At 63.2% G+C, this 56184-nt stretch carries 55 protein-coding genes and 1 other RNA gene (2 of these 56 cut by a window edge); 22 read left to right on the top strand and 34 right to left on the bottom strand.

What is annotated here, in order from left to right:
• The 12 genes from XB14_RS01285 to tolQ form a co-directional block, all read right to left on the bottom strand.
• A protein-coding gene (locus XB14_RS01285) for a phosphoserine transaminase (RefSeq protein ID WP_077959809.1) crosses the window boundary here: on the bottom strand, nt 1-836 show its 5' portion. 343 nt of this gene lie to the left of the window's left edge; only the first 836 of its 1179 coding nucleotides appear in the window; its start codon is at nt 834-836; the stop codon falls past the left edge of the window.
• 252 nt (nt 837-1088) lie between these two features.
• Nucleotides 1089-1922 (bottom strand): outer membrane protein, encoded by an 834-nt coding sequence (locus XB14_RS01280; RefSeq protein WP_077959898.1) that lies wholly within the window; start codon nt 1920-1922, stop codon nt 1089-1091.
• Nucleotides 1923-2110: 188 nt separating this feature from the next.
• A complete protein-coding gene (locus XB14_RS01275) occupies nt 2111-2935 on the bottom strand; it encodes an outer membrane protein (protein WP_077959808.1) in 825 nt (274 codons plus the stop codon).
• Nucleotides 2936-3310: 375 nt separating this feature from the next.
• The gene (gene glmM, locus XB14_RS01270) at nt 3311-4663 is read right to left on the bottom strand and encodes a phosphoglucosamine mutase (protein ID WP_077959807.1); all 1353 of its coding nucleotides are present in this window, start codon (nt 4661-4663) and stop codon (nt 3311-3313) included.
• Between the two features lie 316 nt (nt 4664-4979).
• The gene (gene ftsH / locus XB14_RS01265) at nt 4980-6923 is read right to left on the bottom strand and encodes an ATP-dependent zinc metalloprotease FtsH (protein WP_077959806.1); all 1944 of its coding nucleotides are present in this window, start codon (nt 6921-6923) and stop codon (nt 4980-4982) included.
• 100 nt (nt 6924-7023) lie between these two features.
• Complete coding sequence (gene tilS / locus XB14_RS01260) at nt 7024-8289, bottom strand: tRNA lysidine(34) synthetase TilS (RefSeq protein ID WP_077959897.1); 1266 nt, start codon at nt 8287-8289, stop codon at nt 7024-7026.
• A 64-nt stretch (nt 8290-8353) separates the two neighbouring features.
• Nucleotides 8354-9385, bottom strand: coding sequence for a tol-pal system protein YbgF (gene ybgF, locus XB14_RS01255; RefSeq protein WP_077959805.1), 1032 nt, complete (start codon nt 9383-9385; stop codon nt 8354-8356).
• Nucleotides 9386-9649: 264 nt separating this feature from the next.
• Complete coding sequence (gene pal, locus XB14_RS01250; RefSeq protein ID WP_034806256.1) at nt 9650-10183, bottom strand: peptidoglycan-associated lipoprotein Pal; 534 nt, start codon at nt 10181-10183, stop codon at nt 9650-9652.
• Between the two features lie 182 nt (nt 10184-10365).
• Nucleotides 10366-11652 (bottom strand): Tol-Pal system beta propeller repeat protein TolB, encoded by a 1287-nt coding sequence (tolB, locus tag XB14_RS01245; RefSeq protein ID WP_234803931.1) that lies wholly within the window; start codon nt 11650-11652, stop codon nt 10366-10368.
• Nucleotides 11653-11758: 106 nt separating this feature from the next.
• Nucleotides 11759-12838, bottom strand: coding sequence for a hypothetical protein (locus XB14_RS01240; protein ID WP_077959803.1), 1080 nt, complete (start codon nt 12836-12838; stop codon nt 11759-11761).
• Nucleotides 12839-12847: 9 nt separating this feature from the next.
• Nucleotides 12848-13300 carry a protein TolR gene (gene tolR, locus XB14_RS01235; protein ID WP_077959802.1) on the bottom strand — a complete coding sequence of 151 codons (453 nt, stop codon included), beginning with the start codon at nt 13298-13300 and terminating at the stop codon, nt 12848-12850.
• Between the two features lie 27 nt (nt 13301-13327).
• Nucleotides 13328-14050 (bottom strand): protein TolQ, encoded by a 723-nt coding sequence (gene tolQ, locus XB14_RS01230; protein WP_077959801.1) that lies wholly within the window; start codon nt 14048-14050, stop codon nt 13328-13330.
• A 293-nt stretch (nt 14051-14343) separates the two neighbouring features.
• Here tolQ and XB14_RS01225 point away from each other — a divergent pair, with 293 nt between their 5' ends.
• Together XB14_RS01225 and ligD are read left to right on the top strand one after the other, a co-directional pair.
• Entirely contained in the window at nt 14344-14655 is a 312-nt protein-coding gene (locus XB14_RS01225; RefSeq protein ID WP_077959800.1) for a hypothetical protein, read from the top strand.
• Entirely contained in the window at nt 14655-16283 is a 1629-nt protein-coding gene (gene ligD / locus XB14_RS01220) for a non-homologous end-joining DNA ligase (protein ID WP_077959799.1), read from the top strand. Before XB14_RS01225 ends, ligD begins: the two co-directional genes overlap by 1 nt.
• Before the next feature lie 26 nt (nt 16284-16309).
• Here ligD and ybgC read toward each other — a convergent pair whose 3' ends face one another.
• The gene (gene ybgC, locus XB14_RS01215; RefSeq protein ID WP_077959798.1) at nt 16310-16765 is read right to left on the bottom strand and encodes a tol-pal system-associated acyl-CoA thioesterase; all 456 of its coding nucleotides are present in this window, start codon (nt 16763-16765) and stop codon (nt 16310-16312) included.
• Between the two features lie 124 nt (nt 16766-16889).
• Here ybgC and XB14_RS01210 point away from each other — a divergent pair, with 124 nt between their 5' ends.
• Genes XB14_RS01210 through XB14_RS01200 form a run of 3 tightly spaced genes read left to right on the top strand, consistent with a single transcriptional unit; the run spans nt 16890 to nt 19866 of the window.
• Nucleotides 16890-18110, top strand: coding sequence for an NAD-dependent epimerase/dehydratase family protein (locus XB14_RS01210; RefSeq protein ID WP_077959797.1), 1221 nt, complete (start codon nt 16890-16892; stop codon nt 18108-18110).
• Nucleotides 18107-18967 (top strand): glycosyltransferase, encoded by an 861-nt coding sequence (locus XB14_RS01205; RefSeq protein WP_077959796.1) that lies wholly within the window; start codon nt 18107-18109, stop codon nt 18965-18967. The genes XB14_RS01210 and XB14_RS01205 overlap by 4 nt, the downstream gene beginning before the upstream one ends.
• Entirely contained in the window at nt 18964-19866 is a 903-nt protein-coding gene (locus XB14_RS01200) for an NAD-dependent epimerase/dehydratase family protein (protein ID WP_077959795.1), read from the top strand. Before XB14_RS01205 ends, XB14_RS01200 begins: the two co-directional genes overlap by 4 nt.
• 26 nt (nt 19867-19892) lie before the next feature.
• Here XB14_RS01200 and XB14_RS01195 read toward each other — a convergent pair whose 3' ends face one another.
• The 4 genes from XB14_RS01195 to ruvC form a co-directional block, all read right to left on the bottom strand.
• Nucleotides 19893-20795 carry a metallophosphoesterase gene (locus XB14_RS01195; RefSeq protein WP_077959794.1) on the bottom strand — a complete coding sequence of 301 codons (903 nt, stop codon included), beginning with the start codon at nt 20793-20795 and terminating at the stop codon, nt 19893-19895.
• Nucleotides 20796-21836 (bottom strand): Holliday junction branch migration DNA helicase RuvB, encoded by a 1041-nt coding sequence (gene ruvB, locus XB14_RS01190; protein WP_077959793.1) that lies wholly within the window; start codon nt 21834-21836, stop codon nt 20796-20798. It abuts the gene before it with no gap.
• 94 nt (nt 21837-21930) lie between these two features.
• Nucleotides 21931-22548 (bottom strand): Holliday junction branch migration protein RuvA, encoded by a 618-nt coding sequence (gene ruvA, locus XB14_RS01185; RefSeq protein ID WP_077959792.1) that lies wholly within the window; start codon nt 22546-22548, stop codon nt 21931-21933.
• Nucleotides 22549-22616: 68 nt separating this feature from the next.
• Nucleotides 22617-23129: a crossover junction endodeoxyribonuclease RuvC gene (gene ruvC / locus XB14_RS01180; protein WP_077959791.1), complete on the bottom strand. Its 513-nt coding sequence runs from the start codon at nt 23127-23129 to the stop codon at nt 22617-22619.
• Between the two features lie 170 nt (nt 23130-23299).
• Here ruvC and XB14_RS01175 point away from each other — a divergent pair, with 170 nt between their 5' ends.
• Nucleotides 23300-24301: an LLM class flavin-dependent oxidoreductase gene (locus XB14_RS01175; protein WP_077959896.1), complete on the top strand. Its 1002-nt coding sequence runs from the start codon at nt 23300-23302 to the stop codon at nt 24299-24301.
• Between the two features lie 8 nt (nt 24302-24309).
• Here XB14_RS01175 and XB14_RS01170 read toward each other — a convergent pair whose 3' ends face one another.
• The 8 genes from XB14_RS01170 to XB14_RS01135 form a co-directional block, all read right to left on the bottom strand.
• Nucleotides 24310-24939 carry an HAD hydrolase-like protein gene (locus XB14_RS01170; RefSeq protein WP_077959790.1) on the bottom strand — a complete coding sequence of 210 codons (630 nt, stop codon included), beginning with the start codon at nt 24937-24939 and terminating at the stop codon, nt 24310-24312.
• 70 nt (nt 24940-25009) lie between these two features.
• The gene (locus XB14_RS01165) at nt 25010-25756 is read right to left on the bottom strand and encodes a YebC/PmpR family DNA-binding transcriptional regulator (protein WP_077959789.1); all 747 of its coding nucleotides are present in this window, start codon (nt 25754-25756) and stop codon (nt 25010-25012) included.
• A gap of 85 nt (nt 25757-25841) precedes the next feature.
• On the bottom strand, nt 25842-26324 hold the full coding sequence (locus XB14_RS01160) for a hypothetical protein (protein ID WP_077959788.1): 483 nt from the start codon (nt 26322-26324) through the stop codon (nt 25842-25844).
• A 119-nt stretch (nt 26325-26443) separates the two neighbouring features.
• Nucleotides 26444-27280 carry an MBL fold metallo-hydrolase gene (locus tag XB14_RS01155; RefSeq protein ID WP_077959787.1) on the bottom strand — a complete coding sequence of 279 codons (837 nt, stop codon included), beginning with the start codon at nt 27278-27280 and terminating at the stop codon, nt 26444-26446.
• A 282-nt stretch (nt 27281-27562) separates the two neighbouring features.
• Nucleotides 27563-30739: an efflux RND transporter permease subunit gene (locus XB14_RS01150; protein ID WP_077959786.1), complete on the bottom strand. Its 3177-nt coding sequence runs from the start codon at nt 30737-30739 to the stop codon at nt 27563-27565.
• On the bottom strand, nt 30736-31905 hold the full coding sequence (locus tag XB14_RS01145) for an efflux RND transporter periplasmic adaptor subunit (protein ID WP_077959785.1): 1170 nt from the start codon (nt 31903-31905) through the stop codon (nt 30736-30738). Before XB14_RS01145 ends, XB14_RS01150 begins: the two co-directional genes overlap by 4 nt.
• A 444-nt stretch (nt 31906-32349) precedes the next feature.
• Complete coding sequence (locus XB14_RS01140; protein ID WP_077959784.1) at nt 32350-33174, bottom strand: TIGR00282 family metallophosphoesterase; 825 nt, start codon at nt 33172-33174, stop codon at nt 32350-32352.
• Nucleotides 33175-33391: 217 nt separating this feature from the next.
• Nucleotides 33392-33964, bottom strand: coding sequence for a 5-formyltetrahydrofolate cyclo-ligase (locus XB14_RS01135; protein ID WP_077959783.1), 573 nt, complete (start codon nt 33962-33964; stop codon nt 33392-33394).
• Nucleotides 33965-34325: 361 nt separating this feature from the next.
• Between XB14_RS01135 and XB14_RS01130 the strand changes: the two genes are divergently transcribed.
• Nucleotides 34326-34523: a transcriptional regulator gene (locus tag XB14_RS01130; protein ID WP_234803928.1), complete on the top strand. Its 198-nt coding sequence runs from the start codon at nt 34326-34328 to the stop codon at nt 34521-34523.
• Nucleotides 34524-34544: 21 nt separating this feature from the next.
• Here the strand turns inward: XB14_RS01130 and XB14_RS01125 are convergent, their stop codons facing one another.
• Nucleotides 34545-34769 carry a hypothetical protein gene (locus XB14_RS01125; protein ID WP_143348173.1) on the bottom strand — a complete coding sequence of 75 codons (225 nt, stop codon included), beginning with the start codon at nt 34767-34769 and terminating at the stop codon, nt 34545-34547.
• A gap of 98 nt (nt 34770-34867) precedes the next feature.
• Here XB14_RS01125 and XB14_RS01120 point away from each other — a divergent pair, with 98 nt between their 5' ends.
• Nucleotides 34868-35749: a LysR family transcriptional regulator gene (locus XB14_RS01120; RefSeq protein ID WP_234803926.1), complete on the top strand. Its 882-nt coding sequence runs from the start codon at nt 34868-34870 to the stop codon at nt 35747-35749.
• Nucleotides 35750-35773: 24 nt separating this feature from the next.
• On the opposite strand, the gene ssrS is transcribed toward XB14_RS01120, so the two are convergent.
• The 3 genes from ssrS to XB14_RS01105 all read right to left on the bottom strand — a co-directional run bounded on the left by ssrS (nt 35774) and on the right by XB14_RS01105 (nt 36647).
• Nucleotides 35774-35932: non-coding RNA, 6S RNA (gene ssrS, locus XB14_RS01115), on the bottom strand.
• Between the two features lie 56 nt (nt 35933-35988).
• Nucleotides 35989-36366: a cell division protein ZapA gene (locus tag XB14_RS01110; RefSeq protein ID WP_077959781.1), complete on the bottom strand. Its 378-nt coding sequence runs from the start codon at nt 36364-36366 to the stop codon at nt 35989-35991.
• Between the two features lie 11 nt (nt 36367-36377).
• The gene (locus XB14_RS01105) at nt 36378-36647 is read right to left on the bottom strand and encodes a DUF4164 domain-containing protein (protein ID WP_034806184.1); all 270 of its coding nucleotides are present in this window, start codon (nt 36645-36647) and stop codon (nt 36378-36380) included.
• 337 nt (nt 36648-36984) lie between these two features.
• Between XB14_RS01105 and tkt the strand changes: the two genes are divergently transcribed.
• The 6 genes from tkt (at nt 36985) to XB14_RS01075 (ending at nt 44257) form a co-directional block, all read left to right on the top strand.
• On the top strand, nt 36985-38967 hold the full coding sequence (gene tkt, locus XB14_RS01100; RefSeq protein WP_077959780.1) for a transketolase: 1983 nt from the start codon (nt 36985-36987) through the stop codon (nt 38965-38967).
• Between the two features lie 74 nt (nt 38968-39041).
• Nucleotides 39042-40052, top strand: a complete 1011-nt coding sequence (gene gap / locus XB14_RS01095) for a type I glyceraldehyde-3-phosphate dehydrogenase (protein ID WP_077959779.1) — start codon at nt 39042-39044, stop codon at nt 40050-40052.
• A gap of 5 nt (nt 40053-40057) precedes the next feature.
• Nucleotides 40058-40648, top strand: coding sequence for a putative glycolipid-binding domain-containing protein (locus tag XB14_RS01090; protein WP_077959778.1), 591 nt, complete (start codon nt 40058-40060; stop codon nt 40646-40648).
• Nucleotides 40648-41844, top strand: coding sequence for a phosphoglycerate kinase (locus XB14_RS01085; protein ID WP_077959777.1), 1197 nt, complete (start codon nt 40648-40650; stop codon nt 41842-41844). Before XB14_RS01090 ends, XB14_RS01085 begins: the two co-directional genes overlap by 1 nt.
• Before the next feature lie 244 nt (nt 41845-42088).
• A complete protein-coding gene (locus XB14_RS01080; RefSeq protein ID WP_077959776.1) occupies nt 42089-43114 on the top strand; it encodes a class I fructose-bisphosphate aldolase in 1026 nt (341 codons plus the stop codon).
• A 216-nt stretch (nt 43115-43330) separates the two neighbouring features.
• Nucleotides 43331-44257: a PhzF family phenazine biosynthesis protein gene (locus tag XB14_RS01075; protein ID WP_077959893.1), complete on the top strand. Its 927-nt coding sequence runs from the start codon at nt 43331-43333 to the stop codon at nt 44255-44257.
• A gap of 15 nt (nt 44258-44272) precedes the next feature.
• On the opposite strand, the gene XB14_RS01070 is transcribed toward XB14_RS01075, so the two are convergent.
• Nucleotides 44273-44824: a TetR/AcrR family transcriptional regulator gene (locus XB14_RS01070; protein WP_077959775.1), complete on the bottom strand. Its 552-nt coding sequence runs from the start codon at nt 44822-44824 to the stop codon at nt 44273-44275.
• A gap of 105 nt (nt 44825-44929) precedes the next feature.
• Here XB14_RS01070 and XB14_RS01065 point away from each other — a divergent pair, with 105 nt between their 5' ends.
• Nucleotides 44930-46444, top strand: a complete 1515-nt coding sequence (locus tag XB14_RS01065) for an MFS transporter (protein ID WP_077959774.1) — start codon at nt 44930-44932, stop codon at nt 46442-46444.
• A 36-nt stretch (nt 46445-46480) separates the two neighbouring features.
• Here the strand turns inward: XB14_RS01065 and XB14_RS01060 are convergent, their stop codons facing one another.
• Nucleotides 46481-48361, bottom strand: coding sequence for a TPR end-of-group domain-containing protein (locus tag XB14_RS01060; protein WP_077959773.1), 1881 nt, complete (start codon nt 48359-48361; stop codon nt 46481-46483).
• A 170-nt stretch (nt 48362-48531) separates the two neighbouring features.
• Complete coding sequence (locus XB14_RS33030) at nt 48532-48687, bottom strand: hypothetical protein (RefSeq protein WP_179119508.1); 156 nt, start codon at nt 48685-48687, stop codon at nt 48532-48534.
• 147 nt (nt 48688-48834) lie between these two features.
• Between XB14_RS33030 and XB14_RS33025 the strand changes: the two genes are divergently transcribed.
• From XB14_RS33025 to XB14_RS33020, 5 genes are all read left to right on the top strand, one after another.
• Nucleotides 48835-48981 carry a hypothetical protein gene (locus tag XB14_RS33025; protein WP_179119507.1) on the top strand — a complete coding sequence of 49 codons (147 nt, stop codon included), beginning with the start codon at nt 48835-48837 and terminating at the stop codon, nt 48979-48981.
• Nucleotides 48981-50282, top strand: coding sequence for an MFS transporter (locus tag XB14_RS01055; protein WP_077959772.1), 1302 nt, complete (start codon nt 48981-48983; stop codon nt 50280-50282). The genes XB14_RS33025 and XB14_RS01055 overlap by 1 nt, the downstream gene beginning before the upstream one ends.
• The gene (locus tag XB14_RS01050) at nt 50269-50457 is read left to right on the top strand and encodes a DUF1192 domain-containing protein (RefSeq protein ID WP_077959771.1); all 189 of its coding nucleotides are present in this window, start codon (nt 50269-50271) and stop codon (nt 50455-50457) included. Before XB14_RS01055 ends, XB14_RS01050 begins: the two co-directional genes overlap by 14 nt.
• 356 nt (nt 50458-50813) lie before the next feature.
• Nucleotides 50814-51332, top strand: a complete 519-nt coding sequence (locus tag XB14_RS01045) for a DUF1465 family protein (RefSeq protein ID WP_077959770.1) — start codon at nt 50814-50816, stop codon at nt 51330-51332.
• Nucleotides 51333-51973: 641 nt separating this feature from the next.
• Nucleotides 51974-52132, top strand: coding sequence for a hypothetical protein (locus XB14_RS33020; RefSeq protein ID WP_179119506.1), 159 nt, complete (start codon nt 51974-51976; stop codon nt 52130-52132).
• A 131-nt stretch (nt 52133-52263) separates the two neighbouring features.
• On the opposite strand, the gene rpmE is transcribed toward XB14_RS33020, so the two are convergent.
• Nucleotides 52264-52485 carry a 50S ribosomal protein L31 gene (gene rpmE, locus XB14_RS01040; RefSeq protein ID WP_034806140.1) on the bottom strand — a complete coding sequence of 74 codons (222 nt, stop codon included), beginning with the start codon at nt 52483-52485 and terminating at the stop codon, nt 52264-52266.
• Between the two features lie 207 nt (nt 52486-52692).
• On the opposite strand from rpmE, the gene XB14_RS01035 reads away from it, so the two are divergent.
• The gene (locus XB14_RS01035; protein ID WP_143348171.1) at nt 52693-54495 is read left to right on the top strand and encodes an ABC transporter transmembrane domain-containing protein; all 1803 of its coding nucleotides are present in this window, start codon (nt 52693-52695) and stop codon (nt 54493-54495) included.
• A 137-nt stretch (nt 54496-54632) separates the two neighbouring features.
• Complete coding sequence (locus XB14_RS01030) at nt 54633-55625, top strand: Bug family tripartite tricarboxylate transporter substrate binding protein (RefSeq protein WP_077959768.1); 993 nt, start codon at nt 54633-54635, stop codon at nt 55623-55625.
• A 210-nt stretch (nt 55626-55835) separates the two neighbouring features.
• Here the strand turns inward: XB14_RS01030 and XB14_RS01025 are convergent, their stop codons facing one another.
• On the bottom strand, nt 55836-56184 hold the final stretch of the coding sequence (locus XB14_RS01025; protein ID WP_077959767.1) for an FAD-binding dehydrogenase. 1298 nt of this gene lie beyond the right edge of the window; 349 of the gene's 1647 nt are visible here — the last part of the coding sequence; its start codon lies off the right edge, out of view — the gene reads right to left on this strand; it ends in the stop codon at nt 55836-55838.

The raw sequence follows: 56184 nt of genomic DNA, 5'->3' as shown, positions 1-56184 counted from the left end.
GCATCAGCCCGGGCCATCAGGCCCTTGAGCCCGCCGACCTGCTGTGCCCAAAGCAGCGCATCGATGTAATCTTCGACGCAAAGCATCGACGGCGTGTTGATGGTTTCGCCGGTAAAGATGCCTTCAATCAGCTTTCCGCCCGAGGTCATGCGGAAGATCTTCGGCAGCGGCCAGGCCGGCACGTAGGTCAGCAGCCGTTCGACGGCGCGCGGCGACAGGATGATGACGCCATGGGCGCCCTCGCCGCCAAGAACCTTCTGCCAGGAGAAAGTGACGACGTCGAGCTTGGCGAAATCGAGGTTCTGCGCAAACGCGGCAGAGGTCGCATCGCAGATCGTCAGGCCCTTGCGGTCAGCCGGGATGAAGTCGCCGTTGGGCACACGCACGCCCGAGGTCGTGCCGTTCCAGGTGAAGACCACGTCGCGGTCGAAATCGACCTTCGAAAGGTCGGGAAGTTCGCCGTAACCGGCTTCGAACTTGCGTACGTCGGCGAGCTTCAGCTGCTTGACCACGTCGGTCACCCAGCCGGCGCCAAAGCTTTCCCAGGCGACCATGTCGACGCCGCGCGGACCGAGCAGCGACCAGAGCGCCATTTCGACGGCGCCGGTGTCGGAAGCGGGCACGATACCGATACGGTAGTCGGCCGGCACTTCAAGAATGTCACGGGTAAGATCGATGGCCTGCTTCAGCTTCGTCTTGCCGATCTTGGCGCGGTGCGAACGACCGAGCGGAGCATCGGAGAGAGCGTCGAGCGTCCAACCGGGGCGCTTCGAGCAAGGGCCAGAAGAGAAATGGGTATTGCTCGGACGGAGGTCCGGCTGTGCAGGCTTTGCCATGTGCTATCCTTCCAGATAGATAGCCCTTCGTTGGGGAAGGGTGTCCCGCCGTTGTCGATATTGGCGGCGGGATCGGAAGTCAAGCGCTTTGTCGCAATCGACAAAATTAATGGCGTAGCGGGCAACATATGAAAAGACAGGCGGCCACCGCCGAACGATTGTTGCCAGACAACGCCTTCATGTGGGCAACAGGTTGAATCACTTGGGGAAAGAACGCAGCGAACCTGCTCGACTTTCCCGCGGCCGATGGCGCTAGAACGAGAAGCGCAGGCCCGCTCGGATTTCGTGACGGGAAAGACCATCGTCAAAGCCCTTGCCGCCACGTGCGCCCGCAAGCGCCTCAGTGCCGAAGCCGAACATCTCGCCATCGGCGATATGGGAGTAGCGGTAGCCGACATCGAGCTTCAGCTGATCGCTGAGATCGTAGGAAACGCCGGCCATCAGCGCATAGGTGAAGCGCCAGCTGTCGCGCCCCTCGTAGGAGGTGAAGCCGGCCGCTCCGGCGCAGGCGCCGCCACCGGCAACGCAGGTCGCCCTTTCAACCGCGGCATCCCAATTGAGACGCGTCGCGCCGAGACCGGCGCCGACATAGGGGGTAAAGCCGGCGAGCGTGCCGAAGTCGACATAGGCGTTCGCCATCAGGCCGAGAGCGGAATAGTCGGCCCCGGTCAAAAACGCGCAGGAGGTGCCCGCCCCCTGCCCCGCGCACGGGATTGCCGATGAGGACGAGCCGTTGAACCGGCTCTCGAAATACTCCGCCGTCAGGTCAGCGCGGAAGGTGTCGGTAAACTGGTAGCCGACGCCGAGCGAACCCGAGAACGGCTTGTCGAAACGGGAGTTGTCGAAGGTGGTGCTGTCGTAGGTCGACGTGCCCGCGTCGAAGGTCCGGTAATAGGGATCGCCTTCGCTACGCCAAGGCGCATAGCCGATATCGCCGCGCAGATAGATCGCACTCGCGCCAGCCGATTCTTTTTCGATGGTGATCTCCGGCGCATTCAGGAGATCCTCATCGGCAGCGAATGCCGCGCCGGAAAGGAGCAGACCGGCACCAAAAGCGGCCCCGCAGAACCCGTTTCGCCAATCCATGCCCATGCCCTTTCACCACTGCTATCGGTGCGGGATGGCGCACTGCCGTCACCGCTTCGTTCAGCGTTAACTATTGGCAGCGACTGGTTAACCCCCGGTTAACCATGCCTGTTAGGAAACAAGCAAAGAATGGCGGCAACGAAAAAGGCCACCCGAAGGTGGCCTTTTGTATCATCTGGTCTGGTCGATCACTTGTAGACGATCGGCTCCGGCTCGTAGGGCACTTCGCAGACACTGCCGAACGAGTAGCGCAAACCGGCGCGTGCCTCGTGGATGTAGAAGCCTTCATCGGAGCCCGGACCGCCACCGTTGGCGTAGCCGAACATGTCGCCATCGTCGACCTGGCGGAAGCGGTAGCCGACGTCGGCCTTGAGATTGCAGGTGAGGTCGATGGCTGTACCGGCCATCAGCGCGTAGGTGAAGCGCCACTTGCTCTCACCGTCATGACCGGTCGTCGGGTCGCATTGGCTGGGATCGGCGATGCTGCAGCTGGTGTTGCGCAGCTTGTCCCACTTGACGTGGGTGGCACCGATACCGGCACCGACGTAAGGCGTGAAGGCGCCGTAGGTGCCGATGTCGACATAGGCATTGGCCATCAGGCTCCAGGCGGAAACGGAGGTGACGTCACGCGACCGGCAAGGACCGACCACGCTGCCGCAGTTGCCCAAAGTCGAGCCAGTGAAGTCGGCGCCGCCCCAGTAGTCGGCCGTGATGTCGGCGCGCAGATAGTTGTTGAACTGGTAACCGACACCAACGCCGGCGACCCAGGAATCATCGATATCGGCCGTTTCGAAACTGGTGATGGAGCCGCCAGGCCCCCCTTGGTAGTAGTTCGCGCCGCGCAGGTTGTTCCAGGCATAGCCGACATCGCCGCGCAGATACCAGCCGCTGGTCTGGATGACTTCGATCGGCTGTTCCGGCACCGGCTCCATTGGCGGTTGATAGACATCTGCAGCATAAGCTGCCGTGCCGCTGAGCAAGATAGCAACAACGCCACTCAAAATTCGCTTCATGGCCCACTCCAATACATTCTCGTTGCTTGGCTCACCATGAAACCGGTGCCCAAATCCCGTTATTGGTTATGGATAATGAGGAGCAAAGGTTAAGTTCCGATTAACTACAATCGTTTACCGAGATTGTTAAACATCGGGTCTATTCTTGTAGTTGTCGTGCGACGTTACTGACGGCAACGGAGCATCCGTAAGACACACCTAAATAGTTTGGCAAGACAAAGCGCTAGGTTGCGCATGGCTGGAAGCACATGCTCGGCAAGCGGCGCGCCCGCGCGGGAAAAAGTCTCCGACACGGCGCATGGCTGACGCGCCATCCCGACAAAAAAGAGGCCGGCGCAACGCACCGGCCCTGGAGGGAAGTCAAAGGTTTGACGCTTAAGCCGCGTTGCGAACACTGCCTATGACATTGACCAGTTCGTCGACGATGCGCTCGACCTGGCCACGATCGTCGCCTTCCGCCATGACGCGGATGAGCGGCTCGGTGCCGGAGGGGCGGATCAGCAGCCGGCCGGACTTGGCAAGTTCCGATTCCGCATCGGCGATCGCCTGGCGCACGGTTGCGTCCTCAAGCGGCTTGCCGGCCGAAACACGAACATTCTTCAAGACCTGCGGCACGGGCTCGAAACGGTGGCAGACCTCGCTCACCGCCCTGCCCTGACGCTTGATCACCGCAAGGATCTGCAGTGCGGCTACGAGGCCGTCGCCGGTCGTGCCGAAATCAGACAGCACGATATGGCCGGACTGCTCGCCGCCGACATTCAGGCCATCCTGACGCATCTGCTCGACGACGTAGCGGTCGCCGACCTTGGTGCGGCGCAGATCGATGCCGCGGCCCTTCAGGTAGCGCTCGAGCCCGAGATTGGACATGACGGTGGCGGCAACCGCACCGCCGCGCAGCATGCCATCCTCGGCCCAGCTATCGGCAATCACGGCCATCAGCTGATCACCATCGATGACGGTGCCGTTCTCGTCGACGATCAGCACGCGGTCGGCGTCGCCGTCGAGCGCGATACCGATATCGGCACGCACTTCATGGACTTTCTTCGATAGTGCCGCCGGGTGGGTGGAGCCGCAGTCGAGATTGATGTTGAGGCCGTTCGGTTCGGTTCCGATACTAACGACTTCAGCGCCCAGTTCCCAAAGTGCGGTCGGCGCGACCTTGTAGGCGGCACCATTGGCACAGTCGATGGCGATCCTGAGACCCTGAAGGGTAACGTCACGCGGCAGGGTACGCTTTGCATGTTCCAGGTAGCGATAGATGTCGCCATCGACGCGCTTCGCCCGGCCGATGTCTTCCGACTTTGCCAGCTGGCCTGAGAGATCCTGGTCGAGCAGCGCCTCGATCTTCTGCTCGATGTCGTCGGAGAGCTTGTAGCCGTCGGGACCGAAAAGCTTGATGCCGTTGTCCTGGAAGGGATTGTGCGAGGCCGAAATCATCACGCCGATATCGGCGCGCAGCGAGCGGGTGAGCATGGCCACACCCGGCGTCGGGATCGGGCCGAGCAGGAAGACGTCGAGACCGGCGGCGGTGAAGCCCGCCACCATCGCGTTCTCGAGCATGTAGCCGGACAGGCGCGTATCCTTGCCGATCACCACCCGGTGGCGATGGGCGCCGTTGCGAAAGATCGTACCGACGGCGATGCCGACCCGCATCGCCAGATCCGGCGTCATCGGAAACATGTTGGACTGGCCGCGAATACCGTCGGTGCCGAAATACTTGCGCTTCATAAGAGCTCCATCGTTCTGCCGGGTCAGCGCTGGCTTTGCCAGCTTCGCCTGTCTGCGGGGTGCGCGACTGGGTTTCATTGACCGGACCTCATTTCATATCGGCGGTTGCCGTACGCCTCGGATCGTCGTGCCGGATCATGGCATGCGATCGCAAACACATGAATCTTCTTTGACACAAAAGCGCAGCAAACGGCAGCGAGCCTAGCATCAGAAATCATTACATCCCGTTACCAAATGCCAGACGCCGAACCGCCAACGAAAAGCCGCCGCTCCACTCAAGGAACGGCGGCTCCAATACATAGCCGACAGGTGTCGGTTATTGCGGCTGCGGCTCGAATCCGCCTTCGGATTCTTCGCCCTTGTTGCCGGCCGAGCCTTCCTTCTTGGCACCGGCCGAGGGAACGGCCGAGCCACGATGCGGCGGCGTGTCGTCGCCGAGATCCCGCGCCGGCTTCTCGCCGCGGATGAGCGCCTTGATCTCCTCGCCGGTCAGCGTTTCGTATTCCAGCAGGCCTTCGGCAAGCGCCACGAACTCGTGGTTCTTCTCGGTCAGGATCTTGCGCGCGGTCTCGTAGGCCTCATCGATCAGACGACGGATTTCGTTGTCGATCTTCTGGGCGGTCGCTTCCGACACGTTCTTCTGCTGGGCAACGGAGTGGCCGAGGAAGACTTCCTGCTGGTTCTCGCCATAGGAAACCTGGCCGAGCTGGTCGGAGAAGCCCCATTGCGTGACCATCGCGCGGGCAAGCTTGGTGGCCTGCTCGATATCCGAGGATGCGCCCGAGGTGATGTTCTCCTTGCCGAAGGTCAACTCTTCGGCGACGCGGCCGCCCATCATGATGGCAAGGCGCGAGACCATCCACTTGTAGCTCATCGAATAGCGGTCGCCTTCCGGCAACTGCATGACCATGCCGAGCGCGCGACCGCGCGGGATGATCGTCGCCTTGTGCAGCGGGTCGGCCGAGGGAACGTTGAGCGCGAGGATGGCATGACCGGCTTCGTGATAGGCGGTCAGCTTCTTCTCGGCCTCGGTCATCGCCGACGAACGACGCTCAGCACCCATCATGATCTTGTCCTTGGCATCCTCGAACTCGAGCATGGTGACAAGACGCTTGTTGCGGCGGGCGGCCATCAGGGCGGCCTCGTTGACAAGGTTCATGAGGTCGGCACCGGAGAAGCCGGGCGTACCGCGGGCGAGCACCTTGAGGTCGACGTTCGGCGCCAGCGGCACGTTGCGCACATGCACCTTGAGGATGCGTTCGCGGCCGTTGATATCCGGGTTCGGCACGACGACCTGGCGGTCGAAGCGGCCCGGACGCAGAAGCGCCGGATCGAGAACGTCGGGACGGTTGGTCGCCGCGATCAGGATGATGCCTTCATTGGCTTCAAAGCCGTCCATCTCGACCAGCAACTGGTTGAGCGTCTGTTCGCGCTCGTCGTTGCCGCCGCCGAGACCGGCGCCACGATGACGGCCGACGGCGTCGATTTCGTCGATGAAGATGATGCAGGGCGCATTCTTCTTCGCCTGCTCGAACATGTCGCGCACACGGCTGGCGCCGACGCCGACGAACATTTCGACGAAGTCGGAACCGGAGATCGTGAAGAACGGAACGTTGGCTTCGCCGGCAACGGAGCGGGCAAGCAGCGTCTTACCGGTACCGGGGGGGCCGACGAGCAGCACGCCGCGCGGAATGCGGCCGCCAAGGCGCTGGAACTTCTGCGGGTCGCGCAGGAATTCCACGATTTCTTCCAGATCCTGCTTGGCTTCGTCGACGCCGGCGACGTCGTCAAAGGTGACGCGGCCATGCGCTTCGGTGAGCAGCTTGGCCTTGGACTTGCCAAAGCCCATGGCGCCACGCGAGCCACCCTGCATCTGGCGCATGAAGAACAGCCAGACACCGAGGATCAGAAGCATCGGCAGAAGCGTTCCGATATAGCTCAGGAAGCCGGACGAACCGTCGGTTTCCGGGCGAACCGTGACCGTCACGTCCTTGGCCTCGAGGCGCTCGGTGAGCGCCGTATCGACTGAAGGCGCGTAGGTCTGGAAGGTTGCGCCGCTTTCGGAATAGCTGCCGATCACTTTCGAGCCGGTGATCACGACTTCCTTGACGCGGCTCGCATCCACGTCCTTGAGGAACTGCGAGAACGGAATCTCGCGCGAGCCGGTGCGCTCCGTCGGCTGTTGGAACATGCTGAACAGCGCGATCAGCAGAAGCGCTATGATTGCCCAAAGGGCAAGATTACGAAAATTAGGGTTCATCGAACTCCCCGGAACCTGTCACGACCCGCGCATTTCGCGAGCCGCTGTCTTGCTCCCTAACATAGGGTTCTGGTGACGTATTGCCAAGGCAAACCGCCGGCTACCGTTCCATTTCTGTCAATAGATCGTGAACCGGCGGCAGAGGATAATGCGCTCGTCCGAACAATCCGGCGATCCGATCGGCCATGATCCGGTCGAATCCCGGCAAAAAGGTGTCGTAGAGCCCGATCCGCGGCTCGATCATGACGGATGCGACACTTTCGCCGTCCTCCGGCAGGATCCGCGGCGCTGCAAGCGATGCACGGCCGGCAACGCCCGGTGGCAGGCCTGCGGCAATAAGTCTCTGCTGTTGTGACCCGCGCCCACCTTCCGCCACCACGGAAACCGGAGCATTTCCGCCATTGTGCACGCGGAAGCGGCCGTCCCACAGACCGGTCTCGCCACCCGCAAGCCTCAAGGTCGCCAGGCCCCGCGCCTCGCGATAGAGGTAGAGCCCGCTCGAGCGCCGATCGAACACACATCTTCCGGCGGTCAACCGGCCGGGTGTTGTCTCATGCAGAAACGCCGTTACCCGCTTCACCGTGTCGGCGGCGGGGATATGCGCGCGGCCGCCGGTGACGGCCACGAGCGCGAGCAGCGCCCGCTGCCAGTCGACATCGTCGCGGTGCTCGGCCAGAGCAAGCGGGATCTCCGTCACCAGGCCCGCATGCACGCGGACGTGCCCGGCGATGAGCGCGGCGGCTCTTGCGGATGATCGGGCTCTGGTGCCGGCATCCCACGCGCCCTCTTGCGCCTGCGGCGATTGCTCCAGTCGAGCCCGGGCGCGCACCCGCTCGAAGGTCGGGTTCGCGTTGCTCGGATCATCGAACCAGGTCACGCTGCGCGTCGCAAGAAAGGCGCGGATCGACGCCCGATCGAGGTCGAGGAACGGCCGCAGCACCCAGAACCGGCGATCGTAAAGGGTGGCGCTCGCCATGCCGGAGGCGCCCGGCCCTTGCGCCCTTTGCATCCGCATCAGGATCGTTTCGCGCTGATCGTCGCCGGTGTGCCCGGTGACGATGCAGCCGGCTTCGAGCCTCCCGGCGGCATCGGCCAGCAACCGATAGCGCGCCTCGCGCGCCGCCGCCTGGATGCCTGTCAGGGGTTTGGGGCCATCCCATCGCATGATGAGGTGCGGAACGCCCATGCTTGCGCAGAACGCGGCAACACCGTGCGCTTCCTCAGCCGATTCCGGTCTCAGAGCGTGATCGACCGTGCACGCGGCCAGGGAAAATCTGTGGGGTTCGCTTGCCTCGATCGCCTCATGAAGGGCGAGAAGAAGACCCTTGGAATCGCTCCCGCCGGAGATGGCGACGAGGATGCGCATCGGACGAAGAAAGGAGGCGAGAAATCGGTTTGCCGTTTCGACAACGGCCGTCGGCGTTTGAGCCTCAGCAGCCAAAGCGGCTCTGCTCGCTCGTCACCTTCGCCTTCACCGCAGGCGAGGCCTTGGGATAGCGCTTGTTGACCTCGCGCAGCGTTGCGCAGGCAGTTTCCTTATTGTCGAGCGCGCCCAGCGACATGCCGAGCTTCAACAGCATTTCCGGTGCCTTCGGCGACTTGCCGTGGGCCTGATGCGCGTTCAGGAAGGTCTTGGCAGCGTCGCTGAACTTGCCTTGCGAATATTGCGCTTCGCCCAGCCAGAAGCTGGCATCGGCTGCCTTGTCGCCATTGGGAAACGCCGCCAGGTAGTCACCGAATTCCTGTTCGGCGGTGCTGTAGTCGCCGGAGAGAACATGACCGTAGGCCGACTGGTAGAGATCGCCGGGGTTGTCGAGCGATGCCGTCTGGCTGCCGGGATTGCTGTTCAAGCCGCCATCAGCAGGTGCGCCGGAATCGACGCCGGGAAGCGTGGCGTTTGCGCCCGGGCGCCCGTCCGTCGTCGCTGCGACCGGATTGCCGTTCTCGTCGAATACGATCTGTCCGAGTGTCGATGGCGGAGCCGCGCCATTGCCGGCCTGGCCTGCTCCGGGCGAAACGCCCGACGATGCCATGTCGTTGCCGCCGCCTGCCGGCGCCATGGTCTGGCTATCCGTCACCCCCGGGGTGACGGACGCCTGATCGCTGGTTTTCGGCGTCTGCAGAGCGCCGCTCTTCTTCGGGGAGGCCTTGCCGCTTTCCAGATCCTGGAAGCGGAACTCGTTGTCCTCCTGGAACTTCCGGATCTGCTCCTGCATCTGCAGAAGCTGGAAGCTCATTTCCTCGATACGCCCGTTGAGCGAGCGGATCTGTTCTTCAAGCTGGCCAATCCGTGCGGTTTCGGCCGACTGCACCTTCACCACAGGCAGCTTCTGCTGCTGCGCTGTCGTGTTGGCTTCAGTCGTTCGGGCCAGCAGCCCTGAAAGAGGCATGGCGTTCGCCGTCTGGCCGAGACCCGCAAGGGTCGCAAGACCGATCAGGCCCGCCACGACAAATTTCTTCATTTCATTTGTCCTGTTCGAATACCGGTTGTCCCACCCTTGAGCCGGGGCCCGCAATACATCTCGCCGAGTCAACTGGGTGATTGCCGCACAGTTTTCCAATTACCCTGAAAAAGCAACGGAGTTCGGCCAAAGTGTGGTAAAAAAGCAAAGGGCGGCCGAGGGCCGCCCTTTTAATTTTAGCGATCTGTGATCTCCGGAACACGAAGTGTCTTGCGGGATCACGCCTTGATGACCGGCCAGGCGAGACGCGCGGCCGCGGCATCATTACATGCCGGCGCCACCGAGGACGGTAACGGCGCGGCGGTTCTGCGACCAGCACGAGATGTCGTCGCAGACGGCGACCGGCTTTTCCTTGCCGTAGGAGATCGTCTTCATGCGGTTCGACGGAACGCCCTGGCTGATCAGGTAGTCGCGGGTGGAGGCCGCACGGCGAGCACCGAGCGCCAGGTTGTATTCGCGCGTACCGCGTTCGTCGGCATGGCCTTCGATGGTGATCGCGTAATTCGGATACTTGGCGAGCCACTGGGCCTGACGGGCGAGCGTCTGCTGCGCGTCGGCGCGGATCGACGTGGAGTCGGTATCGAAGAAGATACGGTCGCCGACATTGACGGTGAAGTCCTGCTGCGAGCCCGGCGTTGCGGAACCGGCGCCGCCGAGACCAAGTTCGCCAGCACTGCCCGGCAGGTTCTTCTTCGATGCACAGCCAGCCAGAGCAAGCGTCATGACCAGGGCGATCATGACCGGGTTGCGAGCGATGGTCTGCATGCGGCCTGCGGCCGGGGTGTCAATTCGGCTCATACGCCGGTCTCCTTGAGAAGTGTCTGAATTCACGGTTGCCAGACTGTAACCGGAAGCGGTTAATCGCTTTTCAACAGTTATGGTTAACAAATCAATAATTTCGGCCCGGGCCCTGCTAGACCAGCACTTTGCGGCGAGAAAGCGGCGCAGCTGCCACAATCCCCGCCGCAAATCGGGTCACGCTATTCGAGCAGCGGCGACCAGGCCGGGTCGGATGCGAAGCCCTTCGTCTGGATCAGCTGCTCGTTGTAGCCGGAGAGATCGATCGAATAGAGCTGCGGTCCGCCGGAGCCGGCGCCCTGGCGGAAGAACATCAGGACGCGGCCGTTCGGTGCCCAGGTCGGGCCTTCGTTGTGGAAGCCCGTCGTCAGGATGCGCTCGCTCGAACCATCGGTCTTCATCACGCCGATCGAGAACTTGCCGCCCGACTGCTTGGTGAAGGCGATCAGATCGCCGCGCGGAGACCAGACCGGGGTCGAATAGGAGCCGTCGCCGAAGGAGATGCGGCGCTGGCCGGAGCCATCCGCACCCATGACGTAGATCTGCTGGCGACCGCCGCGGTCGCTTTCAAAGGCGATCTGGCTGCCGTCGGGCGAATAGGACGGCGCGGTATCGATCGCAGCGGTGTTGGTGAGACGCGTTGTCGTGCGCGAGCGCAGATCCATGGTGTAGATGTTGGCGTTGCCGTCCTGCTGCAGGCTCATGATCACGCGCTGGCCATCCGGCGAGAAGCGCGGCGAGAAGGTCATGCCGGGGAAGTTGCCGACGACTTCGCGCTGTCCGGTTTCCAGCTGCAGCAGGTAGACGCGCGGCTGCTGGTTCTCGAACGACATGTAGGTGACTTCCTGACGGTTCGGCGAGAAGCGCGGCGTCAGAACGATGTCGTTGGAGTTGGTGAGCGCCCGGGCATTGAAGCCGTCCTGGTCCATGATGGCGAGCTGACGCTTGCGCGCCGTCTTCGGGCCGCTTTCGGCGACATAGACGATGCGGGTGTCGAAGTAGCCCTTCTCGCCGGTGATGCGCTCATAAATGGCATCGGCGATGATATGGGCGACGCGGCGCCAGTTTTCCGGCTGGGTGAAGAACTGCTGGCCGGTCATCTGCGAGCCGCCGAACGTATCCCACAGGCGGAACTCCGCCTTCAGCCTGCCGTCACCTTCCTGCGTCACGCGGCCGGTGACGATCGCCTGTGCGTTGATGACCTTCCAGTCCTCAAAGCGCGGCGTCGCGTCCGGGTTGCTGATCTTCTCGATGAAGGCACCCTTGTTGATCGGCGCGAACAGACCCGAACGCTTGAGGTCGGCTGCGACCACGTCGGAGATTTTCTGGCCGAGTTCGCCCTGAAGGAAATCGGTGACAGCAATCGGCAGCGGTTCGACGTTGCCCTTGTTGATGTTGATTTCAACTTCAGCATTCGCCGGCGTCACCGCCGCCACGACGGCGACTAACATGCCCGCGGCCACCATCATGGCGCGGATAAGAGAGACCTTGATCATAGAGACAAGCCTTTCAGCTTCTTACGAAGGGTTTGCAGGGTTGGTTTGCTATCCGGCATGGGTTCCAATCCCGGCAGCTCTAGAGTGCGAATTCCGAGGGATCGAAGTTCAGCACGAGGGTATTCCATCCTTTATCGCCCTCATATTTTTCAGGCGGCAGGTTCTGTAGCGGGGCCGAGCGACGGATCGCACGCAAGGTGCTGCTTTCAACGGCGCGACGCGTACCTTCGGGGCCACCGGTTGCGGTCACTTCGGGCGTGCCGACGATGTTGCCCGACGGATCGAGCTGCACGCGGACCGTGACACGGACTTCCTCGACGCCGGTCAGGCCCGGTGTCAGCGACCAGTTGCCCTGAATCTGGCCCTTCACGCCGTCGATCTCGTTGGCGCTGAGGCCCACGCCAATGGTCTTCTTGCCGCCGAGAGCCGCTTCTTGCGTCGAGCGCTTGGCACCACCGGCGGACGGATCCTGCCGGTTGAGCAGCGCGGCAATCTCGTCGGCGTTGAACTTGCTTTCCTCGGTGGAGGCCGCCTTCTTCTGTTCCTTCGGCGTTGCCTCGTTCTTGCGCTCAGGCGTCTTTGCGCTCTGGGCCGGCTTTTCGACCTTCGGCTTTGCAGCCGGCGTCGGCACCTTCTCAGGCAGCGCTTCGGCTTCCGGGTTCTCCGCCGGCTTTTCTTCGGCGGGCGCCGGCTCCGGCTTCGTCTCCGGCTTCACTTCCTGCTTCGGTTCCGGCAGGGCAGCGACTTCGGTCGCAGGCTCGGAAGCGGGCTTCGTCTCTTCGACCTTCTTGATTTCCTGCTCGACCGGATCGGGCGTCGGTTCGGGCTTTTCGTTCTTTTCAGGCGACGCCGTGGCTTCGCTCTTCGACGGCTTGGCGTTCGGCGTCGGCGGCGTCTTCAGGTCGGTGTCGTTGTCGCCGACATTTTCGGCCGGCTGGTTCGTCTCCGGCCGCTTGGTCGGAACCGGCGACGACGTCTCCTTCTTCGGGGCTTTCTTGTCGCCCTGCTGAACCTGGGTCATTTCCGAATAGGGAACGATGTCGACAGGCAAAGCCTCGACGTCGGCGACCTGGAAGTCAGCCGGGCTGCCAAGCGACACCAGCGCCCAGGTCAAGACCATGGCGTGGAGGACAGCAGATGTAGCGAGACTGCCCTTCATCGTGGACGATCACTTTTCCTGTTCTTGCAGCGTGACGAGGCCGAGGTTCTTGAAACCGGCGGCCGAGATGCGGGCCATGACCTTCATGACCGTGCCGTAGTCGGCATTGGTGTCGCCGCGCACATAGATGCGTTCGTTGTAGCCGGTGGTGGCGATCGCCTCGAGCTTCGGCACGACCTCATCGATCGCGATCGGCGTCTCCTGCAGGTAGATCTCGCCAGCCGGGTTGACCGAAACGGTGATCGGCTGCGTATCGGAATTGAGCGCCTTTGCCTGCGTCTCCGGCAGGTCGATCGGCACGCCGACCGTCATCATCGGTGCTGCCACCATGAAGATGATCAGGAGCACGAGCATGACGTCGACGAACGGCGTGACGTTGATCTCGCTCATCATGGCTTTCTTGCCGCCGCGGCGACGACGTCCGCCGCCCGAACCCTTGGCTCCGCCAACCGACATACCCATCAGCGTGGTCTCCGTACTTTCTGGCGATTACTGCGCGGCCTGACGCGGGCTCTGCAGCTTCTCGTCGATCTGGCGCGACAGGATGGCGGAGAACTCGTCGGCAAACGCTTCCATGCGGGCCGAGAGCTTGCCGGCATCGGCCGAGAACTTGTTGTAGGCGATAACGGCCGGGATAGCGGCAAGCAGACCGATCGCGGTGGCAAGCAGCGCCTCGGCAATACCGGGCGCCACGACCGCAAGGTTGGTCGATTTCGAGCCGGCGATCGCCTGGAACGAGGTCATGATACCGACGACCGTACCGAAAAGACCGATGAACGGAGCAGCCGAACCGATGGTCGCGAGCGAGCCGAGGCGGGCTTCTAGCGATTCCGATTCACGGGCGAGCGTTACGTCCATGGCGCGGTCGATACGCATCTGCAGGCCGATCGGCGAACGGGCGCCGCGCTCGAAGCTCTTCTTCCATTCGCGCATGGCCGACACGAAAATCGCCCCCATGCCGGCGGTCTGCCGGTCGGCAAGCGTCCGGTAGAGTTCTTCCAGCGATTGGCCGGACCAGAACACCTGCTCGAAGCTGTCGAGCTGGCGACGAACGCGACCGTAGTTCAGCGTCTTGTCGACGACGATCGCCCAGGTCCAGACGGAGGCTGCGACCAGCCCCAGCATGACCAGCTTCACGACGAAGCCCGCTTGCATGAATAGCGACCAAAGGCTCACATCGTGCGTCGCCGCGGCCAATCCAACCTGTTCCATCGTCTTCAGTCCCCGAATCCAAACACCCGGCAAGAGCGGTTCATGCTCGTGACCGGGTAGCCCAAACGTCCTGTTTGCAAGAGTGCCCGGCACCGCCGCAGATCGCACCATCGCGACCTTAATTAGCTTTAGGTTGCCTTCTTGCCGTCAATTTTGGTCAAAGGATGACGTGCACCGCACAAATCCTGATGCGATGATTAAGACACCATTATGGTTAAGAGACCGTTACTGCAGTGTGTCTTTGCAGCATCGCCCGGCGCGGGAACTTAGGTTGGCCGAGTACGTTCCTAAGCATGGCTCAGCGGACGACACGACAGCGCGGCGAACGAAAGCCCTCACCGGATTTTGATCCTCGGGACCGATTGATTCTCGCCCTTTACGCCGAGCTCAAGGCCGAGCGGGAGACCCGCGCCGCCCTGGAGGACGCAATCGCGCAGGGCGTCGTGTCGCCGGAAATCCTCCGGGCCATCATCTCCGATCCGGTTCCCGTGGTGACGCAAGAAGACATTGTCCGCATCGAACGGGTCCTCGCCCTCGACACAGCCCGGTCGGCTATCGAGCTTGACGAAGCGCCGACCGTCCGGCGCCTCCGTGGAGGCGGGTGATGGCGTCTCCTCGCAACCCGCTTGCCGAATACAACAAACGCCGCAACTTCAGCGAGACGCGCGAACCGAAGGGCAAGCTTGGGCGGGGCCAGTCCGGGCGCATGCGCTTCCTCGTGCAGAAACACGACGCGACGCGCCTCCACTATGATTTCCGACTGGAATGGGACGGCGTGCTGAAAAGCTGGGCCGTGACCCGCGGGCCGAGCCTCAATCCGAAGGACAAACGTCTCGCCGTTCGAACCGAAGACCATCCGCTGGCCTATGGCGACTTCGAAGGGACGATCCCAAAGAAGCAGTATGGCGGCGGCACCGTGATGTTGTGGGACACCGGCTGGTGGGAGCCCGAAAACGATCCGGACGAGGGCTTGCGCGAGGGCAAGCTGGCGTTCCATCTTCACGGTCAGCGCATGCAAGGCGGGTGGGCATTGGTGCGGATGCGGCCACGCCCCGGTGAAAAGCGCGGGAACTGGCTGCTGATCAAGGAGGGTGACGAGAGTGCCTCCAAGGACGGCGACGCTCTGCTGGAGGACCATCTGACGAGCGTCGCCACCGGCCGCACCATGAGCGAGATTGCCGATGGGAAGGGCGAACGCAAGAAGCATGTCTGGACCTCCGGAACGGAGGGCAAGGAGACGAAGGCCGTGACAGTCGAAACGCCGAAAACCGCGAAGAAACAAACCACCGCCGCCAAGCCCGCGAACGCGAAGGGTCACCCGTCCTCGTCGGAGGACACCGTCCTCGGCGTGCGGATCACCCATCCGGACCGCATCCTGTTTGCGGGCCAGGGCATCAGCAAACTCGATCTCGCCCGCTACTACGCCGTCGTCGCCGATCGCATCCTGCCTTATGCGGCAGAGCATCTTCTGTCGCTCGTCCGCGCCCCCCAGGGCGTCAAGGGTCCGCGTTTCTACCAGAAGCATGCCGGCGACGGTTTTCCCGACGAGATCAAGGAAATCCCCGTCGAGGAAAGCTCCGGCGAGACGGAAAACTACATGTATGTCAGCGACGCCAAGGGCTTGGTCGCCGCGGTCCAGATGGGTACGCTGGAGTTCCATATTTGGGGATCGCGTGCCGACAAGCTTGAGGTGCCCGATCGACTGGTCTTCGATCTCGATCCTGACGAGGGTCTCGACTTCGAACTGGTCAAGGGCGCGGCCATGGCCTTGCGCGATGCTCTCGACGAGGCCGGGCTGAAATCGGCCCCGATGGTCACGGGCGGAAAGGGGGTCCATGTCATCGTTCCGCTGACGACCCGCGCCGCCTGGCCGCAAGCCAAGGCCTTTGCCAAGACCTTTGCGCAAGGTTTCGCCGATCGCGAACCCGACCGGTTCATCGCCACCATGTCGAAGGAAAAGCGCAAGGGACGCATCTTCATCGACTGGCTGAGGAACGAGCGCGGCGCGACGGCGATTGCCCCCTACTCGACCCGAGCGCGCGCCGACGGACCGGTCGCAACACCCATCAGCTGGGACGAACTTGCCGATCTCAAGTCCGCCAACAGCTTCCACATCCCGGATATTCTCGAGCGGATCGAAAATGGCACACATCCCTGGCAGGATATGGCCAAGGTCAGGCAGTCGCTGACCAAGACGATCCTCGACAAGTTCGGTGCGAACGAGGCGGACTAGACTGCCTCCGTTGGAGCATCAGCGACCTAGCCGGCGCTCTCCTTCGCATGATGGAACTTGTAGGCCAGCGCCTCCGGCAGCCGCCGCGGGCGGCCCTGTCCGTTGATCACGGCGATGATCACCTTGGCGGCGATCAGCAACGTCTCGCCGCGGCGGATCTCCTGCTGCAGCACCATCTTGGCGCCGCCGGCCTTCTCGGTCACAGTCGTGATCGTCAGGATGTCGTCCATGCGCGCCGGCAGCTTGAAGTCGATCTCCATGCGGTGCACGACGAAGACGAGCCCCTCGCTGTCGCCCTCGATGGCCAGCGTCGCCTGTTCGACGCCGAGCAGCCTGAGGAAATCGGTGCGGGCACGTTCCATGAAATGCAGGTAGCGGGCGTGATAGACGACGCCGGAAAAATCGGTGTCTTCGTAATAGACGCGCTGGATCAGCCGATGGCCGTTTTCGGTCAGTTCGCCTGCGAGCGAAATCAGGGACATACTTTTCTCCGAAAGAATTTCCCGTTTCCTGTGCAGGAACAAAAAGCCGTTTGCAAGCATTGCAGCCTTGTCACAATCCTATCCTATCACGTGACGGACTTCCCTTGCGATCAGGAGAACGTGCATGAAGATTGCAATTCTCGGCGGCGACGGTTTCGTCGGCTGGCCCACGGCCCTTCATTTGTCCGATGCCGGTCACGACGTTCACATCCTCGACAATCTCTCCCGCCGATGGATCGATACGGAACTTGGCGTGCAATCCTTAACGCCGATGGATTCGATCCAGGAACGCACCCGCATCTGGCATGCCGAAACCGGCCGCCGCATCCATTTCAACCTGATCGATCTTGCCCGCGACTACGAGCTCTTGAAGAACTGGCTCGCCGAGCACCGCCCGGACGCCATCGTGCACTTCGCCGAGCAGCGCGCCGCGCCCTATTCGATGAAGAGCGACCGCCACAAGAACTACACGGTCAACAACAACGTCAACGCCACGCATAATCTTCTGAACGCGCTGGTCGAACTCGGGCTCGACGCCCATCTCGTGCATCTCGGCACCATGGGCGTCTACGGTTACTCCACCATCGGTGCGGCGATCCCCGAAGGGTATCTGCCCGTCGGCATCGAGACCATGGGCGGCGAAACCGTCAGCCAGGAAATCCTCTATCCGTCCAATCCCGGCTCGATCTACCACATGACCAAGTGCCTGGATCAGTTGCTCTTCCAGTTCTATGCGAAGAACGATGGCCTCCGGATCACCGACCTGCACCAGGGCATCGTCTGGGGCACGCATACCGAGCAGACCCGCCGTCACGCCCAGTTGATCAACCGCTTCGACTATGACGGCGACTATGGCACCGTGCTCAATCGCTTCCTCATCCAGGCGGCGATCGGCTATCCGCTGACGGTGCACGGCACCGGCGGCCAGACGCGCGCCTTCATCCACATCCAGGATTCGGTGCGCTGCATCGAGTTGGCGCTGAAGAACCCGCCGGCACGCGGCAGCCGTGTCGAGATCTTCAACCAGATGACCGAAACCCACCGGGTGCGCGACCTCGCCGAGATGATTGCATCGATATCAGGCGCTGAGATCGCCTGGCTGCCCAATCCGCGCAAGGAAGCCGCCGAGAACGAGCTCGTCGTGCACAATGAGAAGTTCCTGGGCCTCGGACTTCACCCGACACGGCTGCAGGACGGATTGCTTTCGGAAATCGTCGATGTCGCCAAGAAATTCGCCTATCGTGTCGATAGAACGCGCGTGCCCGCCGTCTCCGCCTGGACCAAGGACATCGCGCCGCTCATCAACCACGACCCAGAGGGCAAGCGGCTGAAATCCGTTTCATGACATCGAACGATCCTTCGGAGGGGCTTGTCCCCTCCTCTCCTCCGTCTGCCGACCATGCCTTCGTGACGCTCGTCACCAACGCCGACTATGCGCTCGGCGCCCGTGCGCTGGCGCGCTCCATACGCCTCACGGATACCAGGGCGGATATCGTCGTGCTTCATACCGGCGGCGTATCGCTCGAAGCGCTGTCGCCGCTTGCGGAATTCGGCTGCCGCCTCGCCGAGACAGATCTCCTTCCGCTTTCCGAGGCCTTCAACGCGCGCCACGCCCGGCGCAACGTGCACGGCAAGGCGCCCTTCACCAAGGGCCGCAAGCCGGGCTTCCACTCGCCGCTCGACAACTTCTGCAAGCTCCGGCTCTGGCAGCTCACCGAATATCGGCGCTGCGCCTTCATCGACGCCGACGCGATCGTGCTCAAGAACATCGACCGGCTGTTTGCCTATCCGGAATTCTCAGCGGCGCCCAATGTCTACGAAAGCCTTGCGGACTTTCATCGGCTGAATTCCGGCGTCTTCGTCGCCGAACCGTCATTGGCGACATTCGACACGATGCTCACCCGTCTCGATGCGCCGGACGCCTTCTGGCCGCGCACCGACCAGACCTTTCTTCAAGAGTTCTTCCCGGACTGGCACGGCCTGCCGGTGACGATGAACATGCTGCAATATGTCTGGTTCAACCTGCCCGAACTCTGGGACTGGCGCTCGATCGGCGTGCTGCACTACCAGTACGAAAAGCCCTGGGAGAAGGATCACCCGCGCGCCGAGGCCTTGCGGCCGCTGATCGATCTCTGGCACGCCTATCTGACCGGACAAAGCATTCCAGACATCGCGTCGCTCGGCAATCCGGCGCGCCCATGAGCCGGGTTCTGGTTTCCGGCGGCACCGGCTTCGTTGGCCGCTTCATCGTCGAACACCTGCTGCGGAACGGCTGTGAGGTTACAGTCGGCGGCCGCACATCACCCGCCCCCGGCCTTTTCTCAAAGCCGGTCGGCTTCGTTCCGCTTGCGCTCGATCCGAACCTCGACCAGACCGCCGCCTTCGCCGGAATGCAGGGTTTTGTCCATGCCGCCTTCGAACATGTGGAAGGCAAGTATCGCGGCGGCGAAGGCGATGATCCCGACGGTTTCCGGCGTGCCAACATCGATGGCTCTTGCCGACTGTTCGAAGCGGCGCGCACCGCCGGCGTCAAACGCTGCGTGTTCCTGTCGAGCCGGGCCGTCTACGGCAGCCGGTTGGCCGGCACGATCGACGAGACCACTCTTGCGGAACCGGACACGCTCTATGGCGAAGTGAAGCGCGCGGCCGAAAACCATCTCCGCGCGCTTGCCACCGACGATTTTTGCGCCACGAGCCTGCGCGTGACCGGGGTCTATGGCGCGGCCGGTTCCGGCAAGAGACACAAATGGGCCGAGCTTTTTTCAGCCTACCTTGAAGGGCGGCCAATCGAGCCTCGGATCGGAACGGAGGTTCACGGCGACGACGTCGGCGCGGCCGTACGCCTGATGCTCGAAGCCGATGCGGATACGGTCAGCGGCGAGGTCTTCAACGTCTCCGATCTGCTGCTCGACACCAGGCAGATTTTGGCGATCGTACAGGCGCTGACGGAATGCCCCCATCTACTGCCGGAGGCCGCCGCGACGGAGGGCTATCTCGTCATGTCGACTGGCAAGCTGCGCGCACTTGGCTGGCAACCGGGCGGTACGGATCGGCTGGAGACAACCATCCAGGCGTTGATCGGCGGTCACAGCCGCGCGTGAGGCAGGCGGCATGTTCACGCCTGCCGCTAGCCGAGATCGATCACGACGATTTCCGGCGGCACGCCGAAGCGAACCGGCGCCAATGAGCAGCCGAGACCGCCGGACACGATCAGATTGCAGTCGTTCTCGACCATATGACCATAGGCGTAGCGGTCGCCGAAGCGCGACGGCACGACCGGCGCATAGCCGAGAAGCCGCACCTGACCGCCATGGGTATGGCCCGATAGCGTCAGGGCCACGCGCGAGGGAACGCGCGGAAAGACATCCGGTTCATGCGCCAGGAGGATGACGGGATCGCCATCGCTGACCTGCGCCAGCGTGCCGTCGAGATCGTCCAGGCCCCCCATGTGCCGGCGCTTCCATTTTTTGCCCGGCAACAGCGCAAGCTGATCTTCAAGGCCGGCAATCCAGAAGCCCTGACCTTCCTTCTCGAACCGGGCGGCACGGTTGCTGTAGACGTTGATGCCGACATCCTGGAGCGCCTTGTGTCCGAAGGTTGGACCGCCGCCGTTTCGCTGCGCGGTCTTATCCTCCCACCAGTCGTGGTTGCCCATGACGGCATGGACGCCGAGCGGGGCGCTCAGCGTCGCAAGCGCCTTCGACCATTCGCTGGAATGCACGTAGCTGGTGACGAGATTCATGCCGGCGGCATAGTCGCCGAGCAGCACCGTCACGTCGCCGCCGAGAGCGTTGGCCTGGCGGCAGATCGAAGCGATACGGCTCGCCGGCATCCAGGGCTCGCAGGCATGGATATCGGCAAGCGCCACCACGCGCAGCTTCAGCCCGGGCGTCCAGCCGGGCGGCGTCAGGCGGTAGCGGGTGACGTTCAAGCGGGCCAGCGGCTCTACGGCAAAGGCGTAGCCGCCGAGTGCCGCCATGCTGGCGATCCCGCCGCCGATCAACTTGAGCAATCCGCGGCGGGTGATCACCTATTCGTCCTCTAATGTCAGGCGAAACTGAGCCGCCTCGACTTCCTTGGGTGGATTGAGGCCGATATGTTTCCAGGCATTGGCGGTCAAAATGCGGCCGCGCGGCGTGCGCTGGATAAAACCCTGCTGGATCAGATAGGGCTCGATAATGTCTTCGATCGCGTCGCGCGGCTCCGAAAGCCCCGCAGCGATCGTCTCGATGCCGACAGGCCCGCCGGCGAAATTCTGCGCGATCATGAAGAGATAGCGGCGGTCGAGCTGGTCGAGCCCCATATTGTCGACGAGAAGCCGGGTCAGCGCCTCGTCGGCGATTTGCTTCGTCACCGCTTCGGCGCGCGCCACTTCGGCGAAATCGCGCACCCGGCGCAACAGCCGGCCGGCAATGCGCGGCGTGCCGCGGGCGCGGCGCGCGATCTCGCGCGCGCCGTCGTCGGTCATGCCAAGGCCCATCAGCCGGGCGCCGCGGCGAACGATCGATTCCAGTTCCTCGACCGTGTAGAAATTGAGCCGCACCGGAATGCCGAAACGGTCGCGAAGCGGCGTCGTCAAGAGACCGAGACGGGTGGTTGCCGCCACCAGCGTGAACTTCGACAGATCGATCTTGACTGAGCGCGCCGCCGGGCCTTCGCCGATAATCAGGTCGAGCTGGAAATCCTCCATCGCCGGATAGAGGATTTCTTCGACCGCCGGATTGAGGCGGTGGATTTCGTCGATGAAGAGCACGTCGCGCTCTTCGAGATTGGTGAGCAAGGCCGCAAGGTCGCCGGCCTTGGCGATAACAGGACCGGAGGTCGAGCGGAAATTGACGCCGAGCTCCTTGGCCATGATCTGCGCAAGCGTCGTCTTGCCGAGACCGGGCGGGCCGACAAAGAGCACGTGGTCGAGTGCCTCACCGCGGTTCTTGGCGGCCTCGATGAAGATCTTCAGGTTGGCGCGTGCTTCCGCCTGGCCGGTAAACTCGTCCAGCGACTGCGGGCGCATCGTCGCGTCGAGGTCCTCGCCGCGCTTTTCCGGAGTTATCAGGCGTGCCGCATCAGTCATGCATTCGTTCCAATCGGTGGCGATCGTGGCGCAGGCTCATGCACCGCGCCCGGCCTGTTCCGTTCTGCCTTGCGCGTTCCCGCAAGGCAAGCGCTCATCGCGCCAGTTCCTTCAGACCCAGGCGAATGAGCTTGGCGCTGTCACCACCCTCGCCGCCATTTTTCAGCGCCGCTGCAACTGCATTGGCCGCCTGGTCGCGCGAGTAGCCGAGATTGGTGAGAGCAGAGACCGCATCCGAAACCGGTGCGGACGCAACGCCTTCGCCGAGTTCCTGTTTGAGCCCGATCGACGCCGACATTTCGCCGGCAAAGGCCGGTGCCTTGTTCTTCAGTTCCGTGACGATACGCACCGCCACCTTGGGGCCAACGCCCGGGGCGCGCGACACCGAGGTCTTGTCCTGCAGCGCGATGGCATTGGCAAGCTCGCCCGGCGTTAGGGTGGAGAGAACGGCCAGCGCCACCTTCGAGCCGACCCCCTGCACGCTCTGCAGCAGGCGGAACCATTCGCGTTCCAGCGCCGTCAGGAAGCCGAACAGCTTCAATTGGTCCTCGCGCACATAGGTCTCTATGAAGAGTATCGCCGCCTCGCCCGCCGAACCGAGCCTGGACAAGGTGCGCGCCGAACAAAAGGCAACGTAGCCGACGCCGTGCACATCGAGCACGACGTGATCTTCGCCGATCTCGTCGATGGTACCCTTCAATTTGCCGATCATGTGGCGTCTCTCGCGGTGGGAGTTCAGGATGGTCACCGGACCATCGGAAAATATCGTGTCCGGCGCAACTACGCCATCAATGCGGCAAGCCGGCTCGTCACCGATTGGCGGTTGTGGGCATGGCAGATGGCGATCGCCAGCGCGTCCGCCGCGTCATTGCCCTTGAACTCCACCTTCGGCATCAGAACCTTGATCATCATGTGGATCTGCTGCTTCTCGCCATGGCCAACGCCGATCACAGCCTTCTTGACCGCGTTCGGCGCATATTCGGCAACCCTCAGGCCCGCGAGTGCCGGCACCAGCATGGCGATGCCGCGCGCCTGTCCGAGCTTCAGCGTTGCCGTCGCGTCCTTGTTGACGAAGGTCTGCTCCACCGCCGCCTCGTGCGGCTGGTAGCTGTGCACCACTTCGGCAAGGCCGTCGTGCAACTGACAGAGCCGGGAGGCGAGGTCCATGTCGCCATCGGAGGTCACGGTTCCGGAGGCGACGAACCGCAGCGAATTGCCAAGCGTCTCGATGATGCCCCAGCCGGTGCGCCGAAGCCCCGGATCGATGCCGATGATGCGAATCGTGGTCTGCATGAAATTCACCCTATGACTAGAGCCCGGACGCTGCCAGCAAAAAGTGAACAAAACAAAAACATACGCACAGGTGAAACGGGGCGCCAGGATTTCTTCGCCATCACCCTTGGATTGAGGAAAATTGAGCTTACATAGCCTTCAATCAATTTCTCTCAATGAAGGCCCTTGCCATGGCGACTTTCTCCGTCCTCGATCTTTCCCCGATCACCGAAGGCGGCAGCGTCGCCCAATCGCTGGAGAATTCGCGCCGGCTGGCCCAGGCGGCCGAAGAGAACGGCTACAACAGGTTCTGGCTGGCCGAACATCACGGCATGAAGGGCATCGCCAGTGCCGCGACCTCGCTGGTGATCTCGCACGTGGCGGCCGCCACCAAGACGATCCGCGTCGGCTCCGGTGGCATCATGCTGCCGAACCACTCGCCGCTCGTCATCGCCGAGCAGTTCGGCACGCTCGCCGCCCTTTATCCCGGCCGCATCGACCTTGGCCTCGGCCGCGCACCCGGAACCGACATGCGCACCGCCCAGGCGCTTCGCCGCAACATGGAGGCGAGCGGCAACAACTTCCCGAATGACGTCGTCGAACTCCAGGCGCTGCTCGGACCGGTGGCCGAGGACCAGAAGATCATTGCCGTTCCCGGCGCCGATACCAACGTGCCGATCTGGCTGCTCGGCTCCAGCCATTTCAGCGCCCATCTCGCCGGCATGCTCGGCCTGCCCTTCGCGTTCGCGTCGCACTTCGCGCCAGACATGCTGCTCTCGGCGCTCGAGATCTATCGCGAGCGCTTCACCCCCTCCGAAACGCTCGCCAAGCCGCAGGTCATGGTCGGGGTGATGGGTGTCGCCGCCGACACGGACGAGGAAGCGAACTACCTCTTCAGCTCGATGCAGCAGTCCTTCGTGGCGCTGCGCCGCAATGCGCGCGGACGGTTCCCGCCGCCGGTTAAGTCCATGGATGGGCTCTGGAGCTATGACGAAAAGATCTTCGTCGATCATTCGATGATGTATGCGGTCGTCGGCGGGCCGGACACGATCCGCCGCAAGATCGCGGCCTTCCTGGATGAGACGAAGGCCGACGAGCTGATCATCTCCATGCCGATCTTCGACATGGAGGCGCGCCTGCATTCGCTTCGCCTTTTCGCCGACGCGCGGAAGGAACTCGCGAAGGCGGCCTGACGAAGAGATCAGCTTGCGCCGAAAGCCGGCGCGATCTCATCCATTCGCGAAAAGAACCGGTCCGGCCCGAGCCCTTGCAGGAAGACCGGGTCGGCGTAACCCCATCCGACAGCGCCGGCCGCGACGCCCGCCTTGCGCGCGGCCTCGATATCACGCGCTTCGTCGCCGATCGCCAGGATGCGCGACGGATCGAAACCGGAGTGACGGATGGCCTTCCTGAAATGCTGCGCCTTGCCGAAGAGCGCGGCACCGCACTCGTAAAGGTCGATGATCGCCGCCGCCTCGCCGAGTGCGGCTCGAATGCTCTCTTCCGCATTCGAGCTGACGATCGCAATCCCGACACCGGCAGCCTTCAGCCGCCCGAGCAGTTCGGCCGCTCCAGGAAACAGCCGGACGGATGCAGCCTCAGCCGCCATGGCGCGACGCATGAAGGTGGCGATCTGCGGCAACTTCCACATGGGCACGCCGAGGTGTGCAATGATTTCGCGGCTGCCCATGGTTCTCAGCGACTGGAACTCGTCAACCGACAGTTCGCGGAAGCCATAGCGCCGAGCGGCCGCGTTGCACGCCGCCATGAAGCTCGCCGCCGTATCGGCAAGCGTGCCGTCGAAATCAAAGATCGCGAAGTCGTAGGTCATGGGCCATCCAAAGAAAAACCCGTGCCCTTTCGGACACGGGTGCATTTCCCCGAAGCGATAGCTCGCCCGATCAGGCCGACAGCTTCGCCAGGATCTCGTCCGATACTTCGAAGTTCGAATAGACGTTCTGAACGTCGTCATCGTCTTCGAGAATGTCGATGAGCTTCATCAGCGACTGCGCCTTTTCCTCGTCGACCGGCACGGTGTTCTGGGCCTTCCAGATTGCCTTGACGGTTTCGGCTTCGCCGAGTGTGTCCTCGAGCGCCTTGGAAACATCGCCGATCGCTTCGAAACCGCAAATGATCGTATGACCGTCCTCGTCGGTGGTCACGTCGTCGGCGCCGGCCTCAATCGCCGCTTCCATCACCTTGTCGGCGTCGCCGACCGAGAGCTTGTAGGTGATTTCGCCGACGCGGTCGAAGGAGAAGGAAACCGAACCGGTTTCGCCGAGTGCGCCGCCGGCCTTGGTGAAGGTCGAGCGCACGTTGGAGGCCGTGCGGTTACGGTTGTCGGTCAGAGCTTCGACGATGACGGCAACGCCGCCCGGGCCGTAGCCCTCGTAGCGCACTTCTTCGTAGTTCTCCGCGTCACCGCCGGAGGCCTTCTTGATCGCCCGTTCGATGTTGTCCTTCGGCATCGACTGCGCCTTGGCGTTCTGGATCGCCAGGCGCAAGCGCGCGTTCATTGCCGGGTCGGGCATACCGGACTTGGCGGCAACCGTGATTTCGCGCGCGAGCTTGGAAAACATTTTCGAGCGCACCGCATCCTGACGGCCCTTGCGGTGCATGATGTTCTTGAACTGTGAATGGCCAGCCATGGCACCCTCTGCATGCATGAATTTGAATGGAATGGGGCGCCTTATAGTTTTATTGCCGCTTTCCGTCCAGCCGGGGCGCGGCTTTTCAGTTGGCCGACACCTGCGCCCGGCTCAGGAGGAAGCCGTGCCCGTCATCGCGACGGCAGGAGAGGCCAGTGCGCTCGGAAGCACAGGAGAACGGTCCGCGCGACCAGCTTTGCCCATAGTCGAGCACCTCATCGGCCGAGCAGCAGCTCGGGTCGCCAACGGCGTGATTGAGCATGGCACTCCCGGCACGGCCGAGGGTGGCGCGGACGTAGCGTGGCGCGACGATATCGCAGGAAAGCTCAGGCCCGCCGTCCTGAGGCTGGTAGATCGTCGTGCCGCCGGCTGGCGTATAGACGCAGCCGATATTGCCCGACGGCATCATGAACGTCTGCTGCTCGCCGGCGCGCTGGGCCGCGGTTTCGGGCATTGCTTGCGGCTGTTGCCCCTCGGGAGACGGCATGCGCGGTGGCGGCGCGCCGCCGGCTCCCGCAAGGGTCGAAAGGCAGAGGAAAAACGAAACGCCAACCGCAAGCAACTTCATCGGGCGATCCTAAAGCATGTCGCGCAAAATCCGACGCGGCTCTGCGATAACGACATGCAACAAATCAAAGACTGAAAGCGTGAAGCGCGTATCTGAAAGATCGCGCCGCGTTTTAGTGTTCAGACGCCCTTCAGAATATAAATCAGTGGTTTGCTTGGCAAGGAACGCAACGATACGGTGATGCTGGCGCTGTCTGCGAAGCGCTTGTCGTAGTCGTCACCGAACATGTCGAGGAAGGCGTCGATCGGCGGGCCGCGCCGGTGCATCGGCAGGATCAGCGATGAGCGCAGCCGGCTGACGACACGGCTCATGCTTTCCGCCCCCATGGTCAGGCCGCCATCGACCGGCACCATCAAGACGTCGAGCCTGCCGATCTGGCGATAGTGGCTGTCGTCGAGCTCGTGATGAAGATGCCCGAGATGTCCAACACAAAGGTCCGCCACCTCGAAGATGAAGATCGAGTTGCCGTCGTGCTCCATCGCCGCGCCGCCGGCGCGGATATCGGTGGTGACGTTGCGAATGTAAGCGTCCCCCACCACGAGGTCGTGGCGGGCGGGTCTGCCGTTATCGCCCCAGCCATGCAGCACATTCTCGATCGCCGGGTCGGGCGTCAGCGTGTAATGGCTCGCATGCGCCTTGTTCATCGTCGCGACCGTTGGCGGCGAAGACGGCGCGAACCAGCCATTGTAGTCCGTCGCGATCGAGATGCCGCCGGGCGTTTCGATCAGGAAGGTGGAGTGGCCGAGATAGCTGATCGTCACCTCGCCGACAGCAGTCTGCCGTTTCGTGGCGGCGGCCGGCGTGAAGCGGGCGAAGGTCGCCTGCGGCAGGGCCCTGGCGATTGCCTGGCATTGACTGGCGGCGGCCGGCTGTTGCTGCGCATGTGCGACCGACGGCCAGAAGACGTGGATGAGCCATATGGCGGCGAATGTGTAGACGAAGTACCGGAGCATCAGCCTTCACCTCTCTCACTTGCCGCCTGACCTCGGACCTGGAGGGCGCGGGGCAGGCAGGTGTTGAACAGCGAATGGAAGCCTTTGCCTTCGCTCGACCGAACGGTGGCGTCACGGGGCTGGGAGAGAATTGTTCAAGGCCCCCGCCACGTCCAGTTACAAACGCCTGACCGTGCTCACGTTTGCGTCACCGGCAAAAAGGAGGGCAGAGAAAGCGGCCGCCCTTCAAAGACAAATGCCCCGGCATCGCTACCGGGGCATTGTCACTTTGCCGTCCTGCTTGCCCTATTCGGCGGGATGCGGCGCCGGTTCGCTCACGGCCGCCTTGCGTCGCCGGAACGACCGGAGCGCGACGTAGAAGACCGGCGTCAGGAACAGGCCGAGGAAGGTCACCCCGAGCATGCCCGAAAACACCGCGGTGCCGAGCGATTGGCGCATTTCCGCACCCGGGCCGGTCGCGATCATCAGCGGCACGACGCCGAGGATGAAGGCGAAGGCAGTCATCAGGATCGGTCGCAGGCGCAGCTGGCTCGCTTCCACCGCCGCTTCGATCGGCGTTTTTCCCTCGTCCTCGCCCTGCCGTGCGAACTCGACGATGAGGATCGCGTTCTTGGCCGCAAGGCCGATGAGAACGATGAGCCCGATCTGGGTCAGCACGTTGTTGTCGAGGCCGCGGAGGGACACACCGACCAGAGCGGAGAGCACCCCGAGCGGCACGATCAGGATGATCGCCAGCGGCAGCACCCAGCTTTCATATTGGGCCGACAGCGCCAGGAACACGAAGATGACCGACAGTGCGAAGATGAACACTGCGGTATTGCCGGTCTGGCGTTCCTGGAAGGCGAGTTCCGTCCATTCGAAGGTCGTGCCCTGCGGCAGGATCTGGGCGGCCAGCGCCTCCATCTTGTCGAGCGCCGTACCGGTCGAAACGCCGACGGCAGGATTGCCCTGGATCGGCACCGACACATACATGTTGTACCGCTGCACCAGCGTCGGGCCAGCCGTGTCGCGGATCTCGACGAGCGTACCCATCGGGACCAGCGCCCCGGTTGCCGAACGGACCTTCAGCGCAAGAATGTTGTCACGCTCGACGCGGTATTGCTGGTCCGCCTGCGCCCGCACCTGGTAGACGCGGCCGAAGGCGTTGAAGTCGTTGACGTAGGAGGTGCCGAGGTTGATCGACAACGCCTCGAAGATGTTGGGGATCGGCACGTTGAGCGTGCGCGCCTTGTCGCGGTCGATCGCCAGGAAGTATTGCGGGCTCGACGCCGAGAAGGTGGTGAAGACGCCCGTCAACCCCTCCGTCTGGTTGGCCGCACCCATCATCTGATAGGTAAGCCCCAGCGCACGTCGCATGTCCGCGCTCTGCCGGTCCATGATCTGCATCTTGAAACCGCCGGAGTTGCCGATACCGCGCACCGACGGCGGCGGAACGGCGATGATGAAGGCCTCCTGGATGCTCTGCAGGCTGCCATAGAGCTGGCCGATGATCTGGTCGGCACCCTGCCCGTGCTTCAGCCGCTCCTCGAAGCTCTCGAAGGAGGCGAAGACCACGCCCGAGTTGGAGGCGTTGGTAAAGGTCGCACCGTTGAAGCCGGCAAAGGCAACGGCACTCTTTACGCCCGGCACATCCTCGATGATCTTCGAGGCCCGCTTGACGACGGCATCGGTCCGGTCGAGCGACGCCCCGTCGGGAAGCTGGATGACGACGATCGCATAGCCCTGGTCCATGGTCGGTACGAAGCCGCGCGGCACGATCTGGGCCATGTACCAGGTGGCGCCGAGCAGACCGACGAAGACGATGAGGGCTGCGGCAAGCGCGGTCTTGGTCGAAACCAGCTTGCGCACGATCCATGCATAGCCTTCGGCCATGCGGTCGAAGCCGTTGTTGAAGCCGTTCGCCAGCGCCTTGCCGAAACGCGTCAGCGGATTGCGGCTCTCGTGATGACCGTTCTCGTGCGGCTTCAACAGGATCGCCGCCAGCGCCGGAGACAGCGTCAGCGAGTTGAAGGCGGAAATGACAGTCGCGACCGAGATCGTCACGGCGAACTGCAGGTAGAACTGCCCGGCGATGCCGGGGATGAAGGCCGTCGGCACGAAGACCGCGGTCAACACCAGCGAGATGGCGATGACGGCCGCCCCCACCTCGTCCATGGTGACGTGCGAGGCTTCGCGCGGGGTCATGCCGCGCGCGAGATTTCGCTCGACGTTCTCGACAACGACGATCGCATCGTCGACGACGATACCGATCGCCAGCACCAGGCCGAACAGCGTCAGCATGTTCAGCGAGAAGCCGAAGGCATAGAGGAAGGCAAAGGTACCGACGAGCGACACCGGGATGGCGACGATCGGGATGATCGCCGTGCGCCAGGATTGCAGGAAGACGAGAACGACAATGGCGACGAGGATCGCCGCCTCGGCGATCGTCTTGTAAACCTCGTTGATCGATTCCGAGATGAACTCGGTCGGATTATAGACGATGCGGTATTCGAGCCCTTCGGGGAAATCCCGCGAAACGTCGGTCATCACCTTCTGGATCTGCTCGGCGGCGTCGAGCGCATTGGTGCCGGGCCGCGAGAAGATGCCGAGCGCCACCGCCGGGCTGCCATCGAGATAGCTGTTGTTGACGTATTCGCGGGCACCGAGCTCGACGCGCGCGACATCCTGCAACTGCACGAGGCGGCCGCTCTCCGTCGCCTTGACGATGACGTAACGGAACTGCCGCGCATCGCTGAAGCGACCGTCGGTGGTGACGGTATACTGGAAAGCACTGTCGCCGGGGGCCGGCGGACCGCCGATCGAGCCGCCGGAGACCTGCACGTTCTGCTCGCGCAGCGCCTGCACGACGTCGCCGGCCGTCATGCCGTAGGCTGACAGTTTCTCCGGATCGAGCCAGACGCGCAGCGCATATTCGCGCTCGCCGAAGAGGATGACGTCACCGACGCCGTCGAGCCGGACGAGAAGGTCGCGGATACGCGTGCGCGCATAATTCGAGACATAGAGCTGGTCATAGCGTTCGGTCGGCGAGAGCAGATGCACGACCATCATCAGGTCGGGCGAACTCTTGGCCGTGGTGATGCCGATGCGCCGGACTTCCTCCGGCAGCCGCGGCTCGGCAATCGACACGCGATTCTGCACCAGCACCTGCGCCTGGTCGAGATCGGTACCGAGCTTGAACGTGATCGTCAGCGCCATCGAGCCGTCGGCGGTCGAATAGGAGGACATGTAGAGCATGTTCTCGACGCCGTTGATCTCCTGCTCGAGCGGGGTCGCAACGGTGTTGGCGACGGTATCGGCGTCGGCGCCGGGATAGGCGGCGCGGACGACGATCGTAGGTGGTGCGATTTCCGGATACTGGGCCACCGGAAGCTGGAAATAGGCAATGCTGCCGACAATCAACAGCACGATCGAAAGCACCGACGCGAAGATCGGCCGGTCGACGAAGAAGTGAGCAAACCTCATTGCGCAGCCCCCGTGGCTGGTGCCGCCGCGGTTGGTCCTTCGGGCGGCAACTGGATCGCCTCAGGCTTGACCTTGGTGCCCGGACGCGCCCGCATCAGGCCGTTGACGACAATGGTTTCCTCGCCGGTCATGCCCGAGCGGATGACCCGGTAGCCGTGCAGCCTCGGGCCGAGGCGAACAGGCTTCGTCACCACGGTTCCATCGCCGGTCACTTCGTAGACAATACGCTCGTTCTGGTCGGCGCCGATCGCTTCGTCCGGAATGAGAACGGCCTTGTAGGTGTTCGAGCCTTCGATCTGAACGCGGCCGAAGAGGCCGGGCTGCAATACGAGGTTCGGGTTTTCGAGACGGGCGCGCACGCGCATGGTGCCGCTCTGCGGGTCCACGCGGTTTTCGGCAAAGTCGAGCTTGCCCTTGAACGGTTCTTCATTGGAGTCGGCAATGGTGACCAGCACCTCCAGCGAGCCGCCGCCTTCCTGCAACGCGCTGCCGCGCTCGCGCGCAACCCGGGCATAGGAGAGCAACCGCCGTTCGTCGACGTCGAAGTAAAAATCGATCGGGTCGAGCGACACGATCGTCGTCAGCACGGTCTGGTCGGCCTGCACGAGGTTACCGGTCGAAAGCAAACGCCGGTCGACGCGGCCGCTGAGCGGCGCCGTGATCGTCGTGTAGTCGAGGTCGAGCTTGGCCCGCTCGACCGCCGCTTCCGAACCGCGCACCAGCGCCTGCGCCGAAAGCAGTTCCCGGCGATGGTCGTCGAGCGTGGAGACCGAAAGCGTGCCGGTACCCGTCAGCGACTGCGTCCGCTTGAACTGGGACTCGGCGAATTCCAGCGTCGAGCGCGCCGATTCCAGCGTCGACTCGGCCTGGGAGAGAGCGGTCCGATACGGACGTTGGTCGATGACGAAGAGCTTGTCGCCCTTCTTCACCAAAGCGCCGTCGGTGAAATTGATCTCGTCGAGATAGCCACCGATGCGGGCGCGAACCTGCACCTCGTCGACGGGCTCGAAGCGACCGATGAACTCGTCGCTGTCGATGACATCCCGCACGACCGGTTTGGCGACGGTCACAACCGGCAACTGCGCGTCCTGCGCATGGGCACCGATTGCGGAAAGAAGGGAAAGTGAAGCGCCGACGATCATCGGCAAATGCCACTGAGACAACATGCATGCCCTCCGAATGCACTTTGGATCACGGGAGCCGGCCAATCGCCCACACCTCCGCAATCACCTTGATTATTTCAGAGCGGGGCCTGTGCGCAAAACAGCCGCATTACCCGTCCCGCTCCGCACAAATCCTCGGACCGGCAGCGATCCAAGGGGCAAAGTTACACAAGCAATCAATGATACAGCGCCTTTCGCCCTTCGGCCCGCGAACGCTGTCAGGTCAAAATCGCCGGCTGCAGGCAATGGCCCGTGAGGCGGCGACAACAGTACATGCCCGCAATCCAGGACTGCGGACACCATTCATTCTGCTAAAACCCACGAATAATCACGCCCCGGCCCGGCGTGATTTCGCGATAACCTGCCATCATTTGATGGGGTTGTCACCTTGAAAAAAATCAATTCCGATAAGGCGATACGGGAGCGCCAAAGGTGCTCGCCCTGACCTCAGGACCAGAAATCGGGGATCGTTTCCGCCAGTCTCGGACCGAGGCGCAGCGGCGCGATCTTTTCGGCAAGCCCGGTCCGGTCGGAAATCTCGACACCGAGGCCGCAGATGGTGGCAGGACCCGAGGCTGCCTCGAAGCGCCCCTTCGGCATCTTCGAGATGAAGCGGTTGAGCGGCTCTTCCTTGTCCATGCCGAGCGAGGAATCGTAGTCTCCGCACATGCCGGCATCGCTCATATAGGCGGTGCCGCCGTTGAGGATCTGGTGGTCGGCGGTCGGCACATGGGTGTGCGTTCCGACGACGAGGCTGGCGCGACCGTCGACGAAATGGCCGAAGCACTGCTTCTCGCTGGTCGCCTCCGCATGGAAGTCGAAAACGATCGCGTCCGCCTGCTCGCCGAGCGGGCAGGCATCGAGGATCGCCTCGGCGGTCTTGAAGGGATCATCGAGCTCCGGATGCATGAAGACCCGGCCCATGACATTGGCGACCAGCACGCGGGCACCATTGCGGGCGAAGTAGAGGTTGGAGCCACGACCGGGCGTGCCGGCCGGATAGTTGGCCGGGCGCAGGAACTGGTCGTGCCGCTCGCAGAAGACGACGGCCTCCTTCTGGTCCCAGACGTGATTGCCGGTCGTCACCACGTCGGCGCCGGCGTTGATCGTCTCGAGGAAGATGTCTTCGGTAATGCCGAAGCCGCCGGCAGCGTTCTCGCCGTTGACGATGACGAAATCGAGCTTGAGGTCGCCGATCAGTCCCGGAAGCCGCTCCCAGACCGCCGTGCGGCCCGTCTTGCCCACCATATCTCCCAGAAACAGAAGCCTCATGCTCGCTCAGATCCCACCAGGGCAGTTCCGGCGGAAGCGCGTCAGCGATCGTTGCGGCCGGACCTGCGTAAAACAAAGAGGTAGAGCGTCTACACGATCGCAGCGCTGCTGGAAACGTCTTAGATCGGCTTCAAGGAAATCGAGAGGACGGCGGACTTTGGGGTCGGACTGCCTCAACCATAGAATGGCAGTCCCGCTTACCGGTGTCCGCAATGATCTAGAAGTGCCGGAAACCGCTTTCGGTCAGCACCGCGTCCAGCGCCACGTCGTGCGGTTCGGCCGGCACGGCGTCAACTTCCTGGCAGTCGAAGGCGATGCCGATCAGCTTCGGCAGGTGCCCCTTGTTGCGCAGCCGATCGATGGCCCGGTCGTAGTAGCCGGCACCGTAACCGATCCGGTGGCCGGTCGCGTCGAAGGCCGAAAGCGGCACGAGCATGATATCCGGGTCGAGCACCGGCGCCTCGGGGCTAGGTCCGGTCGTGCCGAAGCCGGTGGCGATAATGTCGATGCCATCGAGCAACTCGCGAAAGACGATCGTCTGCTTGTCCATGATGACGGGCAGGCAGAGCCGGGCGCCCCGCTGCTTCAGCCGCGCCATCAGCGGCCGGATGTCGACCTCGGAGCGGATCGGCCAGAATCCGGAAACAATGTGCCCCGGATCGAGCGCGATGACGTCGCCCGCGTGATCGGCCATGGTCAGGCTCGCCTCGATTCTGAACTCAGCGGGCATCGCATCGCGCAATGCCAGCCGCTCCTTGCGCAGCGCCGCCTTCAAATCCTTCGGTGACATCGTGCCTCCCCTGCCTCATGCCATCGTCGCGGACAAAATTTCTTCCCGAAATGGCACAGCCTGTCACTTTCTCGCCGATTCCTCGCTCGATCGCCAGCCTATATACCCGATAGCACTGTCATGCGTTCACCCGCATCGCCGCTTTTGCCGCGGTTTGCGACAGCAGTGCCGGCGCCTTCCCGGTTCGGCACAGGATTAGCGTTCCGTTCATCATGGGCGATGGTTCCGCTTTCGCGGATTGGCGACCGCATGCAAATAAGGACGCGATTTCAAATAATTAGCAGGAACTAATTCCCGTGTTCGATGTATGGACGCGCTCCTGCAGGCAGCAGTGGAAAAGCCGACGTCCATGAAGGACCAGATGAAAGAACTCGACCCGTTGGAACTGCGTTGCCTGACGCTCGCCGCCCGCGGGCGCACGCGCCAGGACATGATGCGCGAGACCGATATTCCGCTCGACCGGATCGACCGGGCGCTGGAGGACGCCATGCGCAAGCTGCAGGCCGGCAATCTGGCCGAAGCCGTCTTTCGGGCCGCAAGGCTCGATCTCATCTCTTGAGGAACAGGTCGGCCGGGCTGCTTACAGCATCCAGTGCGACCGATAGACGGCCTCCCGCAACATTCGTTCCCGCTGCCGGAAGTCGAAGGCCTCCGGTGGGATCCCGGCATCGCGAAGCAGCCGCGGCTTGGCCGTCGGCACCTCGTCGGGCGCCTCGGCAAACAGCAACTTGGCCGCCCATTGCCTTGCCCTGCGCCTGGCGGCTGCGAATGTGTCGGAAAAGGCGAGAACGGCAAGCACGCTCATGGGAACAACTCGGCGCAAGATGATCGACCGGGCGATTTTCGCCCTCGCATTGACATCTGGCAAACGAATTGCAAGCATGACTGTCATCAGAAAATCTGATGGGTAATGCCATGGTTCTTCCCCTCGACAGCGATCTGCTCAGAACCTTTCTCGCGGTTGTCGATACCAACAGCGTCACGCGCGCCGCAGACATCGTCGGGCGGACCCAATCAGCCGTCAGCATGCAGATCCGGAAGCTTGAGGATGTGCTCGGAGATGCCCTGTTCGAGCGCCATTCGCGCGGCGTCGTCCTGACGCCGCAGGGGCTGCGGCTCGTCGACAATGCAAGGCGCATCGTGACCCTGCTCGACGACACCGCCGCCGCCCTGCGCCAGCCCGCGCTCGACGGCGCAGTGCGCATCGGCATTCCCGAGGAATACATCAATTCCACCTTGCCGAAAGCGCTCGGCAGTTTCGCCGCCATCCACCCCGGCGTCGAAGTAACCGTGCAGCAGGGCGCGTCGATGACCAATGTCGCGGCACTGGAAGCGGGCGAGATCGACCTTGCCGTCGTCTTCGAGCCCGGCGGAAAGACGAGGAACGAAGTGCTGATGATGGATCCGACCGTCTGGGTGACATCGGAGCAGCATCGTACCGACGAGCGCCGCCCGGTGCCGATCGCGACCTATACCTATCTCGAAGGCGGCTGGTGCGACGACCTCGCCCAGCGCAATTTGAGGAAATGCCGCATCGATAACCGCGTCGCCTATGTCAGCCGCACCAGCGGCGGCCTGATGGCGGCGGTGGTTTCCGGCCTTGCCATCGCGCCTCTTGCCCGCAGCAGCATTCCGGCCGGCTGCCGCGAACTGACCGCCGATGACGGCTACACCGTGATCGACCATTCGAATGTCGTGCTGCGGATTTCAAAGGCTGGAAGCGGCAAGGACCGGATCGTCGAGGCCATGGCCGACGCCATCCGCCGGGCCTTCGCCGGGGATTGATCGACCAGCGGGAAAGAGGAAGAAGTGCGATCCACGACGACCGATGGATAGTTTACGATCCCGGGTGCCTACAAAGTAGGTGGGCGCCATGTGTCCGAACCCACGGGTCCGAACAGGGACAGCTCCCTTAGGATCGAGTATGGCCCCGGGGATTGTGGTTCCTGTCGGGAAGCGCAGACCGCAACCGATATATAAAGTGTCTCGGTGCTTCGCGCCAGTGGCTCGCCGACGAAACCTTGTCAGCTCGACGGCGTTGTCGGGCGGCCGTTCAGCTTGGCGGCGATGCCGTGGATCTGCTGCGTCACTTCGCTCAGCGCCGAGGCCAGCGCTTCTTCGTTCTTCAGCTGATCCGAAAGTGCGGCATCGCGACCGTCCGTCAGGTTTCCGACCTCGGCTTCGAGGTTCTTCAGCCGGCGGTTGACCTCGCTGAGCTCGTCCATGACCATGATGCCGGCCATGACGGTCAGGCGCAGATCGCCGATCTCGCCAAACTGGCTCTTGAGGTGTCCGACATACTGATCGAAATTGGTGGCAAGCTCGATCAGATGATCTTCCTGCCCTTCCTCGCAGGCCATGCGATAGGCCTTGCCGTCGATCGAAACTGTCACCTGCGCCATGTCGCTTGTTCCTAGCGGTCGAGCACCGCCCGAATGGTTTCCATCGCCGTCACGAGGCGACGGGAAACCTCGCGGTTGACCTCCTCGAGCCGGTTTGCCCGGAACTGCGACTGGTCGAGCTCCTGCGCCAGCCGCGACCGGTCGGTGTTGACGCGTCGCACCTCGCCCTCGAACTCGCTGAAGTCCCGCTCCCTGTCAAACCGACCGTCGATCGCATTCTCCAGGGATTGCACTGCATTTCGCAGTTCGTCGATCGCCGCTTTGACAGTCTTTGCCGGCATGTGTTCCGAATACCTCGCCCATGAGGCCGAATCGCCCGAATCCCGTCCGCCGCTTCGGCTCGATCTTTTTTAAACCTATTACGTAAGTCTCAACAATGCCAAGTACAGCAAACAACAGCGGAAGCTGTGGATGGATTGCGTAGCCGGCTTTCCTCAACGGCAGTGCGATAGGCTTGTTGCATTGCGGGACGGGGCCGACGCGACCTGCCGTCAAATGGCCGCGGAAGGCCCGTATTTGTTGACTCGCACGGCGCACCTGCTATGTGTCAGCCGCTTCTTGCGCGGTCTTTGGAGGATAGAGACCGTTCCCTGACCACCGAACGCAAACGGAACAGTCATGATCTCTCGCGAAAAACACGACCGGATGGCAAATGCGATCCGTTTCCTCTCCATGGATGCCGTCGAGAAGGCAAATTCCGGCCACCCTGGCCTGCCCATGGGTGCAGCCGACATAGCGACAGTCCTCTTTACGCGCTATCTGAGCTTTGACCCCAAGAACCCCTCCTGGCCGAACCGCGACCGCTTCGTGCTGTCGGCCGGCCACGGCTCGATGCTGCTTTACTCGCTGCTCTATTTGACGGGCTACGAAGACATCACCATCGACGAGATCAAGAACTTCCGCCAGCTCGGCGCCCGCACCGCCGGCCACCCGGAATACGGCCATGCCGCCGGCATCGAGACGACCACCGGTCCGCTCGGCCAGGGCATTGCCAATGCCGTCGGCATGGCGATCGCCGAGCGCAAGCTGCGTGACGAATTCGGCTCCGAGCTGATGGAGCACTACACCTACGTGCTCGCCGGTGACGGCTGCCTCATGGAAGGCATCAGCCAGGAAGCGATTTCGCTCGCCGGCCACCTGAAGCTCAACAAGCTGATCGTCTTCTGGGACGACAACAACATCTCGATCGACGGCCCGATCTCGATCGCCGACTCGACCGACCAGCACGCCCGCTTCCGCGCCAGCAACTGGAACACCATTGCCGTCGACGGCCATGATCCGGACGCGATCGCCGCTGCGATCGATCAGGCCCAGAAGTCCGACAAGCCGACGATGATCGCGGCTAAGACGACGATCGGCTTCGGCGCACCGAACAAGGCCGGCACCCACAAGGTCCACGGCTCGCCGCTCGGCGCCGAGGAAATCGCCGCGACGCGCGAGGCGCTCGGCTGGGAATCCGAAGCCTTCGTCGTTCCCTCGGACGTGCTCGACGCCTGGCGTCTTGCCGGCCTGCGCTCGACCAAGTCGCGCAAGGAGTGGGAAGAGCGTCTTGAAAAGAGCGATGCCGAGAAGAAGGCCCAGTTCGTTCGCCGCTTCTCCGGCGAGCTCGAAGGCCGCCTCTCGTCTGCCATCGACGACTACAAGAAGAAGCTCGCCGAGACCAAGCCGTCGCCGGCAACCCGCAAGGCTTCCGAAGACGCGCTCGAAGTCATCAACGGCGTTCTTGCCGAAACCATCGGCGGCTCGGCCGACCTGACCGGCTCGAACAACACCAAGACGAGCCAGACCAAGTCGATCACGCCGGACGATTTCTCCGGTCGTTACATCCACTACGGCGTGCGCGAGCACGGCATGGCCGCTGCCATGAACGGCATGGCGCTGCACGGCGGCGTCATCCCCTATTCCGGCGGCTTCCTGATCTTCTCGGACTATTGCCGTCCGTCGATCCGCCTTGCCGCGCTGATGGGCATCCGCGTCATCCACGTGCTGACGCATGATTCCATCGGCCTCGGAGAAGACGGTCCGACGCACCAGCCGGTCGAGCACATGGCAGCGCTGCGCGCCATCCCGAACCTCCTGATGTTCCGCCCGGCCGACGCCACGGAAACGGCGGAGTGCTGGCAGCTGGCGCTCGAAAGCCACAACCGTCCGTCCGGTATCGCGCTCACCCGCCAGAACCTGATGGCGGTCCGCACCGAGTATGAGGAAGAGAACCTCTGCGCCCACGGCGCCTACGATCTCATCTCGGCCGCCGACGCCAAGGTCACGATCTTCGCCACCGGCTCGGAAGTCGAGATCGCCGTCAAGGCCTGCCAGACGCTGACCGCCAAGGGCATCTCGACCCGCGTCGTCTCCGTTCCCTGCTTCGAGCTTTTTGCCGAACAGAGCGAAGACTACCAGCAGGCGATCATCGGCAACTCGCCGGTCAAGATCGCCGTCGAAGCCGGCATCCGCCAGGGCTGGGATCACTTCATCGGCAGCGACGGCACCTTCATCGGCATGTCGTCCTTCGGTGCCTCCGGTCCCTACAAGGAGCTTTACAAGCATTTCGGCATCACGCCCGAGGCGGTGGTTGCCGCTGCTGAAGCGAAGCTCGCCTGATCAATCTGCGGGGCGCGCCGAAAGGTGCGCCCCGCTTTTTTTCGTACCACGTCATACAGACAGGGAGAGACCCCATGACAGTGAAAGTCGCCATCAACGGTTTTGGCCGCATCGGCCGCAACGTGCTCCGCGCGATCGTCGAATCCGGCCGCACCGACATCGAAGTCGTTGCGATCAACGATCTCGGCCCCGTTGAGACCAACGCTCACCTGCTGCGCTATGACTCGATCCACGGTCGTTTCCCGGCCGAGGTCAAGGTCGAAGGCGACACGATCACCATCAACGGCGGCAAGCCGATCAAGGTGACCGCGATCAAGGATCCGGCAACGCTGCCGCACAAGGAACTCGGCATCGACATCGCGATGGAATGCACCGGCATCTTCACCGCGCGCGACAAGGCTGCAGCCCACCTGACCGCCGGCGCCAAGCGCGTCATCGTCTCGGCCCCGGCCGACGGCGCCGACCTGACGGTCGTCTACGGCGTCAACCACGACCAGCTGACCAAGGACCACCTGGTCATCTCCAACGCGTCGTGCACGACGAACTGCCTGGTTCCGGTCGTCAAGGTCCTGAACGATACCATCGGCATCAATCACGGCTTCATGACCACGATCCACTCCTACACCAACGACCAGCCGTCGCTCGACCAGATGCACAAGGATCTGTACCGCGCCCGCGCTGCCGCTCTGTCGATGATCCCGACCTCGACCGGCGCTGCCAAGGCCGTCGGCCTGGTTCTGCCGGAACTGAAGGGCAAGCTCGACGGCACGTCGATCCGCGTTCCGACCCCGAACGTCTCGGTCGTCGACTTCAAGTTCGTCGCCAAGCGCAACACCTCGGTCGAGGAAATCACCAACGCCATCAAGGCCGCCTCCAACGGCGCGCTGAAGGGCGTTCTCGGCTACACGGAAGAGCCGCTCGTTTCGCGCGACTTCAACCATGACAGCCACTCCTCGATCTTCGCGATCGACCAGACCAAGGTCGTCGAGGGCAACTTCGTGCGTATCCTCACCTGGTACGACAACGAGTGGGGCTTCTCGAACCGCATGGCCGACACGGCGGTCGCGTTCGCCAAGCTCATCTAAGACAGATGTTTCGCGCCCTCTCCTCAACGACGGTCCGCTGGCGTCCGCTGGAAGGGGAAGGGCTCGAACACCTGACACTGACGAAAATCGAAACAACCGACGGCGCGGTCATCCGCGCCGTCGGCGTTCTGATCGGCAGCCGCGGCGGCACACCCTATGGCGTGCGCTACCGGATCGACTGTGACGACGGCTGGCACGTTCGCAAGCTGATGGTCGACACCACCGATGGCCGCAGCCTGCATCTGCGCTCGGATCTTCCCGGCCAGTGGCTGACGGCGCGAGGCCTCCCCCTCCCCGAGTTCGACGGCTGCATCGATATCGATCTTGCCGGCACGCCCTTCACCAACACGCTGCCGATCCGGCGCCTCAAGCTCGACCGCCAGTCCGGCATCGCTAGGCTGAAGATGCTTTACGTGCCGTTCGACACGTTCGAACCCGTGGTCGACGGCCAGCACTACACCTGCCTCGATGATTTCAGGCTCTATCGCTACGAGGCCGAGGACCGCAGCTTTACGGCGGACCTGCCCGTGGACGAGGACGGCCTCGTCATCGACTATCCCACCCTTTTCCAGAGACTATCACCGGAGACTATCTGATGACTTTCAAGACCCTCGACGATCTGACCGACATCGCCGGCATGCGCGTGCTGGTGCGCGTCGACCTCAACGTTCCGGTCAAGGACGGCGTGGTGACGGACGCGACCCGCATCGAGCGCGTCGCACCGACCATCCGCGAATTGTCCGAGAAGGGCGCCAAGGTCATCCTGCTTGCCCACTTCGGCCGTCCGAAGGGTGAGCCGGTCGCCGACATGTCGCTGAAGACGATCGCGCCGGCCGTCGAAGACGTGCTCGACCAGCGCGTCCATTTCGCCGCCGATTGCATCGGCGACAAGGCGAAGAACGCCATTGCCGAAATGAGCGACGGCGACGTGCTGCTCTTGGAAAACACCCGCTTCCACAAGGGCGAGGAAAAGAACGAAGCCGAGTTCGTCAAGGCGCTCGCCGCCAACGGCGACATCTATGTCAACGACGCCTTCTCGGCCGCGCACCGCGCCCATGCCTCGACCGAGGGCCTTGCCCATCACCTGCCGGCCTATGCCGGCCGCACCATGCAGGCCGAACTCGAAGCGCTCGAAAAGGGCCTCGGCCAACCGAAGCGGCCCGTCGTCGCCATCGTCGGCGGCGCCAAGGTCTCGACCAAGATCGACCTGTTGCAGAACCTCGTGACCAAGGTCGATGCGCTCGTCATCGGCGGCGGCATGGCCAACACCTTCATCGCCGCCAAGGGCGTCAATGTCGGCAAGTCGCTCTGCGAGCATGACCTCGCCGAGACCGCCAAGGCGATCATCGCCGCTGCCGACAAGGCCGGCTGCGCCATCGTGCTGCCGGATGACGGCGTCATTGCCCGCGAGTTCAAGGCCGGTGCCGACAACGAAGTGGTCGACATCAATGCGATCCCGGCCGATGCCATGGTTCTCGACGTCGGCCCGAAGTCGATCGCTGCCGTCAACGACTGGATCTCGAAGGCCGAGACGCTCGTCTGGAACGGCCCGCTCGGCGCATTCGAAATCGCTCCCTTCGACAAGGCGACCGTTGCCGTTGCCAAGCATGCGGCCGCCCGCACCCGCCAGGGCTCGCTGGTCTCGGTTGCCGGCGGTGGCGATACGGTTGCGGCGCTCAACCATGCCGAAGTCGCCGACGATTTCAGCTATGTCTCGACCGCCGGCGGCGCGTTCCTCGAGTGGATGGAAGGCAAGCCGCTTCCGGGCGTCGACATCCTCAAGCAGAAGTAAGTCACGGAAGTGGCGCGCGGGACATGTCCCGCGCGCCACATAGCAAGAAAAAATCTCATTTATTCAAACGATTAAAAAATTTTAAATCGTTTCAGTCGCTTTTCCTGCCATTTTCCTGGACAATTTCTGCCGTTACTCGCGCCCTCGTCCGGAGCGTGGCGGTCCCCTTGCGGACCGTCGGTCTCGAAGCTGTTTCAGTGTTCGCCTGATCCTTGGTGATCGGCGCTGTCTAGGGAGAAGAAGCATGACGGAAAGATTGGAAGACATCGCTGTCGCCATGGTCGCCAACGGCCGGGGGTTGCTCGCGGCAGACGAGTCCACCGCAACGATCAAGAAGCGCTTCGATACGATCGGTCTCGAATCCACCGAGACCTCCAGGCGCGATTACCGCGAGATGTTGCTGCGCGCCGACAAGGCGATACGCAAGTACATCTCCGGCGTCATCCTTTATGAAGAAACCCTGTTCCAGCATGCGGTCGATGGCACGCCGCTTGTCGACATCATCCGCGCCGCCGGCTCGATCCCCGGCATCAAGGTCGACGCCGGCGCCAAGCCGATGACCAATTTCCCGGCAGAAACGATCACCGAAGGCCTCGACGGCCTTGCCCAGCGGCTCGCCAGATATCACGAGGCGGGCGCGCGCTTTGCCAAGTGGCGCGGCGTCATCTCCGTCTCCGACACCCTGCCGACCGCCGGTGCCGTTCGCGCCAACGCCCATGCGCTCGCCCGCTATGCCGCCCTTTGCCAGGACGCCGGCATCGTGCCGATCGTCGAGCCGGAAGTGCTGATGGACGGCGCGCCGGGCGACCATTCGATTGACCGGTCGGAACATGTGACGGAGTGGACGCTGCGGACCACCTTCGAGGAACTGGCTGAAATGCGCGTCAAGCTCGAAGGCATGATCCTGAAGCCGAGCATGGTGATCGACGGCAAGAAGGCCCGCAATGCCTCCGTCGCCGAAGTGGCCGAGCGCACCATCCGGGTGCTGAAGCGCACGGTGCCTTCGGCCGTGCCCGGCATCGCCTTCCTCTCCGGCGGCCAATCGACCGAGGAGGCGACCGCCCACCTATCGGCGATGAACGCCAGCCACGACCTGCCGTGGAAGCTCACCTTCTCCTATGGCCGCGCGCTGCAGCAGGAAGCGCTGAATGCCTGGCACGGCAAGGCCGACAACATCGGCGCCGGCCAGCGAGCCTTCTCGCATCGCGCCGAGATGTGCAGCCTTGCGGCCAAGGGCGCCTGGAAGAAGGATCTCGAGAAGGCCGCCTGAAACAAGCCCTGTCGACAAAGGACAAAGGGGCCGCGACCGGCCCCTTTTCTGTTCATTGGCGGGGCAGCTTCTCGAAGCTTCCACGCAACCGGCCGAGCCACGAGTTACAGGCCCGCTGCGATCGAACTTGTCACGGAGACAAGTTGCAGCCTTTGCCCTCTGGAGAGGCTGGCTTAAGCCTTGGCTTTGCAGCCAACTCCAGTGAAAGCCGAGGCCATGACCGCTCCCCGATCCGTCGCCTACGTTACCGTCGACGTCTTTACGTCAGAGCGTTTTGCCGGCAACCAGTTGGCCGTCATTCCAGATGCGTGCGGCTTGAGCGATAGCCAGATGCAGGCGATCGCGACCGAATTCGGCTATTCCGAAGTCACCTTCGTTTTGCCGCCGCGCAATCCCGCCAACACGGCGGAAGTCCGGATCTTCACGCCGACGACGGAAATCCCCTTTGCCGGCCACCCCAATGTCGGCACCGCCTTCGTGCTCGGCCGGCAGAAGGAAATCTTCGGCCGCGCGCCCGGCGACACCCTGCGCTTCGAGGAAAAGGCGGGGCTGATCGAGGCGACATTGCTGCGGGAGAAGGGCGAGGTTACCGGCTCCACCATTGTCGTTCCGCGCGGCTTGACCGTCGGCCCTGAAATCGACACCGACACCATCGCTGCCTGCGCGTCGCTCGCGCCTGAAGCCGTCAGCAGACGCGTGCATGCGCCGACCCGGCTTTCCGTCGGGCTGCCCTTCGCCGTCGCCGAAATCAAGGATGTCGCGACGCTGTCGTCCGCCCAACCCAATGTCACCGCCTTCCAGGCGGCCAATGCGCGCTACAAACCCGAGGAAGACAGTTTCAGCCTGTTCCTCTACGCTCGCTCGGCAGAGGCGCCATGGCAGATCCGGGCGCGCATGTTTGCGCCACTCGACAATGTCAACGAGGACCCGGCAACCGGCAGCGCCTCGGCAGCGCTTTCCGCCTATCTCGTCTCGCTCGTCCCGGACGAGGATATCGAAGTCGAGATCATCATCGAGCAGGGTGTGGAGATGGGTCGCCGCAGCCTCATCGGCGCGCATGTCCGAAAGCAGGGTGGCGTCGTTCGGAACGTCAGCCTCTCCGGCCATTGCGTCAGCGCCATGCGCGGGCTGATCGACCTCTAGCCTTTCCGCCGCCGCTCAGGCGCGGTCGGCTTCAGGCAGGAGCTTCAGAATATCGGCGAACATATCCTGCCATTCGGCGTCGTCCATCTCGACGAAGCCGAAGCCGCGCAGCAGAAAGACGCCTTCGCTCGCCAGAAAGGCGAGCCGCGCCCTGCGCCCCTCCTCCGTCGACAGATCGAGACCGTCGAGGCGGGCGCGATACCAGGCACGGTTCTTGGCCATGTGCTCCTCGCGCTGAAGCAGTGCGGCCATCATGCCGGATGTGCGGGCATTGTCGGCGGTGTTCATCCGGGCGGTCACCGACGCATGGGCGCGCATCGCCTTCACAGGATCGGGATCGTCGCCGCCCTCGGCCGCGACCGCCGCGTCGAACTCGTTGAACCAGCGCTCCATCATCGCGTCGATCAGGCCGTCCTTGTTGCCGAAGCAATATTGCACGCCGCCCTTGGTGATGCCGGAAGCCTTGGCGACGGCATCGATCGTCAGGCCGGCCGCGCCGACGGAATTCACGACCGCCTCCGCCGCGTCCAAAACCTTGTCCCGATCGATCGTTCGTCGCCGTCCCATCTTGACTTCCTATTTCAAATCCATACGTACGTATTCAAATAACCAATGACCCTGATTTAAACAAGGCCCAGCCCCATTTCCCAGTGGCGGCCACCGAGGTGTACCATGCTCCCGCAAAATCGCTGGCTCATTTTGGCCATAGTATCGAGCGCGCTCTTTCTGATCGTCGTCGACATGACGGTGCTCTATACCGCCCTGCCCCGCCTGACCCATGACCTCGGCGCCACCGCGTCGGAGAAACTCTGGATCGTCAACGCCTATGCCCTGGTTGTCGCCGGCCTGCTGCCCGGCCTCGGCACGCTCGGCGACCGGCTCGGTCACAAGAAGCCCTTTATCGTCGGCCTTGTCGTCTTCGGCATCGCCTCGCTGATCGCCGCCTATGCGCCGACACCGGCGATCCTGATCGGCGGTCGCGTCCTGCTCGCCGTCGGCGCCGCCCTCATGATGCCGGCGACGCTGTCGATCATTCGGCTCACCTTCACCGACGAGCGCGAACGGGCGCTGGCGATCGGCGTCTGGGCGGCCATTGCTTCCGGCGGCGCCGCGATCGGCCCGGTCCTCGGCGGCTTCCTGCTCGAGTACTTCTGGTGGGGCTCGGTCTTCCTCATCAACGTGCCGGTCGTCGCGATCGCGCTCCTGCTGGGCCTCATCGTGCTGCCTAACAATGCCGGCAATCCGAAACATCCCTGGGATGCGATCGGTTCGCTGCAGATCATGGTCGGCCTCATCGGCCTTGCCTATGCCGTCAAGGAAACGAGCAAGCGCGAGCCGTCGCTGGAGGCGGGCCTTGCCGCTGCAGTAGTCGGCGCGATCGCGCTCTTTCTTTTCGTGCGTCGCCAGCGCCGGAGCCCGCATCCGCTGATCGATTTCAGCCTCTTCCGCAACGCCGCCTTTTCCTCCGGCGTCGCCGCGGCGCTGGTGGCATCCGCCTCGATCGTCGGCATCGAACTGGTGCTGAGCCAGCAGCTGCAGTTGGTCGAAGGCTTTTCCCCGCTCGAGGCCGGCTTCTTCATCCTGCCGATCCCGCTTGCCGCTTTCGTCGCTGGTCCGCTGACCGGCACCCTTTTGCCGCGCCTCGGAGCCGAGGTGGTGCTGCGCTCGGGCCTCATCCTCTCCGCGCTCGGTCTCGGCGGCTACCTGCTCGTCCATGAGACCGGCGCGATCGCCCAGATCGTCAGCCTCGTCGTTCTCGGCCTCGGCATCGGTGCGTCCATGACCGCCGCCTCCAGCGCCATCATGTTCAACGCTCCGCCGGAACGCGCCGGCATGGCAGCATCGATCGAGGAGGTCTCGTTCGAACTCGGCGGCGCGATCGGCATTGCCGTTCTCGGTACCGTCATGTCGATCGTCTACACCGCCTTCCTCGTCCTGCCGGAAGGTGCTGCGATCTCGCCGATGGCGCGCGACAGCCTCGACGAGGCCTTGCTTCTCGCCGAGAAGCTGCCGGCGGATATGGCGAGCGAGCTGGTGACCCGCGCCCGCCTCGCCTTCGAAGGAGCATTTACCGCGGTCGTGATCGTGGCGACGGCCATGCTGTTCGTGACCGGGGCGGCCATCTGGTGGCTGACGGCCGGGCGCAGCAGCGCCCCTGAGGGATCGCGCCAGGCGAGCCACCATTAACCGCGAACTGCCGGACGGAAGCCACTGCCCGGCGGTTCAGCGCAAGCCCGCCTCGCATTTCGCGATCGCCTCGACCATCGCCTGGAAGCGAACATGGTAGCGAACCGCGTCGAGGTCGGAATCCTGCTTGAACCAGAGCAGCTGGTAGCACGAACTCTGCGGCAACAAGGTTTCGAGAAGATCGAGCGCCGCGTCGATATCGCCGAGGATGCAGTAGACGCAGGCGGTGTTGTAGCGGGCGACCACGTCGTCGGGATCGATCGCCAGTGCCCGCGCCGCCCATTCCCGCGCGCGGTCGGCCTCGCCCATATGGGCAAGCGCCAGTGCGCCACGATGCGCCGGGCCCGAGTTCTCCGGATTGAGCTCCAGCGCCCGCTCCGCCCGGGCAATCCCGATGCGCGCCCACTGCGTGCGTTCGGTATCCCTGCCGAGGGTGCGATAGGCGCTCATCAGGTGGATCGGCGACAGATAGTCGTCCGGCCGGATGTCGGCGGCGCGCTTGAAGAACTGGATCGCCATTTCGAACGCGCCCTGCATGAACAGGAAGCGGCCATAGTGGAAGTTCGCCTCGTAAAGCCCTGCATCCAGCGCCAGCGCCCGCTCGAACTCCGCAACCGCTTCCTCGCACTGGCCGTCCTGATGCAGCACGAGACCGCGGGACGCATGCGCCTCCGCCAGGTCCGGATCGAGCGCCAACGCCCTGTCCGTCATCGACAGGATGCCTTGCAGCGGGAACTCGTCCTCGTGCCAGTCACGCAGCGCCGACTCGCAATCAGCAATGCCGGCATAGGCGCGGGCGAAATCCGGATCGAGCTCCACCGCCTTCATGAACATGCGCCGCGCGAGCAGGAGATAGGAGCGCGTCCAGGCATGCGAAAATTGCCGGCCGCGCAGATAGTAGGTATAGGCCTCGACGCTTGTGGTCGGGTCGCTTTCGATCGCCCGCCTCTCCGCCGGCAACAGCTTGATCTTGAGCTGGTCGACGATGGCGTGGGTGATTTCGTCCTGAATGGCGAAGATATCGGTCAGGTCCCGGTCGTAGCGGTCCGCCCAGAGATGCGTGCCGGTGAGCGCGTCGATCAGCTGGCCGGTGATGCGCACCCGCGCGCCCGCCTTGCGCACGCTGCCCTCGAGGATGTAGCGGACGCCCAGTTCCTGGGCCACCTGCTTCACCTTCACCGACCGCCCCTTGTAGGTGAACACCGTGTTGCGGGCGACAACGTGCAGCTTCGAGATCTTCGAGAGATCGGTGATGATGTCTTCGGTGATGCCGTCGGAGAAATACTCCTGCTCCGGATCATGGCTCATATTGGTGAAGGGAAGTACGCCGACCGAGAGCCCGTAGCCATCGTCGAGCACCACCGGACACGATCCGTTCGGTGCCGACGCGACCTTGGTCGGCGCGCCGAGCGCAACCGAATAGACGTGAACCCCGGCGGCGATGTTCTTCAGCGTGTGCTCGCCCTTGTCGATGAAACCGACATCCAGGCGTGACCCGACATGATCGCGCACGGAGGCGGAGACGGCGATGCCGGATGGCTCGGCCAAGCCCTCGAGGCGCGCCGCCACATTGACGCCGTCACCGAAGATGTCGCCGTCTTCGACGATGATGTCGCCGAGATGCACCCCGATCCTGAGCTCGATGCGCGTCTGCGGCGACACGCTTTCGTTGCGGATGAGCATGCCGCGCTGAATGTCGACGGCGCAGGCGACCGCGTGCACCACGCTCGCGAATTCGACCAGGATGCCGTCGCCCGTGAGCTTGACGATGCGTCCCTTGTGGCGGCTGATTTTCGGATCGACGAGTTCGCTCTTGTGCCGTTTCATCGCAGCCAGCGTGCCGGTCTCGTCAGCGCCGATCAGGCGACTGTACCCCACGACATCGGCAGCGAGAATGGCAGCAAGCCGGCGTTCCAAGAAACCCTCGAAGTCATCTCCCGAATGAGGTTCGCACTTTAGCGCTTTCTTTCCCATCTGTCCTGCGCCCTTTTCTGGTTGAAACGTCAGGTTTCGCAACCAAGGTAGCGGTGGGCCGGCAGCGATGGAGTTCCAAAGGTAACGGGGGCGTTGCGTCGCAGGTAACGGCGTCAGGGGCGGATCAGCACCGTCACCATCATCATCACGATGGCGAAGACCGCGATCTTCCAGAAATCGCGACGGTGGCGCAGCCCCGGAATACCGATCGGCCAGATGAGCTGAACGGCCATGATCAGAAGCAGAAAAAGGGCGATCGCCTTCTGCATGTTGCCCTCGTCTACCGGGAGGCTGCCTCGACCGGCGAAGCGTTCGCAACACCGGCACTGTTCGTCGCACGCAGCACCGTCTCTCCCAAGGACTAGCGATACGTTGCGCATGGCAAAAAGGGCTAGTGTTTCCGCGGGCGATTTGCAATGACCGGCCGCCGCATGTTGCGTCATTCGTCATCGATCGAAGGACAAAACCTGCGGCAACGCCAGCCGCTGCAATCAGAAACCGGCTGGCATTTCGCGGGGCACCGCCCTAACTTGCTGACGGCAGAACGAATTTCGGATGAATGATGAGAAAGAACCTGCTCCCGGTCGCCGCCCTCCTGCTCGGCACGCTGTTTCTCTTTCTGGGCAATGGTCTGCAGGGACTTCTTCTTCCCGTGCGCGGTACCGCTGAAGGCTATCCCACCACCATCCTCGGCCTGATCGGCACGTCCTGGGCCGCCGGCTTCGTTCTCGGCTGCTTCCTTGCGCCCACCGTTGTCAAGCGTATCGGCCACGTGCGCGCCTTCAGCGTCTTTGCTTCGCTGATCGCCATCGTCGCACTCCTGACCGGTATTCTGATCGATCCGACCTGGTGGTTGATCCTTAGAGCGCTGACTGGCTTTTCCACCGCCGGCACCTCGATGATCATCGAAAGCTGGCTGAACGAGCGCGCGACCAACGAAAGCCGCGGCGTCATCTTCTCGCTCTATATCGCCATCACACTCTTCGGCGTTGTCGGCGGCCAGATGATGATCCCCTTCGGCGATACGTCGACCAGCATCTTCTTCATGATCTGCGGCATTCTCTACTGCGTCGCCATGCTGCCGACGCTTCTGTCCAATGCCGCCTCACCTCAACCGTTGAAGAAGGTGAGCCTCGACCTGCGTGGCCTCTACAAGAACTCGCCGGTCTCCTTCCTCGGCATCCTGCTTGTCGGCATCGCCAACGGCGCCTTCGGTACGCTCGGCGCCGTCTTCGGTCGCCAGGCCGGCCTTTCCGACAGCACCGTGGCCGCCATGATGAGCGTGGCGATCTTTGCCGGCGCCGTCATGCAATTGCCGGCCGGTCGCCTCTCCGATCGCATCGACCGACGCTACGTCCTTGCCGCCCTTGCCGGCATCGGCGCTGTCGCTGGCCTGCTGATCTTCCTGATCGAGCCGAGCCAGGTGTGGATCGTGCTGACGCTGATCGCGATCTACGGCGCTGCGGCCAATGCGCTCTATCCGATCGCCGTGTCGCACGCCAACGACTTCGCGACGGCGGAGGATTTCGTCAAGGTGTCCGGCGGCCTGCTGCTGCTCTATGGTATCGGCACCATCATCGGCCCGACGATCGGCGGTCCGGTCATGACCGCGGCCGGCCCCTACGGCCTGTTCATGATCACCGCCTGCGCCCATATCCTGATCACGGCCTATGCCATTATCCGCAGCCGGATGCGCGCGCCGGTCCCGGTCTCCGACCGCGACGCCTTCTCGCCGGTCAACGCCGGTGCGCCGACGACGCCGGAAAGCCTGCAGCTTTCGCCACGCGCAGCACCGTTTGACGAAACACGCAACGAACCAGACAAAGGTCCGGAATGGGAGGATCAGTCCGATGAGCCTGTTTGACGACGATCGGCCACAGAAGAAGGTGGCCCACGAAATTGGCAGTGACCTCGCTCTGTTGTCAGTCGACGAACTGACGCAGCGCATCGCACTTCTGACCGAGGAGATCGCCAGGCTGGAGGCGGAGCGGACACGCAAATCCGCCAGCCGCTCGGCAGCCGAGAACCTGTTTCGCTGACCCGGCGGCGCAAGCTCGCACCGCAGCAAAACGGAGCGCGTTTAACGCGACATTAAGCATTATCTGCGATTGTCTGATCATCCGGAGCTTTCCGGTTTCAGACAATTTCTCCGACTGGCGAACGGGTCTGATTTTTCTCCCTGTTTTACCTTGAGAGCCGCTTTCCGCGGCTCTTTTTTTGTTTCGGCATAGGTTTATCTAAAGAACTGTGGAGATTAACCCTTTCTTAAGAATACCCTTGCGCGAAATGCGCTATCGGATCATTCTTCAAGCATAGAGGCGGGCAAGGATTTATTTCCCATAACCGCCCACCACCTGACTGTCGTGATGCGTTTGAACCAGGGAAAAAACAGATCATGTCCGAGAGAGGATTGAATACGGTCAGTTTCGCAGGACACGCGGCGTCCTCGGCACAATTCAAGACGCTCTATTCGGAAGGCATGGGACTGGTCGAGGAAACGGCCACCTATCTCGACGGAGCCGGCCGTGCCGCTTCCAAGGTCCTGCCGCGCATGGCATCGGTTCTCTATGCGGCCGAATCCATGCGGCTCACCACCCGCCTGATGCAGATGGCCTCCTGGCTGCTCCTGCAGCGCGCCGTCAACAACGGCGAGATGAGCCGCGACCAGGTGATGTCGGAAAAGAGCAAGGTGCGCCTCGACAGCTTCAACGTCGACAAGTCCGCTCCCGGCTGGGCCGAACTGCCGGAATCCTTCCGCGACCTGATCGAGCGCTCGCTACGCCTGCAGAACCGCGTCGCCCTGCTCGACCGCGAAATCTATCGCCCGAACGAAGCGGCCGCGATCGTCCCGGACAACCAGAACGGCGTCAAGGCGCAGATCAAGCTGCTGCAGACGGCCTTCGGAACCAACTGAGATCGACCAAGCGATCCACGGAATTCATGAAACCCGCCGTACAGTCCGGCGGGTTTCGCTTTTGTGAGCGTGGGCCCGCGGGGCTTCGCCCATCCCCATGCCTTCGTTTCGATTGAGCCAATGCAGCATCGGACGTGATCCATGATACTGACCGAAGGCGACCTTTCGCCCTTCCGTGATGCAAACGGCTGGGCTCATCTCCCTCCCCTCCCGGAAATTTTCGAACGAAATCCCGAGATGCTGCCGGCATACGCGCGACGTGTTGCTCTGCCCGACAGCTTGCTGACGCCGACGCACAATGTGTTCGAAGGCGACTGGCATGCTCCTGGGGACGTCAGGGGACATCGGGAGACGCTTCAGGCCATTCCGGTTCTCGCGTTCAGAAAGCGCGTCCCGGTCTTGAGCCCCGCTTTGACCTGGTACGGCCTGATCCATCAATGCTCGGGATTTTATTGCCAGCAGATGAGAATGGTCGCGGCGCGCCTTCGCCCCAGACCCGAGATTGCTTTATCCTTGGATGCCATTGTCCGAGAATATTATGATGCGGATGCCGGCCTCCTTCACCACGACAATCTGCGCGCTTCGCAGATCGTCGACTATGTAAGGACGCTGGAGCGCCTTGGCCTGAACTGTGAGACGTCTTGGCGGAACCTCACCGAGGCAGCTTTCCCATCGATGCGACGCAGGAAAATCTTGATCTCGTCGCGGAGGGTGCACCGCTACTCAGCGCCATCGCCGACTGGTCCGACGAGCCGCACCACGAAGCCGTTATCCTGCTCCTTGCCTGGAACAGCGACTGAGCGCCGATCCCGTAACGGCTTCCCTGCGCGGCGCAATGGCACACGCTTCGCCGGGCGCACGCGCCAGGACCAAAACGGCAAAAAGCCCGGGCCGAGGACCCAGGCTTTCGAAATGCCGAAGAGGCGTTCGATTAGAGGCCGAGGCCTTCGAAGCGCTTCTTGAACTTGGAGACGCGGCCGCCGCGGTCCATGAGCTGCTGGTTGCCGCCGGTCCAGGCCGGGTGCGACTTGGGGTCGATTTCCAGGTTCATGGTGGCGCCTTCCGAACCCCAGGTCGAGCGGGTTTCGTATTCGGTGCCGTCGGTCATGACAACCTTGATGACGTGGTAATCGGGATGGATGTCTGCCTTCATAACGATCTTCCTAGAGTTCCAGGGTCCAATTGTCGCAAGGCATTGCGACTTCGAGACCGAACACGTAAATGAAGCCGCGGACCGGCTGAACGGCCACGGCTTCCCAATTCGATGCCGTGCCTATACATCAAGGTCTGCGCGATAACAAGTGCCGCACGGAAGACTCATGGGCAATCCCTTTCCTCCGTGTTTGGCGAAAGGGGTCAAGTGTCGTCAAGAGAAAACCAGGCGCCTGCGCGCAAGTCCATCCGCCCGCTCGCCACGCTCCTTCCCTATCTCGCCCGCTATCGCCATCTGGTCATCGGAGCCGGCATTTCGCTGATCCTGGCGGCGGTGACGACGCTCGCGCTGCCGCTCGCCGTCCGGCGCATGGTCGACAACGGCTTCGCCAGTCCCGATAGCGGCTTCATCAACACGTACTTCTCAATGCTGATGATGCTCGCCATCGTGCTCGCGCTGGCGAGTGCGGCACGCTACTACTTCGTCATCACACTCGGCGAACGCATCGTCGCCGATTTGAGGCGCAACGTCTTCGATCGCGTCACCCGCCTTTCCGCCTCCTTCTTCGACGTCAACCAGTCCGGCGAGATCGTCTCGCGGTTGACCGCCGACACGACCCAGGTGAAATCCGCGGTCGGTGCCACCGCCTCGGTCGCGTTGCGCAACCTGATCCTGTGTCTCGGGGCCATCGGCATGATGGTCTATACCAGCCCCAAGCTGTCGAGCCTGGTGCTGATCGCGATCCCGATCATCGTCTTCCCGCTCGTCGGCTTCGGCCGCTCCGTCCGTCGCCGCTCGCGCCAGGCGCAGGATACGCTCGCCACCGCATCGGCCTATGCCGGCGAGGCGATTGCCGCATCGCGCACCGTCCAGGCCTTCAATGGCGAGGCGCTCGCCAACAACCACTTCGGAGCCGCCGTCGAGGAGGCCTATGGCGCGGCGCGGTCAGCGATCAAGGCGCGCTCGGTGCTCACCGCTTTTGCCATCACCATGGTGTTCGGCAGCGTCGTCGCCGTGCTCTGGTTCGGCGCCCACGACGTACTGTCAGGCAATCTCTCGGCCGGCACGCTCAGCCAGTTCCTGCTCTATTCGGTCTTTGCCGCCGGCAGCCTCGGCTCTCTTTCCGAGGTCTGGGGCGAACTCTCGCAGGCGGCCGGCGCCGCCGAGCGGCTGAACGAACTCCTGACCGAAATTCCCGAGATCCAGGCATCGGAAAATCCGGCCGCCATGCCTGTCCCGGCAACCGGCGCCATCGCCTTCGACGACGTTCACTTCGCCTACCCGTCGCGCCCCGACTACAAGAGCCTCAACGGCCTCAGCTTCAACATCGCGCCCGGCGAGACCGTTGCGATCGTCGGACCGTCCGGTGCCGGCAAGAGCACCGTCTTCTCGATGCTGCTTCGCTTCTACGATCCCGCCAAGGGCGCGGTCAGCGTCGACGGTGTCGACATTCGCACCGTCGATCCGAAGGATCTGCGCGAGCGCATCGCGATCGTGCCGCAGGATGTGACGATCTTCGCCTCGTCCGTGCACGACAACATCGCCTTCGGCATGCCGGATGCCAGCCGCGAGGCCGTGCGTGCCGCCGCCGTCGCCGCGCAGGCGGACGAGTTCATCAACAGGCTCGACAAGGGTTACGACACCTATGTCGGCGAACGCGGCGTCACGCTTTCCGGTGGCCAGCGCCAGCGCATCGCGATTGCCCGCGCCATCCTCAAGAACGCACCGGTGCTGCTTCTCGACGAGGCGACCTCGGCTCTCGACGCCGAGAGCGAGACGCTGGTCCAGAAGGCGCTCGACAGCCTGCTGCACGAGCGCACGACGATCATCATCGCCCATCGGCTGGCGACCGTGCTGAAGGCCGATCGTATCCTGGTGGTGGACCATGGCCGCATCGTCGAGGAAGGAACGCACGCCTCCCTCATCCGCCATGGCGGGCTCTACGCAAAGCTTGCGCGCCTGCAGTTCAACCATGGCGCAGAGGCCCTGTTCGTCAACGCGCAGAGCTAAACGCACCGCACGGCGCGAAAAGCGCCCCCCGATTTGCCGTAAAGCGGTTGCCGATGGAATACCGAGCCCTATTGTTATGGGGCCCGGCCGAGGAGGCCGGCATCGCTTTCTGCTGAATTGATCGGGAGGACTATCGCATGGCATTTTCGCACCTGACCCGGCGCGCAACTCTGGCGCTGGGCGTGATGGCGCTGACGGCACTGCCCTTTGGCTCGTCGGCACTGGCCCAGGGCTTTCCCGAGCGGCCGATAACGCTCGTCGTTCCCTTTGCCGCCGGCGGCTCCACCGACGTGGTTGCTCGCATCGTCGCGCAGAAAATGTCCGAGGACCTCGGCGAGCAGGTGATCGTCCAGAACGTTGCCGGCGCCGGCGGCAATCTCGGCGCAGACAATGTCGCCCGTGCCGATCCGGACGGCTACACGATCCTGATGGGCACGGTCGCAACCCATGCCCTCAACCCGCTGATCCTCAAGACCAAGCCCTATGATCCCGAGAAGGATTTCGCGCCGGTCTCGCTGCTCGTGGTCGTGCCCAACGTGCTGGTCGTCAACCCGGAACTGCCGGCGAAAAGCGTTGCGGAGCTGCTGGCGCTTTTGAAGGCCAAGCCCGACGAATATAGCTACGCGTCATCCGGCAACGGCACGCCGCTGCATCTCTCCGGCGAGCTCTTCAAGAAGATGGCCGGTGTGAGCATGCAGCATATCCCCTACAAGGGCGCAGGCCCGGCACTGAACGACGTCATCGGCAACCAGGTGCCGATCATGTTCGACAACCTCCCCTCCTCCTCCAGCCACATCAAGGCGGGGACGCTCAGGGCTCTTGCCGTAACCACGGCGGAACGCGCGCCCTCCTTCCCCGATGTACCGACGGTCGCCGAGGCCGGCATTCCGGGCTACGAGACCTACACCTGGAATGCGCTCTTTGCCCCCGCCAACACACCTCAGCCGGTCGTCGCCCGCCTCAACGAGGCGGCCAACAAGGCGCTGAAGGACCCCGCCGTCATCGAGCGCATGAAGGAATTCAGCGCCACGATCGTCGGCTCGACGCCGGAAGAACTGGGAGCCCATGTGAAGGCCGAGCTGGCGAAGTGGACGCCTGTCGTGCGCGACGCCAACGTGCAGATGGATTGATCCCGCTCGGCTGACCCGGCCGGCGAGCCCGCCCCTCATCCGGCTGCCGCCACCTTCTCCCCGCACACGGGGAGAAGGGACTCGCGGCAACGCCGCATTTGCTGGCCAGCTTCAACTGGTATCGGCCGCCTTCTGGGCACGTCCCCTCTCCCCGCCTGCCGGGAGAGGGCTAGGGTGAGGGGCAGCTTACCAATACGCGGCCAGCAGCCGTCACACCCCGGCAGCCCCCCGCCCCGCGGCCCGGCCTGAAAAAATACAGCCCCCGAGGAACGTGCCTTCGAGCGCGTTGTAGCCATGCATGCCGCCGCCGCCGAAACCGGCGACCTCGCCGGCGGCAAAGAGACCGGGCACCGGCTCGCCGGATTGCTCCAGCACCTGGCCTGACAGATTGGTTTGAAGCCCGCCAAGCGTCTTGCGTGTGAGGATATGCAGGCGGACGGCGATCAGCGGTCCGGCCTTGGGGTCGAGCAGCCGGTGCGGCTTTGCGGTGCGCAGCAGCCGGTCGCCGCGATAGGCGCGCGCCCCGCGGATCGCCGTCACTTGCGCATCCTTGGAGAAC

Source organism: Ensifer adhaerens, from assembly GCF_002007205.1.
GTDB classification, from domain to species: domain Bacteria; phylum Pseudomonadota; class Alphaproteobacteria; order Rhizobiales; family Rhizobiaceae; genus Ensifer; species Ensifer adhaerens_D.
This window is presented reverse-complemented; position numbering and strand designations above follow the sequence as displayed.

Coding starts and splice junctions, on each gene's coding strand:
- XB14_RS01280 (WP_077959898.1), bottom strand. CDS start 1,922: ATGGATTGGCGAAACGGGTTCTGCGGGGCCGCTTTTGGTGCCGGTCTG.
- XB14_RS01275 (WP_077959808.1), bottom strand. CDS start 2,935: ATGAAGCGAATTTTGAGTGGCGTTGTTGCTATCTTGCTCAGCGGCACG.
- glmM (WP_077959807.1), bottom strand. CDS start 4,663: ATGAAGCGCAAGTATTTCGGCACCGACGGTATTCGCGGCCAGTCCAAC.
- ftsH (WP_077959806.1), bottom strand. CDS start 6,923: ATGAACCCTAATTTTCGTAATCTTGCCCTTTGGGCAATCATAGCGCTT.
- tilS (WP_077959897.1), bottom strand. CDS start 8,289: ATGCGCATCCTCGTCGCCATCTCCGGCGGGAGCGATTCCAAGGGTCTT.
- ybgF (WP_077959805.1), bottom strand. CDS start 9,385: ATGAAGAAATTTGTCGTGGCGGGCCTGATCGGTCTTGCGACCCTTGCG.
- pal (WP_034806256.1), bottom strand. CDS start 10,183: ATGAGCCGAATTGACACCCCGGCCGCAGGCCGCATGCAGACCATCGCT.
- tolB (WP_234803931.1), bottom strand. CDS start 11,652: ATGATGGTGGCCGCGGGCATGTTAGTCGCCGTCGTGGCGGCGGTGACG.
- XB14_RS01240 (WP_077959803.1), bottom strand. CDS start 12,838: ATGAAGGGCAGTCTCGCTACATCTGCTGTCCTCCACGCCATGGTCTTG.
- tolR (WP_077959802.1), bottom strand. CDS start 13,300: ATGGGTATGTCGGTTGGCGGAGCCAAGGGTTCGGGCGGCGGACGTCGT.
- tolQ (WP_077959801.1), bottom strand. CDS start 14,050: ATGGAACAGGTTGGATTGGCCGCGGCGACGCACGATGTGAGCCTTTGG.
- XB14_RS01225 (WP_077959800.1), top strand. CDS start 14,344: ATGGCTCAGCGGACGACACGACAGCGCGGCGAACGAAAGCCCTCACCG.
- ligD (WP_077959799.1), top strand. CDS start 14,655: ATGGCGTCTCCTCGCAACCCGCTTGCCGAATACAACAAACGCCGCAAC.
- ybgC (WP_077959798.1), bottom strand. CDS start 16,765: ATGTCCCTGATTTCGCTCGCAGGCGAACTGACCGAAAACGGCCATCGG.
- XB14_RS01210 (WP_077959797.1), top strand. CDS start 16,890: ATGAAGATTGCAATTCTCGGCGGCGACGGTTTCGTCGGCTGGCCCACG.
- XB14_RS01205 (WP_077959796.1), top strand. CDS start 18,107: ATGACATCGAACGATCCTTCGGAGGGGCTTGTCCCCTCCTCTCCTCCG.
- XB14_RS01200 (WP_077959795.1), top strand. CDS start 18,964: ATGAGCCGGGTTCTGGTTTCCGGCGGCACCGGCTTCGTTGGCCGCTTC.
- ruvB (WP_077959793.1), bottom strand. CDS start 21,836: ATGACTGATGCGGCACGCCTGATAACTCCGGAAAAGCGCGGCGAGGAC.
- ruvA (WP_077959792.1), bottom strand. CDS start 22,548: ATGATCGGCAAATTGAAGGGTACCATCGACGAGATCGGCGAAGATCAC.
- ruvC (WP_077959791.1), bottom strand. CDS start 23,129: ATGCAGACCACGATTCGCATCATCGGCATCGATCCGGGGCTTCGGCGC.
- XB14_RS01175 (WP_077959896.1), top strand. CDS start 23,300: ATGGCGACTTTCTCCGTCCTCGATCTTTCCCCGATCACCGAAGGCGGC.
- XB14_RS01170 (WP_077959790.1), bottom strand. CDS start 24,939: ATGACCTACGACTTCGCGATCTTTGATTTCGACGGCACGCTTGCCGAT.
- XB14_RS01165 (WP_077959789.1), bottom strand. CDS start 25,756: ATGGCTGGCCATTCACAGTTCAAGAACATCATGCACCGCAAGGGCCGT.
- XB14_RS01160 (WP_077959788.1), bottom strand. CDS start 26,324: ATGAAGTTGCTTGCGGTTGGCGTTTCGTTTTTCCTCTGCCTTTCGACC.
- XB14_RS01150 (WP_077959786.1), bottom strand. CDS start 30,739: ATGAGGTTTGCTCACTTCTTCGTCGACCGGCCGATCTTCGCGTCGGTG.
- XB14_RS01145 (WP_077959785.1), bottom strand. CDS start 31,905: ATGTTGTCTCAGTGGCATTTGCCGATGATCGTCGGCGCTTCACTTTCC.
- XB14_RS01140 (WP_077959784.1), bottom strand. CDS start 33,174: ATGAGGCTTCTGTTTCTGGGAGATATGGTGGGCAAGACGGGCCGCACG.
- XB14_RS01135 (WP_077959783.1), bottom strand. CDS start 33,964: ATGTCACCGAAGGATTTGAAGGCGGCGCTGCGCAAGGAGCGGCTGGCA.
- XB14_RS01130 (WP_234803928.1), top strand. CDS start 34,326: ATGAAAGAACTCGACCCGTTGGAACTGCGTTGCCTGACGCTCGCCGCC.
- XB14_RS01125 (WP_143348173.1), bottom strand. CDS start 34,769: ATGAGCGTGCTTGCCGTTCTCGCCTTTTCCGACACATTCGCAGCCGCC.
- XB14_RS01120 (WP_234803926.1), top strand. CDS start 34,868: ATGGGTAATGCCATGGTTCTTCCCCTCGACAGCGATCTGCTCAGAACC.
- XB14_RS01110 (WP_077959781.1), bottom strand. CDS start 36,366: ATGGCGCAGGTGACAGTTTCGATCGACGGCAAGGCCTATCGCATGGCC.
- XB14_RS01105 (WP_034806184.1), bottom strand. CDS start 36,647: ATGCCGGCAAAGACTGTCAAAGCGGCGATCGACGAACTGCGAAATGCA.
- tkt (WP_077959780.1), top strand. CDS start 36,985: ATGATCTCTCGCGAAAAACACGACCGGATGGCAAATGCGATCCGTTTC.
- gap (WP_077959779.1), top strand. CDS start 39,042: ATGACAGTGAAAGTCGCCATCAACGGTTTTGGCCGCATCGGCCGCAAC.
- XB14_RS01090 (WP_077959778.1), top strand. CDS start 40,058: ATGTTTCGCGCCCTCTCCTCAACGACGGTCCGCTGGCGTCCGCTGGAA.
- XB14_RS01085 (WP_077959777.1), top strand. CDS start 40,648: ATGACTTTCAAGACCCTCGACGATCTGACCGACATCGCCGGCATGCGC.
- XB14_RS01080 (WP_077959776.1), top strand. CDS start 42,089: ATGACGGAAAGATTGGAAGACATCGCTGTCGCCATGGTCGCCAACGGC.
- XB14_RS01075 (WP_077959893.1), top strand. CDS start 43,331: ATGACCGCTCCCCGATCCGTCGCCTACGTTACCGTCGACGTCTTTACG.
- XB14_RS01070 (WP_077959775.1), bottom strand. CDS start 44,824: ATGGGACGGCGACGAACGATCGATCGGGACAAGGTTTTGGACGCGGCG.
- XB14_RS01065 (WP_077959774.1), top strand. CDS start 44,930: ATGCTCCCGCAAAATCGCTGGCTCATTTTGGCCATAGTATCGAGCGCG.
- XB14_RS33030 (WP_179119508.1), bottom strand. CDS start 48,687: ATGCAGAAGGCGATCGCCCTTTTTCTGCTTCTGATCATGGCCGTTCAG.
- XB14_RS33025 (WP_179119507.1), top strand. CDS start 48,835: ATGACCGGCCGCCGCATGTTGCGTCATTCGTCATCGATCGAAGGACAA.
- XB14_RS01055 (WP_077959772.1), top strand. CDS start 48,981: ATGAGAAAGAACCTGCTCCCGGTCGCCGCCCTCCTGCTCGGCACGCTG.
- XB14_RS01050 (WP_077959771.1), top strand. CDS start 50,269: ATGAGCCTGTTTGACGACGATCGGCCACAGAAGAAGGTGGCCCACGAA.
- XB14_RS01045 (WP_077959770.1), top strand. CDS start 50,814: ATGTCCGAGAGAGGATTGAATACGGTCAGTTTCGCAGGACACGCGGCG.
- rpmE (WP_034806140.1), bottom strand. CDS start 52,485: ATGAAGGCAGACATCCATCCCGATTACCACGTCATCAAGGTTGTCATG.
- XB14_RS01030 (WP_077959768.1), top strand. CDS start 54,633: ATGGCATTTTCGCACCTGACCCGGCGCGCAACTCTGGCGCTGGGCGTG.